This window comes from Ectothiorhodospiraceae bacterium BW-2 (genome assembly GCA_008375315.1).
Classification (GTDB): domain Bacteria; phylum Pseudomonadota; class Gammaproteobacteria; order Thiohalomonadales; family Thiohalomonadaceae; genus BW-2.
On sequence record CP032507.1, the window covers coordinates 3,393,087 to 3,449,838 of the forward strand.

Sequence of the window (56,752 nt, forward strand, 5' to 3'; positions counted from 1 at the left end):
TCAAGTACGATGACCAACATCACCAATTCCTTGTTTATTAGGGATAGCCGGTGCCACGCCATCTTCTGGTGGCTTAGGTGGCTCTTCACCACCTACGGCTAAAATCTCCTCGATGTCAGGAATAATTTTAGAGAGTAAATGCCGTTCTCTAAACAGATCACGACAAGCAATGCGTACCGCTCGATCTGGATGAGTCGGCGATTGTGCGGCAATTTTGAACGCTAACGGTACCACTGAATCAAACTTATAGACATCGGCAATATCATAAACAAACGAAAGTGGTTTGCCATGATGAATAAAGCCGATAGCGGGAGCATATCCTGCCGCCAAAATGGCTGCCTCACACACACCATAAAGACACGAAGTCGCGGCAGAAATACACTGATTAGGTAGATCAGAATGATCCCAGCTATCGGCATCATAACGCCGACCTCGCCATGTCACACCATACTGTTTAGCCAATAACTCATAACTCTTTTTAACCCTCGAACCTTCAATACCACGCAGTTGTGCCACACTACGATTGGCTGGCGGCTCCTCCTGAAATCGACGACGATACATCTCACGCACTACTTTTAAACGCCCCTGTTCAGATAGAGCCAATTTAGCTTGATAAAGTAATTTATCCGAGCGTGCGCCACCGGGTTGACCCGCCGAATAGAGCCGAACTCCCGCTTCACCCACCCAAACTAATAGCGTACCCGTTGTCGCTGCCAAATGTACTGCACGATGCGAGATCCGCACCCCCGGCTCCAGCATTAAACAAGCTATTCCTCCTAACGGTACATGAGTACGCACCCCATCTTTATCAATCATCACAAAAGCGCCATCGACCACATCAACATGACAGCGTTCAACAAATAACAGAGACAAACGCTCTTTAATTGGTATCGGGGCTATATCAGGCAATAACGGATTCATATCACAACGGTGCCAAACTTAACAAACCCAACCCCATCGACTTAGCACGACCGATCCCATCGGTTAAAACCTGTTGTAACCTAGTGACATCGGTTACCTGCAATAGTCCCTCATACAATACTGCTTTAAGCTGAATACGATGTTCCTTCTTACCCTGCCGGCACTGTAACAACTCATCTCGAACCACTAGCACATCACGCAATGAAAATCCGTTCTTTTTACCCTGTCGTTGTAACCAAGCAAGCTGATCAGCCTCACCCATCAAACCGTACCGTTTACCACCACGATAAACGGTAGGATTAGCAAGCAAACGAAAACGATACCATCGCCCAAACCCTACTAAATGACTTAAATCGACCGCCTTATTAGGGTAAAGCTGCTCAATGTAGCCACTATTTTCTTGTAACGGTTGCCAGTTAGCTAAATAAAGCGACTGAATTAATACCGTTTGATGGTTTAATGAGTAGCCACCATCACGCTCTAAACGCCATAAAAACCGGTGTGGTAGCACAGTACCATCGCTTGCAAAAGCACGACTTAAAGTTCGATGCATCTCGTACGCATTGCTCAAATCACGCCGTGCGTCTCGATGTTGGGCATTAATGATTAATTTTGTTAAATACATCCATTCGCCTCCAAATTAACCATTTTAGTTGCAATATAACGCGGCCCAAATAGACGTTCAGAAAACGGTGCTACGGGTTGATCCAGACGAACCACACCATGCTCACTATGCTCTAGTAGTAAACGCACTGTTTTGGACTGCTTAATCTGAATAATGGGCGGATAACCCATTAGAGCAGTGCTTAAATCGTGTTCATGTAGCGACTGCTCTAACCAGATCGGTTGTGAGGGTGGAAAGCTCTTACGCCCTAATGAGAGCGACCAATGGGGCGAGTGTAATGCACTATCAACCGTCTGAAGTAAGACACTATCGCCTTCTAAACCCACCAAAAAGGCAGCATCAGCCAGGTAATAGCGCGGACTAACTACCGTGCGTTTTAAATCAGCCCTACCTGTAGCACGCATCACACCCGTAGCAGTCTGATAGTCACGCATTAATACGCCCTCTTGATCGACGCGCACTCCCATTTTGAGTGCAGCTAAATCATCAATCTCCTCGTTACGCTCTCGTCCTAATGCAGCACAAATTAGCCCGATGACTCCCGACTTAGAAGGCTCAAGCTGACTGTCTCTTTCGTCAAAACGGCTGGTTGTACCCCAAGATTGCATGGGGGCAACAAGCCGCAATAGTAAGGTAGCCGTAGCCATCACTACCCCTCCAATTGCCGGCGTACCTGATCGGCCACCCAATCGGCTAATTTATCAAGATGCGTTTGTGCAGTACCCAAATCTGCAGGCCATTGACCACTTAAATCAAGATAGCTCCACTGATCGCGTCCATCACCATAAAATGAAGCAATTTTATGCTCTTGCTCAGCCAATTTCGCCACAGAAAGGGCAGAAAGTTCACTATCAAGTTTAGGCCAAAGCGGTTTTTCAAACGCATTGGCTAAATTAAATGGGCTACTATGGCGCAACACGACGCCGACAAATGCCGGTGGATTGTGGGCGGCAAAACTATTCTGTTTACCGCTCGGTATGGCGCGTGCTATCGCCTGAGTAAAGGCACTCATCGCCTGTAAAGCTAATTCAGTATCGTCGTGTAGATTGGCAACCAGTTTAGGTACATCGATCACCGCATAGCGGTATAGTGTCGCCGCATTAAACTCGATTTGTCCAATCATACCGGCTCCGGTCTCATCAGCGTCACCTCGATCATCCACAGCAGTAAAATAGTCAAATTCGCGTTCAACTTTATGGGTTGAAATCGCATGAGCAACCTGACAAGCTGCGTGCTGATTCACTTCGGGAAGATCAGCTAACATTCGGCCATAGAGGGCGACATCGACCGCCTTTTTACCATCCAGCAATTTTTTTGCCTGTGCAATAATTTCAGTAGGGATTGCCGCTTTAGCCGATTTTTTACTCTTCTTCTCGGTCGATGCCTCAACCTCGGCAAGCTTATCCCAATGTTGATCGATTAATTCGGAAAACGCATCGATTTCACCTTCACCCAAAAAGAGCAAATATTCAGTTTTATTATCATCTTTAACCACTAAACCCGCCGCAGAGAGCGCGTGATTAATGCGCTCTCCAGCACCTTCTCTTCCTAAAATAGCTAATTTTTGCTCCAGTATGCGTTTCAATTTTTTGGTGCGTATGCTCTGGTTTTGAGTTGGAATCGTACCCGATTCGTTAGTATGTAACCGCATTGCACGCTTAAAACATTGACTACTAATCCGCGCTCGTCGATGACCGCCAAATAGGGCATCTTTCGGCGCACCGGTATCGTCACGATTCAAGTTGGAGGGGGCAAAATTTTGGATTAAATGGTATTCAATAAATAGACTCATCAGGTTCTCCTTAATAGAATATTAAATAAAATACAATCACTATGATTGATGGTTAGATGTAGGCCCATAATGGCGATAAAAATCCCTCGCCCATCGCTGCTTGATGGCAGTGTGGCGTTCAGCTCGATAAGGATTAAGCCACTCGGTGAGATCATTTAATAGCGTGGCGTAGTTCAACCCCAAATCATCAGAAGCTAGTAATGCCATATTTTGGCGTAAATAATTCGCAACGGTTTCAGGATCGGCCGATAGCAGCGCTATAAAGCGTTTTTCGATACTGTCACTTCGTTGCGCGGCGAGCTGACCTAAAGCGGCGGCAAAAGTTGTTTTTGTTTGGTGGTTCGGATGCATTGCAAACAGCCCTGCGGTTAAGTAGAGGGCTAACCGTTGTGCATCGTAAGCAGGGCGATCGCCATTCACAAAGGGTTCAACAAAAGGGTAACTACGAGGATACCCCCCTAAAGTAAAGCCCAAACTGCGTTTAAGATGTGCCATCGCGGCGCGATTACTCTCTTTTAAACGGAGCAGATAATCGATGTAGGTTTGTGTTAATTCACTCATCTTTTCTCCTTGAATCGAACAATATTATTCAGTAGGCGGTAGTAGCTCTTTTTTCACCAAGCCCCGAAATCGTGGCCAGTAACAGGCATCAGCGCGAATGACGCGCGGAGCATCACCCAGACTGCGGCGAGCCGCCTGCCACGCCGCTTCAGCCCCCTCGGCTAAAGCGAGTTTCCAGCCCTCCTCAGCTTCATCAATCTCAGCGTTGACAATCTGTTGCATTAGGGTCGGTAAGGCTCGTTCTGCCGCAGTGAAATAAGTTATCGCTGCTGGTGATTGATCCAGTATCAGCCCCGCTTTTGCTCTAGTATCTTTATGCTCTGGATCGGGTAGAGTGTGGGCGATAAAATTTTTCATAATCGTGCGAAGGCTATAAAAAGTAGTTTCGGCAAAGCGAATCAGATCGCGTAAATATTGTGCAATATCGGGTTCAGAGAGCAGAGCTTGCGGTAGTTCGATGCGTTCGATACGCCAGCGCTCTAGTTTGGCCTTATTACTGGTTAAACCTGCTGATAATAGATGAACTTCTCTATCGAGTTCACCCAAAGCGTTATAGAGATTCACAGCCCAATCAAGTACGACTGGAGGCTGATCTTGGGTACAAGTAGGATCAGGAACCATAGAGGGCAGATCACGCCAAATAGCTCGTCCTTGTTGATAGCTCACTCGTATTGCCTTACCGTCCTTATTGATACGGTAGCACAGCATCGGATCGGTACTGTCTGAATCCTCTGCAATCGCAATACCTGCGGCAAAATAGAGTTCGCTAACTACATGATCATTCCCTATATATCTAAACAGTACCGCTCGACTACAACGACTATAGCGATCATTTATCCCCGTTAATGGCTTAGGATCACTACATAAATCAGCAATCGATGGTAGCTCTTTTTCCCAAGTAGGTAAATCTTCAATATCACCGCGATTAAATGGGTGCAAACTTAATAAAAGCGTTTCGGTTAGATCTGTTCCCATCGCTATCACTGCAGCACTATTAGCAATAGCACCGGCTTTATCCGACCCGCGTAGGATTTTAACCAATCCTCCCGGTGTAAACTGTAAATAACCGAGTAGATTTTTCAAGGCCAACGATGTCTTTGTAACCAATGGCTCTGTATCCAATGAATGATCAAAAACCACAGGCGTATTACCTGTAGCACTTTCCAAACGAATCTGTCCCACCGGTTTAATTTTATCTTTCGTCTCTTCCGCCTCCGCTAACGCCGCCACTTGCATAAAGGGGGCCCCTGAGTGTCAAGATACCCTGAGACCACCCCTGATGAGAAATGAATGTAGAATCAGGGGGGCAACAGAGGAGATACACGATGCCCAAAGATACTACCGTTTTACCCTCCAACGAGGTTACCGACCCCGATGAAGAGAAGCGCTCCTACCGCAAATTTAGTGAGGAAGAGAAGCTTCGGATCCTAGCAGAAGCAGAGCAGTGCAAGGAGCCGGGTCAGCTAGGCGAGCTGCTGCGCAAAGAGCAGATCTACAGCTCCCATCTGACCAAATGGCGCCGACAACTGCAAGCACAGGGGCAGGCTGGCCTGAAAGGGAAACAGAGTGGTCGCAAACCGAGCCTAGACAAGCGAGATAAGGAGATAGAGCGTTTAAAGAAGGAAATTCAGCGTCTTAGCCAACGGTTACAGCAGACCGAAGGGGTGATTGCGCTCCAAAAAAAAGCCTTCAGCTTATTGGAGCAGATGAACACAGAGATAAGCTTATGAGATTAGTTGAAAAAGAGTGCCCCAGTTCGGTGAGCATAAGAGCCGCTTGCGATAGCCTAGCGCTCTCGCGTGCAGGCTACTACCGCCGACAGGCTCCGGTTGTCTCCCCCCGAGCGAGCCTTCCAAGACCCGTCGCAGCCAATGCGCTGAGTGAGGCAGAGAGGCAAGCCGTTCTGGGGCTTTTGAACAGCGAACGATTCTATGACCAACCTCCGGCAGAGATCTATGCTAGCCTGCTGGATGAAGGGAAATATTACTGTTCAATCAGTACGATGTATCGGATCCTTCGTGCTAATCAACAGACGGGAGAGCGGCGAGCTCAAAAACCGGCCAAATCACACGCTATCCCCCGATTACGGGCGACCCGCCCGAATGAGGTTTGGACATGGGATATCACTAAGCTTCCCACCACAGAGCAGGGTAACTTCTTGAATCTCTATGTGGTGATGGATCTCTACAGCCGTTTTATTGTGGCTTGGATGGTCTCAAGGAAGGAGAATAGTGAGCTCTCCAAGCTGTTAATCAGTGACGCAGCGGCTCGCTATCGGGTCGCGCTCAGTGGCTTAACACTGCATCAGGATAGAGGTGTGCCGATGACCGCCAGAGGCTATCTCGACTTGATGGCCGAACTGGGGATCACCTGCTCCCACAGCCGTCCACGAGTCAGTAACGACAATCCGTTTAGCGAGAGTCAATTTAAAACACTCAAGCAACAACCCGATTATCCTCAACGATTTACAGGAGTTGACCATGCCAGAATATGGTTTAGTGACTATGTTGACTGGTACTGTTTCCACCACCACCATCGAGGGATTGCGTGGTTCACTCCAGAGCAGGTATTTACCGGTCGTTACAAGGAGGTTAGCGAGCAGCGTGAACAGGCGCTGAAGCAGGCCTATCAGCAGCATCCGAAACGCTTTATTCATGGTGAGCCCAAGGTTAAGCAACCCCCTACTGAGGTATGGATTAACCCCGCTCTACCGGAGGAGGGGGTGGGGTCGCTGGAGGTCAACTATCCAACCCTGAATAGAGCGAAGGAGAGATGAGTGACGGTGCCGCTAGTGGGTCTATCGTCGATGGCTTTAGCCGGTTGTGGTGGCTGAATGACAGAGCGTTATCCATAGCCCGCCCCCCGGAGACCCCCTTATTATCGTAGGGGGGCGGGCTGTGGGTAACGCGGTGCAGGAGGGAGGTTCCTAGATTAGGGGTTGCAGTTCGCCTTGCAGCTCCCCCTTGCTGAAGGGCTTGGCTCTTGCGGCAAAGGGCCATGAGGGTCATGTTCGCTCCTTGTTGCGTCATGACTCAACATAGGCGAAATTTGCCGGTGAGGGCAGTGGCAATCACCGGCTAGATTTAGAGCTTTATTTTTTTAACAACTGGTCTCAAATTACTTGACAGCTTCCGGGGCTGTTGGGTGAAATAACCAAAATCGGTCACGCCACAGCTCTAAATAGGCGGTAATCGCCTGCTCGGGTAATCCATTGCGAAACCAATCTGCCCGATCTTGATCGCGCCATGCACCATATTGAGTTGTTAAAGCTCGATGTAGCACCGCTAATAAAAGCCGATAGAGTGCAATTAAATTAGGTGGCGAAGTTTCAGCTATCGCAGCATAGTCCCGGCCATTGAGCAATGCCTCGGTTAGACTAATATCGACTACATTACCGCATCGATCCCTAACCGGAATCCAGGGCTCATCTAATAGGTTATAAGCGGGCAGTTCAAGATCATGCTCCATTAGTATTCCCCATGTCGGTTGTTTCATAAATAAGCCCTAACTCGTTATCGAGCCGAACTTGTAATTTGCCAAATTGTGCCACGCCATTCTGAAGCAACAGCGGATAGAGATTGCGTAGCAGTGGATGATTAGCAAAGAGTGGATAGAGCTCTTGTTGCTTTAATGCCACGATAATCGCCTTGCGTGAAAGCCGTACCTGCCGCCTAAATAGTGCCCGTGCGAGTGGCTCGTCTGGATTATCGTTAGGATTAAATGGCTCAGTTTCGGCAAAAATTTGCCATCCTTGTTCCGTTTGGTGTAGCGGTATAACGCTCATCGACTCCGCACCTTCTCGTGTGATTACCTGCTTTGTGCCCCCCTCACCTTCTTCACTGGCTCTATGTGTCTGATTATAAGCATTTTGTAGCTCATCATCGGCATGAATAGCGACATCTTGTGCATGTTGGCGTTGCTGCCCTAATTCGGCATAATGTTCGCCGAGTGCGGTATCGAGTACCATTTGATACTCTGCCTGCTCCTCTTCAGGCATCACCTCGGAGCCATAAACCTGTTGCACTAATCGATCAATATCGGCAGGCAGATGCCAAACACGATTGGCCTTAATCACGCTCCAGCTACGATAGAGAATGTGGTGATCGTACACATAACCCCATGCCGTCTCGGTTAGCTCTGGCAATCGATTGGAGTGTATGCCCGCAATGGTTAATACAGGCGATTGATGGGCGACAGAACGATGATTCTGGGTGTGACGATGGAGTCGTCCCGCCCGTTGCAAAAGTAGATCGATGGGAGCTAAATCGGTTATCATAAAATCAAAATCGATATCAAGGCTCTGCTCTACCACTTGAGTGGCAATCAGCAGGGCTTGTTCTGGGCGTTCTCCACACTCACCAAACCACTGAAGCACCTTTTTTTCAAGTTGCTCGCGCTCATCAAATGGGTAACGCGCATGAAACAGTAGTAACCGTGTATCGCTATCGAGCTGTGTTTTTAATAGACCATAAAGCTGTTGGGCGCGTTGCACGGTATTCACGATCACCACGCCACACCCGCCTTGTTGTAACTGTCTTAGAGCATGGTTCGATAAAGCTTCAACGGTTTCCCCTTCTACTTCAATCGTGATTGGCGGTTGCAAACGGCACGCAATCGCCCGACCCTCAACTTGACCGCTCTGCACCGACCACAGACGAGGATAAGCGATATCCTGATCCGTTGTATTTGCTCCCCAAGCACTCATTAACTGCTGGCGTTTTGCCGTAGGGAGGGTTGCGCTCATCAAAACCACAGAGCAGTGTAATTTTTTTAACCAGCGTAATAGAGCAACAATTAAGCCACTAGTATAGGTGTCATAAGCGTGTACCTCATCAAGAACAACTACTTTATTACTAAGTCCCCATAACCGAACAAAGTGGTGTTTTACATTTAAAGTAGCAAAAAGAGCCTGATCAATTGTACCCACACCATAAGCGGCTAAGAGCGGCCGTTTACGCTGACTAAACCACGCCGCAGATTGAACCGAATCATCTTGTTCACCACTAATCTCATGTAACCGCAATAGTGCGCCACCATGCGCTAACTGCACCGCAATATTGGCTTCGGTATCAAATTGGTGAATAAACGCTTGAGTGCGTTGATACATTGCATTACCCGTTGCCTGAGTTGGTAAGGCGATATATAACCCTCGGTGCCCGAATTGTTGCTGTAAGCGTAGCTGCGACATAAAAGCCAGTTCGGTTTTCCCCTCACCCATCCCATCTTTCGTCAAATCCGACCAAAATCCCCAAAATATATCGGGAACCCGATATGCTATTTTAATTAAATCAATTACTTGAGTTTTGAAAATAAATCGTAGTGCCATAATGTGACGGATAGGCTTGCAATCCCCCATTTTGCAGCTACACTGTCAGTATGTATATTCGTCGCACTACGATTAAAAGCCACGGCTCCGGTGAGCCCTACTTCACCTATCGACTGGTGGAATCCACCCGTGTGGCCGGCAAGGTCAAGCAACAGACCCTGCTCAATTTGGGTCGCCACTTTAGTGTAGAGTCGGCGCAATGGCCGCTTCTGACCGCCCGCATTGAGCAACTGTTGAACGCACAGGGCGATTTTCTCACCCTGGCACTGCCAACCGCCCTGGAGCAGACCGCCCAGCAGTTGAGCAACAAACTACAGCAAACCGGTTACGGCGAACCGTTACCGCCGCACACCTGGCAATCGGTCGATATGGACTCTCTGGAGCTAAGCCGGCCTCGTCAGGTTGGCATTGAACAGTTGGCTCTGCATGCGCTGCAACAGCTGAAACTGATTGATAAACTGCAAGAGCTTGGCTTTAACCGTCATGAACTGGCCGCAGCCATTGGCAATATCGTTGGGCGCATGGCTTCTCCTGCCAGCGAGTGGGCCACCTATCACTGGCTCCAGCAGCAGAGTGGACTGGGCGAGCTCATCGGTTATGACTTTGACGCCATGGGGCATGATCGCCTCTATCAAGCCAGCGACCTGCTCTGGAAACACAAAGCGGCACTGGAGGCCCATCTCTGGCAGCGGGAGCAGACGCTTTTCGATCTGAAGGAGACTATCGCCCTCTATGACTTGACCAATACCTTCTTTGAAGGAGCGCCCGACTCCGAACTGGCACAGCGTGGGCGCTCCAAGGAGCGGCGCAGTGACTGCCCGCTCGTTACCCTCGGTCTGGTACTCGATAGCAGTGGCTTTCCGCGCTGTTCACGCCACTTTGCCGGTAATGTCAGCGAACCCTCCACCCTGGAGGGTCTGCTCACTGAGCTGGAAGCCTCGCCACACAGTACTGTTATTATGGATGCCGGCATTGCCAGTGAGAAGAATCTACAGTGGCTGAAAGGTGCCGGTTACCACTATATTGTCGTGAGCCGTCAACCCCATCGAGAGTTTGATGAGACCCAGGCCACGCTGATCAAAGAGAGCCCCGGCAATTGCGTACGCGCGCAGCGGGTTGAGGATGGCGAGCGGGGGGAAGTCAAACTCTACTGCCACTCCGAAGCGCGAGAACTGAAAGAGCAGGCGATTCTGGATAGCATTGCGCAACGCTTTGAAGCGGGGTTAACCGCCCTTAATGAGGGACTATCTAAACCCCGTTGCACCAAAAGCAGCGAGAAAATCCATGAGCGGATTGGTCGGCTCAAACAGAAGTATTCCCGTGCAGCCGCCCGCTATACCATTAGCGTCAGCGAACAAGAGGGCAAAGCCACGGCCATCACCTGGTCTCTCAACGATGCCGCCGACTCAGCGGCCAGCCATCCCGGCGTCTACTGTCTGCGCACCGATTTACTCGATTGGGATGCTGCCAAGCTGTGGCAGACCTATATCCTGCTCACCGACCTCGAAGCGGTCTTTCGCAGCCTGAAAAGCGAACTGGGGATGCGCCCCGTCTATCACCATACAGCCGATCGCCTCGAGGGCCACCTCTTCATCACCCTGCTCGGTTACCATCTCGTGCATACGCTGCGACATCAACTCAAAGCACACGACATTCATGCGAGCTGGACATCCCTGCGACAGCTGTTTGCCAATCGTCAGCGGGTGAGTGTCACCGTCAAGCGTGAAGATAATCGCACCATTCATCTGCGCAAAACCACCCGCATCGAACCCCATCAACGTCCAGTTCTGGATGCGCTGGGACTCGACTATTCGGTCCATCCGACAAAGATGACGCTGATCTAAATTCGGCTCAGTCAACACGCGTTCTGCATTCTGCATCGTGAAAAATCATAGATGTAGTGCCATACTACCCATTGAATTCGTCTCAACTATTTGATTTTTTGCACTATTCGATCTAGCAAATCGAAAGATGGGCCATGGGCGCTTCAACAACCATTAACATCGGCTCTTGCGCTTGTTTTAATAATTGGTCACCCATCGATTGCAAAGGCCGCGCGAGTTTGGTCTCATCGGCTAAAATATACGCGACCAGTCGATCACTGTCATTCATCGGTGTTGTAAGTAAGGGTTGCCACATACGCCAGCCGATTTTGTCTAGTGCTTGCTGCGCTAAAATTTGAGCGTTTTGATAAAAAACATCTAAATTATCGAACCGTTCTCCGAGAGGGAACCATGCTTGATTGGAGCCAATCCAGTCGGCGACACTGGTTAATCCGGCCAACCAAGCCGCAATCGCCAAATTGGGTGCGGAAGCTGTCAAGCAATTTGAGACCAGTTGTTAAAAAAATAAAGCTCTAAATCTAGCCGGTGATTGCCACTGCCCTCACCGGCAAATTTCGCCTATGTTGAGTCATGACGCAACAAGGAGCGAACATGACCCTCATGGCCCTTTGCCGCAAGAGCCAAGCCCTTCAGCAAGGGGGAGCTGCAAGGCGAACTGCAACCCCTAATCTAGGAACCTCCCTCCTGCACCGCGTTACCCACAGCCCGCCCCCCTACGATAATAAGGGGGTCTCCGGGGGGCGGGCTATGGATAACGCTCTGTCATTCAGCCACCACAACCGGCTAAAGCCATCGACGATAGACCCACTAGCGGCACCGTCACTCATCTCTCCTTCGCTCTATTCAGGGTTGGATAGTTGACCTCCAGCGACCCCACCCCCTCCTCCGGTAGAGCGGGGTTAATCCATACCTCAGTAGGGGGTTGCTTAACCTTGGGCTCACCATGAATAAAGCGTTTCGGATGCTGCTGATAGGCCTGCTTCAGCGCCTGTTCACGCTGCTCGCTAACCTCCTTGTAACGACCGGTAAATACCTGCTCTGGAGTGAACCACGCAATCCCTCGATGGTGGTGGTGGAAACAGTACCAGTCAACATAGTCACTAAACCATATTCTGGCATGGTCAACTCCTGTAAATCGTTGAGGATAATCGGGTTGTTGCTTGAGTGTTTTAAATTGACTCTCGCTAAACGGATTGTCGTTACTGACTCGTGGACGGCTGTGGGAGCAGGTGATCCCCAGTTCGGCCATCAAGTCGAGATAGCCTCTGGCGGTCATCGGCACACCTCTATCCTGATGCAGTGTTAAGCCACTGAGCGCGACCCGATAGCGAGCCGCTGCGTCACTGATTAACAGCTTGGAGAGCTCACTATTCTCCTTCCTTGAGACCATCCAAGCCACAATAAAACGGCTGTAGAGATCCATCACCACATAGAGATTCAAGAAGTTACCCTGCTCTGTGGTGGGAAGCTTAGTGATATCCCATGTCCAAACCTCATTCGGGCGGGTCGCCCGTAATCGGGGGATAGCGTGTGATTTGGCCGGTTTTTGAGCTCGCCGCTCTCCCGTCTGTTGATTAGCACGAAGGATCCGATACATCGTACTGATTGAACAGTAATATTTCCCTTCATCCAGCAGGCTAGCATAGATCTCTGCCGGAGGTTGGTCATAGAATCGTTCGCTGTTCAAAAGCCCCAGAACGGCTTGCCTCTCTGCCTCACTCAGCGCATTGGCTGCGACGGGTCTTGGAAGGCTCGCTCGGGGGGAGACAACCGGAGCCTGTCGGCGGTAGTAGCCTGCACGCGAGAGCGCTAGGCTATCGCAAGCGGCTCTTATGCTCACCGAACTGGGGCACTCTTTTTCAACTAATCTCATAAGCTTATCTCTGTGTTCATCTGCTCCAATAAGCTGAAGGCTTTTTTTTGGAGCGCAATCACCCCTTCGGTCTGCTGTAACCGTTGGCTAAGACGCTGAATTTCCTTCTTTAAACGCTCTATCTCCTTATCTCGCTTGTCTAGGCTCGGTTTGCGACCACTCTGTTTCCCTTTCAGGCCAGCCTGCCCCTGTGCTTGCAGTTGTCGGCGCCATTTGGTCAGATGGGAGCTGTAGATCTGCTCTTTGCGCAGCAGCTCGCCTAGCTGACCCGGCTCCTTGCACTGCTCTGCTTCTGCTAGGATCCGAAGCTTCTCTTCCTCACTAAATTTGCGGTAGGAGCGCTTCTCTTCATCGGGGTCGGTAACCTCGTTGGAGGGTAAAACGGTAGTATCTTTGGGCATCGTGTATCTCCTCTGTTGCCCCCCTGATTCTACATTCATTTCTCATCAGGGGTGGTCTCAGGGTATCTTGACACTCAGGGGGTGCTTTAGGTTGGTAAACCATTTCAGGCATTACAATTTGACAATACATTTTAAGTAGATCTGTTCTTGCTTCGTTCCAAATCGCTTTTTCGAAAGAGGGTTTGCCCTGTTTGATCTCATTTGATTTTGGAAAATAGCCGTGATGCGCTCCCAATAGCATAGCTAAAGAACGACAGCAGTCACTGTCACCAATCACCGATTGCAGTGCTTGTTGTAGCAAATAAGCTGAAGAGAGGTCGTGTCGATCTTGTTTTAACGCCGCTTTAGGCTCAAAGATAAGCCCTACACGCCGATCCTGATCTGCGCCCTGTTGCCATTTTGCCTGAAAGCCCGGTGTTGCCTTACCAAAATCGTGCAGACCACAGATAAACGCAACGAATTGAGCAACGCTCTGTTCTGGTATGTACAACTGCTGTGCCAGCCAAGCTTTTGTTTGCGGTGGTTCGCGTAACAAAATAGTTTCTGCTACAGCAGCGACATCCAGTATATGCGCTAAAAGTGGATGAAATTTCGGATCACCACTTTTAGCCCAAATGGTTTTGCTGATATTTAACTTTGTAAATGTGCTCATCTGTGTCTGTTAATGCAATAATTTTTAAGACCTTGCTCATCGTTTCACCATTTTTTAGCACCAACCCCAACCCTCTCTCACCTAGCGGTGGGAAGTTGGAGGGTGACATAATAGAAATCACAAGCCTGACGAATTGATGAACAAGACCGTCTCCTCTCATTCGTGAATAAAAAATTAGCACGAACGATGACCACGGTCAATCAATAATTAATATCGTAAGACGATATGTGTCAACAAGAAGCAATAAAAAAGTATATTTTTATGCTTATGACCAACAACACTTATAACAGACCTAAATTAATAGCAGGTTTGAAATCCGCCCCTACTTAGACGGCTGGGGAGCCAGATAACCAATCACCAACATCACCACACCGACGCCAAGAAAGGCGATAATCTGCTCCAGCGTTGCGCTACCGGCCAGATCGACACTAAACAGCTTAATAACCACCGCCCCCAAGAGCAGCGCCCCTGCCCGCCACAGAGCCCGCTCTCCCCGTCTCGATCCCCAGCTCATTGCCACCAGCGCCCCTAAGACCCAAAATAGCGCCAACACCGCCTGCCAGAGCGAACTCTCAAATAGCGACTCAAGACGGTAATCGATACCAGCAAAGTGGCTGACACTACGGGCTAGTGGCGCGTGCAGCAGTAGAAACAGCACCGACAGACCAACACGCTGTAGCTGTGATTTTTGTACTCGATAGCGCTGCCGACATAGGATCGCCGCAGGTAACTGCCGCCACCAAACCACCCAGACCGCCACCACGGCCAACTGAGTCAACTCTAGCGGATTCAACAGCGGCAGATAGTACCCGCCGACCACGCCACTGTCGGCCAGCGCCTGCCACTGCCACCACAGCAGCGCGACTAAAACGGGCATCATGCCATAACGGTGCAGCCAGCGCCCATAACCGGCCCAAGGCCAACCGAGCTGTCGATAGTAGCGCAATAACGGCACAACCAGCGCGATAACCACCACACCACTCGCCACCATCGACCAGATCGGTGCCAGATCGAACAGCTGTAGTTGACGCGATACAGAGCTAACCAACAGCCCCGCCGTCAGCCAAAACAGCCCCAACTGCCACCAGTGCAGCCACGACAACGGCCACAGAGCGACCACCCCGCCCCGATTGACCCACCGATAGAGCTGTAACAGCAATAGCGGCCAGAGTAACGCCCCCCACCCATCGAGCGGCGCCCGCCAAGAGTCTGTCAATAACTCCAACAGCAACAGAGAGGCCAGCGGCAGAGCCCAAACACCCACTTTGATAAGCTCGGGCCAACAGAGTAGGCGCTGTAGCTGCTCTAGCAACAGCAGCGATAGCCACAACCACAACAGCATCACCATCACCTCAGTATGCGAACCGAAGTAGTAGGCAAAGGTATCGAAAGCGGCCAAAAACCACCACCCCACCCCCCACAACAGCAGCAGGGGCAGTAGCCACCGCTCCGGCGAACTTAGCTGCTGTTGTCGCTGCTGTAACCGATAGTGGCTAAAGAGTGCCGCCAAGCCGAGCAGCACCCCGCCCATCCAGCCAGCATTGAGTAGCGGCTGCTCCGTTCTAAACATCTGCCACTGATCCAGTAACAATACTGCCGAGAAGAGCTGTAGCACCAGACCCGCCAGACGGGAGAGTCGCTGCCCCTGCCGCAAGCCAACCCATACTAGCGCCGCCCCCTCCACCGCCCAAGTCACAACCGTTAAACGATCATCTAGCCACAGTGGCACCGCTAAAGTGGCAAACCCTATTCCGAGCGCCACAAAGGCCTCCGCTAACACCCCTCCCCTCGCCAACGCACGAGACCAGAGCAGATAGCTCAACCCAAGATAGGTCAACGCCATCACCAGCGCCGTGACCGCCATCCCATTCGGCAGGTGAGAGACGACCGCCGCCTGTAGAGCAATCAGCGATAGAGGCACCCCAAAGACGATAGAGCCATCGACCACCCCCTTAAGCTGCAACGGCTGTCGTAGCGAATAGAGGATCGCGATCGCAATATAACCGAGCCAAAATAGCCCTAAAAAGAGCTCGATAGGAATAAATAGCCCCGAATGGTAGTGGTGCTCTCCCCACAGCAGCGCCACTAGCAGCGTTGCACCAAATCCGACTAAATTAAGGATACGCCAAGGACGATACCAAGCGATCACAAAGATAATCGCATTTAGCAGGGTATAGTAACCAAACAGCAGCAGATAGTTACCGCTTCCATCCGAGGTGAGCAGGGGGGCCAAAAAACCACCACAAACACCGAATAGCGCTAGCGCACGGCCATTTTGTACCACCGCGAGAGTGGCCGTTAGCAGCGCCAGCACAATCATCGCCGCCAACACCCCATTGAGCGGTAATAGGTGATAGAAGTGGGCGGCGGCAAATAACGAGATATAGAGCATCCCAATCCCCCCCCCCTGTAGCAGCATCGCATAACTAAAACGGCGCTGCCGCAGCCGCCAGCCAATCGTAAACACCACCAGCGCCACCACGATCGCCCCCCCTAAACGCACCGCAGGCGAGAGTAACTGCTGATCGGCGGCAAATTTAAGCAAAAAAGCGATCCCAAAAAAGAGCACCACTAGTCCGATCCGAACGACTAGATTGATCTCTGACAGCGCCTGCAGCCACCCCGAAATAAGTTGTTGCAGAGCACTAGCGGCCCGACTCTCCCCTATTTGATTCGTGCTCACCCTCTCCTCTTGTAACCACGAATCTAACTGTGCTGTCACCTCTAGCGTCGGTTCGGCAACTTCACTAGCGGGTGGGGAGGGTTGTCGCTGCTCTAGCTGCGCCACCCTCTGTTGCAGAGAGCGCAGTTGCCGCCACAATACCACCACCCCTACCGCACTCAATAGAAGGGTGGCAACTATCCCCCCGAGCCAAACGAAAACGATAAACTCCACATCTACCCCCAAGCTAGCGGCGCACCGATTCAGTGCGCCATCCGGTTGTGACTGCTACGACTCTCTACCCTCTTCCCTCTCCCGACACTGCCGCCTGCCGAAATTTAGGGTGGCGATACCGCTGTAACGGTGCTATATTCTGAACTGGTTTTAGTGAATCTGAACAGAGTTTTTTATGTCCTTTGCCCAATCTTTTGCCTTTACCCCTCCTGGCTGCGATAACTGTCTTCACGACAATCCACTCGACTTTGAGATTACCATGGCCTTTCAGCCGATTGTCGATATGCGCGATCGGACAATTTTGGCCTACGAAGCGCTAGTTCGCGGGACTCATGGCGAGGGGGCGGCAGAGGTGCTCTCCCGTGTTAATGAGAGTAATCGCTACACCTTCGATCAGAGCTGTCGGATTAAGGCGATTGAGCTAGCGGCAGAGCTACAGATCGACTGCTATTTGAGCATTAACTTTCTGCCTAATGCCGTCTATCGCCCCGAAGCGTGTATTCGCGCCACAGTCGCCGCAGCGGAGTACTACCACTTTCCGTTAGAGGCGACTATCTTTGAGGTCTCCGAATCGGAACGGGTCATCGATCCGCACCATCTACAAAATATCTTTAATGAGTACAAAAATCGGGGGCTAATGACCGCAATAGACGATTTTGGAGCCGGCTTTAGCGATCTACAGCTACTCAGCCGCTTTCAACCCCACTTTCTAAAGCTCGATATCGCCTTATGCCGTGGTATCGCCCAAGATCCAAAACTCTACCAAAAAACGGCTACCATCATCGCTACCGCCCAAGCGATGAAGATTGAAGTGATTGCTGAGGGGATTGAGAATCTAGCCGATCTAGAGCTGTTAATGGCGCTCGGCCTCTACTATTTTCAGGGGTATCTGTTTGCTCGTCCCGCGACAGAGGCGCTGCCCGAAGTTGACTTTAGCTAACTGACACCCTAAACAGCGACTACAGAACTCGGCTAAGCACCACTCGATGCTCAGTCGGCTCGTCAGTGTGGCCGATGCGCTGCACGAGGGTATGGTAGCCGGGGGCGCTGACCTCAACGGTATAGTTACCCGGTTCGAGTAACATCCCCGGTCGATATTTAGGCGTAATATTCATAATCCTAACCCGAGCCTCTTTGGGGGTTGGCAAGATGGTAAACGATGCCGGTTCGCCCACTAACTGCGACGACGCTGGAGCGCCAACCTCAGGCGAGGGTGCCGGCGACTTAAGTGGTGTTTCGACTGCGCTAACCTCCTCCGCTGGCGGGGGCGGCGGCTGTTCGACCGCTAGTGCAGAGGCTCGGTTCACTGCCTCCAGCGCTACCGCAGGTTGTGGCATCGACTGTAGATAGTGACGACTCAACTGCTGCGCTTGGGCAACCTGCATCACACTCATACTACTCTCAAGCAGATTGCGCTTTTTGGCCGCATCTAGGCTACCCCCTATCGCCGCCAGATTGAACCAGTGGTAGGCCACTACCGCATCCTTTGGTGCCCCGATCCCCTTCATATACATCAGGCCTAGCCGCACCCGCGCCTGATTGTGGCCCTGCTCCGCCGCCTGTTGATACCAGCGGTGTGCCTTCGAATAGTCGCTAATCGTCTCCGGCCCTTGTCCATAGATCTCCCCCAGACGATACTGCGACTCAACCAGCCCCGCTTCGGCTGCTTTGGTGTACCAGAAGATCGCCTTTTCTAGGTCAACCTCCTCGGCCTTCCCCTCTTCATAGAAGGCACCTAAATTGTATTGCGCCACCACACTCCCCCGCTTCGCCGCTCGGGTGTACCACTCCAGCGCTAACGCGGAATCGGTCTCCACTCCCTTACCCCGATCATAGAGCAGCCCCAAATTGTTTTGCGCCTTAATACTCCCCTGTTGCGCCGCCTGTTGGTACCAATAGAGCGCCTCGCTATCGGACTCCTCTAGCCCGAGACCATTATCGTAGATAAACCCTAGGTAGAACTGTGCGCTAACTTCCCCCTCTTGCGCTAACGGTTTAAAGAGATCAAACGACTGCAGATAGTCCCCTTGCCCATAGAGCGCTACCGCCTGCTCCAGATCCGCTATTAGCACGCTACTCCAGCACAACAGCCCCATTAGACCATATCGACTACGATTTATTCGCTGATTCATTAACAACCGCTCCCCTCTGCTATTCAGACCATGCCACCGGCGGCGATTATACTTAAAATAGCCCCAATGATGAATAAGAGACTGTTCCTTGTTCCTAACCCTCCACTCCCCTCGCGACAATCTACGGGGTTGATGGTGCCAAACTGCTCCGCCGGCATCGGCTTAGCGATACCGTACCCCTGCCCAAAGTCACAATGTAACCGTTCACTCTCCCTCCTTCAGTTACCCGATATGAACAGGTTGTGAGTCAATCATCGCCACCTTGAACGGCGGTAACTGCGCCAGATAGGCCCGCTCTGTCGCCGTTAATGGCAGCGCGACTGAGCCACCGCAGAGCCAGAACAGTAGCAGAAAGAGAAAAAAAGGTTGCATTGGGTATCGATTCATCCCTACCATTGTAATCTCGATTGATTGCTTTTTGCTAACCCTACCCCCAAGATTGCGGGAGACTGTCCGCTACCACAGCTATTAGCTTCATTATTATTTAACCAATAAAGGAGACCGGCCATGAACGAGCAGTTACTGACAACAATGAAACAACAGTCGATCAACCGTTGGCTGACTCATATTGTCGCGACCAACTGGCAGCCGATTTGGGAGGATGATAAAAGTAACGATGAGAGGTTGATCGAACAGGTGAAGACCTTCTTCTTTCAGCAGCGATTCCAGCACTACCAGCAGCGGCTCTAGTGCTCCTCCTCTGCTCTACGGCCTAACTCATGTTTCAATATTGGGGTATCTGTGGCGAGTGTCACTTTGACGGCAAGCTCAACTTTAGCTACATTGATGGCGAAGATTATGACGATAGCGATGCCCTCGGCTATATGCTCGAACAGAGCTGCCCTAGCTGTGGTGCGATCGATAACATCCTGATCCCGATGGAGGAGTATCTGACCATGACCACTACCCTCCGGACTCAATCAAGCCATTAAAGGAGCAGTCACCAAACTATGTGGTACGCCATTTTAAGCGAAGATACCCCCAACAGCCTGCCGCTGCGACAGCAGCACCGTCCGGCTCACTTAGCACGGCTCAATGAGCTACAGCAGCAGGGGCGCCTGCTAGTGGCCGGCCCCCATCCAGCTATCGATACCACCGACCCCGGTGAGGCCGGTTTTAGTGGCAGCTTGGTCATCGCCGAGTTCGACTCTCTGGAGGAGGCTCGGCACTGGGCCGATGCCGACCCCTATCTCATCGGCGGGGTCTATACCGATGTTGTCGTCAAACCCTTTAAGAAGGTACTACCATGAGTGAACAGCGTGTTACCATGATTCGTGAACGGCTAGAGCGTGAATTTAGCCCCCAAGCGTTAGCGATTGTTGATGAGAGCCACCAACACGCCGGACACGCCAGTGCCGGAGGTGCCGGCCACTTTCGAGTCACCATCCGCGCCGATGCCTTCGAGGGCAAAACCACCCTTCAGCGCCACCGTATGGTCTATGCTGCCGTTGGTGATATGATGCCGGAGGAGATTCACGCCCTAAGCATTGATGCCGATGCCCCCTAGTGGGCCAACTTAACCTATCCACCCATAAACCACTCAGGAGATGTATGAAAAAGAGTCTAATCGCCTTAGGTTGTAGCCTCGCCCTCTTTAGCGCCACCGCAACCGCCGCAGAAACTATTGTCGCCAAGATTAATGGCCAGACCATTCACCAAAGCGATCTACAGCAGTTCCAGCAATCGATGATAACGGTTAAGCAGCAGCAGATTGCCGATGAGCAGCTACTCGAAGCCTATATCAACCACCGCTTAATGCTCGATGCCGCCAAAGCGGAGAAGATTGCCGAGCTCGACACCTTTCAGCAGGCTCTGCAGGCGTTTGAAAACGAGCTGCTAAAACAGGAGCTACTGCAGAGCTATCTGGAGAAAAATCCCCTCCCTGAGGCGGCCGTCAAAGCGCTCTACGAGGAGCAGAGCACCCAAATGGTCACCACCGAATTCAAAGCTCGCCACATTCTGGTAGAGGAGGAGGCCAAAGCGAAAGAGCTCATTACCGAACTCGATAAGGGGGCCGACTTCGCCGAACTAGCCAAAACGCACTCAATAGGCCCGACCGGCAAACGAGGAGGAGATTTAGGCTGGTTTGCCGCTAAGCAGATGGTAGCCCCCTTCTCTGAGGCGGTTGCCACGATGGAGAGGGGCAAATATAGCCAAACACCCGTCAAAACCCAGTTCGGATGGCATGTGATCTTGCTCGAAGATAACCGCCAATCCGAACCCCCCACGCTAGAGCAGCTCCGTCCGAAGCTAGAACAGGCGCTCAATCAGCAACGAGTCTTCGCCTATATCCGCCAACTACGAGAAGCGGCTAAGATTGAGACCCCATAAACGCCACATCAACTGTCCCCTACCATTGCGGCTAGGGGCAGTTCTGGCTCTCTTCACCCCTGCTTTCGCTGTCGCTTTCGAAACCGCACACTTAGCCGATATCGCCCCCGTGGCTCTCTTTAGTGCGCCAGCGCAAGTCTTAACTCAAACCTTAGCCACGCTCAGCGCCGAAGTCGGTGCTCGGGTTATCGAACTCCCCTACCGCGCCGGAGAGTCGATCGAGGCGGGCGAGGTGGTCGCCAAGCTTGACTGCCAAAAGTACCATATCGCCCTGCGCCAGCGGCGTGCCGAGATAAAACAGCTACAGGCACAGCTTGCATTTGCCCAAGAGCAGCTACAGCGGGCGCAGACCCTCTCTAGCAATATTTCGCGGGAAATAGAGCAGCAGCGCCAAACCACTCTAATCACGACCGAGGCGCAACTCGCGGCCAACCAAGCGGCACTGGAGCAGACACAACTCGACATTGATAACTGTCAAATTCGCACCCCCTATGACGCCACGCTCATTGAGCAGCTAGTCTCAGTTGGAGAGTTTGTGGCTCTCGGTCAGGGGGTTATTCGTCTTCAACAGCGTCAGTTCGATGAGGTGGAGGCGCAGATCCCCCCCCAACAGCTCAAGTCGCTACAGCAGAGTCGGCAGATCGAGTTTATTAGCCACGACACCCACTATCCGGTCGCTCTAAGAGCCGCGCTACCTGTGGTTACCCCCCAACAGCACAGTCGTCCGGTTCGATTGAGTTTTATCGCTAAGGCGGCCCTCTCCGGAAGCCACGGTCGCCTGCAGTGGCAGGGGGAGAGCCGTCTGCTACCGCCACGCTATCTTGCCCATTACCAAACGCAGACGGGGCTGTTTATCCTCAATGCGGAGCGGATAGTCGAATTTATCGCCCTCCCCACCCCACTGTTAGGGCGAGCGGTTAGTGTTGAGCTAGCGGCTGATACTCTTATCATTATTGGCGATACCGATACCCTTCAGCCCGGCCCTCTCAAGTAACGGCTTTCAACGACTCAATTAACTCATCTAGTTTGCCACTAGCGCGAAAGCCGGCGAGGGAGCTGTCGGTTCTTGCCTCATCGAGATAGGTCGCCGATAGCGACACCGCTTGCCGCAGATCCTCTAGCGCAGCATCACACTGCTGTAGGGTTGAGTAGGTGCAGGCGCGTTGATAGTAGGCGTAGGGGTAGTTCTCATCGATCGATAGCGCCTGATTACAGAGGTTGAGCGCCCACTCCGCCTCCCCTAACTCCAGTACCGTATCGGCCTTATAGGTGAGAGCTTCAATATCCTCCGGATTAATCGCTAAAATCTGATCATAAACCTCAATTTTGGCCTGTGGTGTCACCTCAATGCCGGAGCGCATCCATAACGAGTGGAGGGTATTGGTACGGGAGATCTCCTCCTGGGTAGAGATAATCTGCTCTGTTCTATCCCGCAGTGTCTGCTCCAGATCGACTAGCCGCCGCTGGTACTCTTCTGAAATTTGCACCACTTTGCGCTCTATCACCTCGTCCATCTTATTGCGAATATCGCGTAAAGAGCTCCAGCCAACTAGTGCCATAATCGATACGGCGGTGGCGATAAGATAGAAGATATTGTTAATCGTATCGGTCGCATAGCGAATGGTGCGGTCACTATTTTCAAGCCGACTACGAGCTAACTGCTCGACAAAGTCGGTACGCTGCTGCTGTAGTTCGGTACGCAGCTGTTTGAGCTCATCAAGGACATAGCGCTCGACAAAGGGGTTAAACAGCGGCTCTTCTAGCTGCTCAATCTCTGCCGCCGCCACACTATCGAGATCTCGATCCGACTCGGCAACCGCCAACACCGGCACTATCCCTAGCCACAGCACCCATCCTAGCGCCCTTAGGCAGCGCATATCGCAGTTCCGTAGTCGTGTGGCTCAATTAGCTGGCTATGTAGCGCCTGCACCGCTCCCTGATAGTCGTTACTATCGACGATAAACTGCATATCGACCTGCCGCATCGACTGGTGCATCGCTAATACACTAATCGAGCGCTCCGCTAGGGCGTTAACCGCCCGTGCTAGCAGCCCCGGAACCTGCATATCGCTGCCGATGGCCGAGACAATCGCCACCTTGCGATGGATAATATCGGCCCCCGGATAGAGCTCGCTGAGGGTGCTAATAATTCGCTTAACGGTCTTTAGATTACAGCTTAAAAAGTGGGTGAGGGTGTTAGCGTTACTATCTTTGGTGATAATTGGCGCTTTATAGCGGCGAAAGATCTGCTGTACGCGCTGCTCGTACTCATCGATAATACCGACCATGTCTTGATCAAAGAGCTCAATCGCGTGCAGATGTTGCCGACCGGCGATAATTTCGACACACGGCTTATCGCTCACATAGTCGCCGGTAATGAGGGTTCCGCCATGCTCCGGCTCAAAGGTATTTTTCACCCGTAGCGGAATACTCTGCTGCCTTAACCCCTTCGCGGCTCGGGGGTGAATCGCCTCCATGCCTAAATTAGCGAGCTGATCGGCCACATCGTAGTTGGTACGACCGATAGCAACAACCGATGCTTGGCCCACAATGTTAGGATCGGCCGTACTTAAGTGGTACTCCTTATGAATAATCGCCTCCCGCGCCTCGGTGACCACTGCGATCCGGCTAAAAGTCATCTCACTATAGCCGCGATCAAAGCTGGCCATTAACCCCTCCCGACAGTGGGCGTAGCCGGTCACAATCGGCATCTCATAGTCGAGATCGATATCGGCAAAGGCGCGGGTAATCACCTCATCAAGCGGTAGCATCTCGTCGGCGTGCCAGCCGGTTAAATCGACAAAGCGGGCATTAATTCCAACATTTTGCAGCAGATGGGCGGTATTCCAGCCGCTATGCGCCTCCCCTAGGCTAGCTAACATCTCCCGCACCCGCAGTAGATGGTCGGTCATGGCAAAGTGGCCATGCTGACAGAGTGAGTAGAGGTTATCGAGCACCACTTCGGTGTCATCGAGCCGTTGGCCGATAAAACGGTTGGCCATCGCCAATTGGGCGCTATCGTCAAATAGCTCCTCGTTTAGATGCAACAGTTTATGGCGTAGCTGTATCAGCGCCTCGCGCCACGCCTGTTCGCTCTCGGCATTGGTGTAGAGGGCATAGATCCCTGGCTGGCCGCTCTTTTTGTGTTCGAGCAGATCGTTAGTGACCCCCGCATAGGCAGAGACGACAAAGATACGCTGGTAGAGGGTCTCACTACGCGGCTGGATAATGTTATTGTGGACGGCAGCAAAGTGACTCATTGAGGTGCCGCCGATCTTCTCGACAGTATGAGATCGCATCGTTATTTCACCTTTCCTTTATTGTCTAAAGGGGGAGCAACTTAGCACACAAACCGTTTGTACTCAAAATATTTTTCTGTGCGAACACCGTATCCTTAGGCAATTTTTATCTTTTATGACAACCACTTACCCATGTTTTTTAGCGCATTCTCCTCAAAGTGGCTATAGAGCCGCTCTAGCTCCTGTTTGAGCCGCTCATTCTCCTGCTGTAGTTGCGATGAGGGGAGGTCTGTACGACTCTCACTGCGCTGTTTTAGCTGTTGCAGTTCACGATTAGCTAGCTTCAGCGTCTGTTTGAGTTCGTTGTTCTCCTGCTCTAGCTTTCGTGCCCGCTCCTTTAGCCTCGTATCATCTGGGGTGCCGGAGAGTGACGATTTTAGTTCATTAATCCGACTCACCGACTCGCGGGTCTCCTCTAGTTGCCGCTCCTTCTGTTGTAGCTGCTGTTTAAACTCCTTTTCGGCCTCGCGTAGCTGCTTTAGCTCCTGTTGTAGCTGTTTGAAACGCTGGCGCTCGATCTGACTGGCCGCCTCCCCCTCACTTATCACGCTCTTAAGCTGTAGCCTCTCGCTCTCATGCTGCTGTAGCTGCTGCTGTAGTACCTCTAGCTGCTCATTGGCCTGCTGTAGTGCCTGTTTTAGGTGTTGGCGCTGCTCATAGACCTGCTCGTTTTCGCCACTTATCGACTCAGCACTCTGCTGCACCTGCTGGAGCTGCTGTTTATAGAACTGTTCGCTTTTTTTAAGCTGCGCTAAGCTCATCTCAAGCTGCTGTTGCTGTAGTTGCCACTCACTCGCTGTCCGCTGCTGCTCTAGCCCCTGCTGCTGTAACTCGCCTAGCTGTTGCTGTAGCTGCACGATCCGCTCATCGCGCTGGCGCAGCGATTGTTGTAGCCTCTCCCCCTCTAGCTGGGCCTGTTGCAGCGCGTGCCGAAGCTCATGGTTGGTTTGGTAGATATTTTGCGCTAGAAGCTCGCTAAGCTTAGTCTCGCTCTGTCGTAGCGCCTCGGTTAGCTGCTGCTTCTCATACTCTAGCTGCTGCTGCCGCTGCTGCTGCTGCAAGGTCGCCTCTTCGGCCTGTTTAAGTTGCTGCTGTCGTGTCTCAGCAAGCTGCTGCTGCTGTTCGAGCTGCTGTGCGATCGTCTGGTGGCGCTGCTGCCACTGCTGCTGCTCTTCGGCCGCATCCTGTAGCGCCTCCCCCTGCTGCCGAGTCTCTAGTTGCAGCGAACTGAGCTCCCGTTGTAGCTGCTCTAGCTGCTGTTGTTGCTGCTGCTGCTGCTGTTCATGACGAGAGGCCGCTTGGTACAGCGCCTCTCGCTCCACTTCAAACTGGTGCAGCTCCCCTTTGAGTTCACGATTTTCGCGATAGATCTGGCCCGACTCCCCCTCTAGCGCCTTAATCGCTTCGGCAGATTCGGCTAGCCGTCGCTCTAGCTCTTTTCGTTGATGCTGTAGCGCCTCTTTTTCGATAGCAAAACTGCGCTCGGCCGTGGTGAAGGCGTTCTGCCAGATCTCGTTACCCATCTGGCGGCTTAGCTGCCAAATCGAGTCGGGGACGGTCACACTGTCGCGAGTCGGGGCGGCACGATGCCCCTCATCCCGCTCCTGCCAGCTCTGTAGTGCTCGGGTGATGGTACTGTAACTCCCTCCCCCCAGCGCCTGTCTGACGGAGGAGTAGCTAGGCGTCTCGCCACTTTTAGCAATACGGCTCGCCGCCGCATGGATCTCTTCAGTTGTTGGCTCCAAAACGCCCTCCTCCCCCAGGATTAGCCCTCTCTGCCCCAGCCATCTGTCGTGCCACCTCAATCGCATAGTAGAGGCTGCGACTATCGACCCCCCCTCGTCCGGCTAGCTCCAGAGCGGTGCCGTGATCGACCGAGGTGCGCACGAAGGGTAGTCCAAGGGTAATATTGACCGCCTGACCAAAGCCGAGACATTTTAAGACCGCCAACCCCTGATCGTGGTAGCAGGCCACCACCGCATCGCAGTTCGCAAGTCGGGGGCGGGTGAAGAGGGTATCGGCCGGCAGGGGGCCGTCTAGCTCGATCCCCTGCTGCCGTAGCTGCTGTAGCTGCGGTATCATCACCTCCAGCTCCTCCCGCCCTAAATGGCCCGACTCTCCAGCGTGGGGGTTGAGCCCCGCGACTAATATATGGGGCTGCGCGACCCCTAGCTGCCGCTGTAGCGCCCGATGGGTAATGGTAATCGTCTGCTGTAGCGCGGTCGCCGTTACCGCCGCCGCGACCTCTTTGAGCGGCAGGTGGGTGGTGACTAGCGCCACTCTTAACGCCTCGCTGCGCCAGTGTGGGGCGGCAAAACCGGGCGGCCATGGGGTCGCCAACATCATCACTACCTTCTCAACCGCTGCTAAATCGGCCAAAAATTCGGTGTGGCCACTAAAGGCGACTCCGGCATCGTTAATCACCCCTTTATGTACCGGCCCGGTCACTAATCCGGCCAGCTCTTTCGCCTCAATTGCCCTCACGGCTCGACGCAGTGTCTCTAACACATAGGGGCTGTGGCGAGGGTTGAGCCTCCCCGGTACCACCGGCTGCTGTAGCTGTACCGGCAGTAGCGCTAACTGCCCTGGTCGCCACTCAATCGGCTCGCCTCGATACGCCACTAGGGTCAGCGGCTGCCCTAATAGCTGCGCTCGCTGCTGTAACAGCTCGGGATCAGCCACCACCACGATGTGCCGCGCTAGGGGGTGGGAGGCCAGCGCCACCGCCAGATCGGGGCCGATCCCAGCCGGTTCGCCGGGGGTAAAGGCGAGTCGATTAGAGGCGAATATCGACATAGGCTTCACTACGCAGACGACGATTCCAGCTCTCCTCCTCCTCTGCCACCTTTTGTGCCTTAAGCGCCTGCTGTGCCCGAGTCCGTTCAACCTCTTGGCTATTATCGTGTTCGCGCCAGCCGAGCAGCTTGACAATATGCCAACCGAACTGGCTCTGAAACGGCTCCGATAGCTCCCCAATAGCTAACTGCTCTAACTGGCGCCGAAATCTAGGCACATAGCTATCGGGGGCCGCCCAGTCGAGTTCGCCACCGTTGACCGCCGACACTGGATCTTGGGAGTGGAGCTGCGCGAGTTCAGCGAACGACTCCCCCTGCAAAAGGCGCTCTCGTAGGAGGTGTAGTCGCTGCTGTAGCTCCTCTGCCGGGCCACTCTCCTCTAGCAATAGGATATGTTGTGCCCTAACTTGGCGCACCGTTTCGCCCCCGGTGGTACGAAACTGCTCTAGTTTTAATAGATGGAAGCCACTACTGTTTCGTAGCAGCGGCGAGATATCCCCTACCGCCATCGAGGGGACGACTTCGCGAAACAGTTGTGGCAAAAAATCGGCGCTACGCCAGCCTAAATCGCCCCCTTCAAAGGCCTGTTGTGCATCGGAGCGCTCAATCGCTAACTGGGCAAACGACTCGCCTTGTAGCACTCTAGCGCGTAGCTGCGCCGCCTCCTGCTCAAGTTGAGCGACCTCATCGGGGGTAGGATCGTCGGGAAGGGCGAGCAGAATATGGCGTAGCCGATAGTCGCGCTGCCGCTGCGCCGTTGGGCTATTTTGCAGATAGTGGTCAATTTCACGCGCGGTGACGGTAATACGGTTATCGACCTGGCGCTGCTTGAGCTGATTGAGGATGATTTCGGTGGCGATATCTTGCCGAAAAGTAGCAAAATGATCCCCCTGCTGCTCGACCATTCGCTGTAGCTGGGCTAGGCTTAGGCCATTATCGGCGGCGATACGGCGTATCGCCCGATCGATCTCCTCCGGCCCTAGCCGAATGCCGAGATCTTCAGCTCGCTGTAACTTAATTCGTTGTAAAATCATCCGCTCCAGTACCTGCGCCTGTAGCTGCGGCGAGGCGGCGATAGAGCGCCCCCCCTGACGAATTTGGGTGATAGTCCGTTCGAGCTGCCGGTTAAGCTGCTGTAAGGTGATCACCTTCTCATCGACCACAGCGGCGATACGATCTAACTCTTCGGCCCCTATCCCCCTCGATAACAGTAGCCCACTACAGACAACAAGCACCCCCATAAGCCCCGTCAACGGTAATCGGATCGAATCAAATTGCATACCTATCCCACTTCAGTAGAGTTAAACATAGAGTTAAACATAGAGTTAGAGTTAAAAAGTGGCACCAAGCTTACCATGTTCCAGCTCGTTTTGAAGCGTGTCGCCACCACTGCCCACCCCTTTAAGTTCGAACTGTAACTGCCAACTCTGATCGTAATCGCTAATCGCATCGAGCCAGCACCGCTTAGCCAGTAGCTGTAACCGCCAACAGCAGTGCTGGTACTCCAGCCCCAAGAGGCCATTATCGAGCCGCTGCTGCGCCAGATCGTGCAGCCAGCTACCAACGAGTTGCCACTCTCTCCCCAGATCGACACCGACAGAGAGGTAGCCCTGCTGTAGCGCCTGTTGTGGCTGCTCGCGATAGCCCGCTCTTAACATCCGCCGCCCCTGTCGCCAAGAGAGGGTCGTCCGATTCGCAGCCAAAGAGCCGTCGCGCTGCCACTGCTGCTCCAGCTCCAGCCGCAGCTGCGCCAGCGGTCGCCACTTCAGTGCGGCCAGCCAGTGACGGTAGCTCTCCTGTCGCCACTGCTCGGCGCTCAGTTCAGGAAAGGGGTCGATATGGGCGATCTTACCTAGCTGCCAGCCAAGCCACTCCCTCCCTGAGCGAAACAGCCTCTGCGCTAAGGCTAAGGTTAATTGGTGCATCTGGCCACTCAAATCGCCCCCAGCATAGCGATGATGCGCGTAGAGCTGCCGCTGATCAAAGGCGATAGGGCTAGAGTCGAGACGCCACGCCTGCCTCGGCTGCGACTCTCGGCTCAAGAGATAGAATAGGGTCGGCTCTAGGGTCGCTAGCTGCTCGCTACCGTAGTGGCGCTCAAAAAAGAGCTTTCCTAGCAGCGATAGTTGTCGGGTGGTGCTCTGTGAGCGCTCCCCTTTTGAGGAGTGATAGTCGCGCTGCTCTACCCTCAGTCCCGGCTGCAGTAGATACCCAGGCTGCCACCAGCGACGCTGTAGATCGATCGAGCCGTTAAAGCGGGAGTCACTCTCCCGTGAGTGCTGATCTTCAAAACGGGCCAACTCGCCCTGCAACGCTAACTGCCACGGTGAGGCTAACGGCGGCTGTAATAGTAGCCTAATCCCCGGCAGGCGTCGGAGGTGAGTTAAGCTATTTAGCGACTGGTACCCCTCGTAATCGATCACAGCCTCCCATGCAGGAGCTGCATAGCCCGCCTGTAGCAACTGCGGTAGCACTACGCTGTTATCGCTATGCAGCTCCGAACCGATATCGGTCAAATAACCACTATCGCTAGCACGACTCCAGTCGATATCGACCCGCCAGTTAGGATCACGATAGCGGTGCGTTATATCCCACAGATAGCGTGAGCGTCGCTCAACTCGATCCTCCCCCAGCCAAGCCCCCTCCACCACGCTCATCGAGCGGCGACCTAGGTGGCGCCACTGTAGTTCGGTCGCCGTCCCCCGCGACTCTAGCCAGTGGAGCGTTAAGGTCGCATCCTGCTCGGGGGCGATATTCCAGTACAGCGGCTGCCTAACCTCCCCCCCCCTCAAAGAGGAGTTGCCAAACTTCGGCGCGAGCAGGCCACTTTTACGCCCGCTCAAGGGAAAATTGATGTAGGGGAACCAGAAGATAGGCACCGTCGCGAGCTGTAGCTGCATATTCCACGCCTGGCCGAGATTCGCTGCCGGATCGAGCAAAATGGTCTTCGCCTCAAGCTGCCATCCACTCGCCGCGTCAGGACAGGTAGTATAGCTGACCTCGCTCAGCGCTAGCTCCCCCTCCGGGCTGAGCTGCAACCTCTCAGCCGCTCCCCGAGCGCCACTTTCTGGTAGCAGAAAACGGCTCTGGAAAAACTCGCCACTGTGCTGATGTTGGTTAAAGCGGCTCTTCTCTGCCTCGACCAGCAGCCCCTCTGCCAGATAGCGAACTCCCCCCTCCATCACCAGCTCGCCACTGCGGCGCTGCCAACGAATCGATTCAGCCTCTATCTGCTGCTCGGCACTATAGAGCTCAATCGCCCCCTCTAGTTGTAACTGATCTCCTGCGGCCTCAACTCGCGCGGCCTGCAACTCAATAGATCGATCACTGACTCGGGGAGCAAAGTGGGCACGGCTATCGACCGCAGGGCAGAGAGCCTCCTGTGCGCCACTCACCGCGCCACTTAGCAGTAGCCCAAAGAGCCCGCCTCCGCCACACCAGCGCCACAAACGACCGCTTTTTTGATAGAACCTCCACCCCATTGGCTGTTATACTAACCGCAACAGCCGCTGTAGCTCAGCAGGATAGAGCGCACCCCTCCTAAGGGTGAAGTCACAGGTTCAAATCCTGTCAGCGGCGCCAAAAACCCCTTAAAAATCATCTATTGATAACAGATCATATCTATTTTGCGTCCCCTCCAAATCGACTCACGCTCTCCGTTTGTCCCCCTGCCCTTTTCGCGCCCAGACCCTAGTGCCTGTCGCCAAAGCAGCGACAGTATAAACGGCCTAGCGCCTGTCACAAATAGGCTTTTTTGTTTTGTGGGAGTTGGGAGTCGGCAGTGGGAGTGGGGGGGGGCGGGTTCTACCGCCGCTCGTTTACCATCTGTTCGGTCACATCGCAACGCTCCACCCCTTCGCTAGAGGGGAGTTCAAACATCACTTTGCGTAGTAGCCCCTCCATGACGCCGCGTAGGCCGCGGGCACCGGTGCCGCGCTCAATCGCTAGTCGGGCGATGGCGGTGAGTGATTGGTCGTTAAAGTTGAGCTCTACCGCCTCATAGGCAAATAGCTTCTGATACTGGCGCACGAGGGCATTTTTGGGTTGGGTCAATATCTGCACTAGCGCCTGCTCGTCGAGATCGTGCAGGGCGGTAATGATCGGAAAGCGACCGATAAATTCCGGAATGAGACCGAAGTGGCGCAGATCTTCGGGCTGTACCTGTTCAAATAGTCGTAGTTTGTCATACGCCTGTTCGGGATCGGAGAGATCGACATGAAAGCCGATCCCTCGACTATCGAGCTGTAGCCGCTTCTCTAATAGCCGCTCTAGTCCGGCGAAGGCACCACCACAGATAAAGAGGATATTTTTGGTATCAAGCACCACCTCCTCCTTCTCCTTCTCCTTGCGCCCCTTATTGAGCTTAACGCTAAACCCCTCTACCAGCTTTAACAGCGCCTGCTGTACCCCCTCCCCCGAGACATCTTTGGTGCCGTGGGAACTCTCGCCAGCGCGGGCTAGTTTGTCTATCTCGTCGATATAGACAATCCCCCACTCGGCTAGCTCCAGATTGCCATCGGCACTATCTAGCAGCCGCACCAAAATCGAATCGACATCATCGCCGACATAGCCAGCTTGAGTTAGGGTGGTAGCATCAGCAATCACAAACGGTACCCCGACCACTTTGGCCAAGGTACTAGCGAGCAGCGTTTTACCGGTACCGGAGGGGCCGAGCAGGAGCACATTCGACTTCTCGATCTCAACATCGTTATCGCCACTAAGGGGTAAAATGGCTGGATTCTGCTCTAACTGTAGCCGTTTGTAGTGGTTATAGACCGCCACCGCCAGCGTCTCTTTCGCCAGCTCTTGGCCGATGATGTAGCCGTCGAGTTGGCGCTTAATCTCCACCGGTTTAGGTAGCTGTTGCAGCGGCTGTAGCGCTTTACGCCGCCTGCCCCAGCTGCCGACCACTTGTGAGGCGAGTCGGACACACTCCTCGCAGATATGCCCCTCATCGCCGGCGATGAGGGGTAGCTGTGGCCCCTGTTCAACACCACAGAAGAGGCAGTGGGGACGGCTCATAGTGACGACTCTCTATCGTTAGATTCAGGTTTAGACTCAAGGGCGGCTAGCCACCGCTTTTGGTGTAGCCGCTGCTGTCGCCGCTGTAGCTCTCTGGCAATCCGCTCCTGAACCTGTGCTAACGGCATCTGTTCGGCAGCGTTAATCTCATCACAACAGAGTAGATGGAATCCGAGTTCACTTTCGACCACGCCACTAATCTCGCCTAATGTGAGTGAGAAGAGTACCCGCTCAATGTCGGGATAGAGCTGCCCGGGTGCGACAACCCCAAGCTTGCCCCCCTCCATCGCTGTCGGACACTCTGAGTAGCGCTCTGCTAGCTTAGCAAACTGTTGTGGCTGTCGCCCCTTTTGAGCCAATTTAGCCGCAATCGCCTCAATTCGCTCTCTGGCCCGGGTGCGGCTATTTTCGGGATAGTGGTCATTAATTGTAATCAAAATATGGCGGGCGCTGCGCCGTTCTGGTCGGTTGAATTTGTGCCGATTCATCTCGTAGTAGAGCGAGACATCGACCTCGGTGATCGGGCTCTCCGACTCTGCGGCCACCTGCTGCATGACCGCATCAAAGATTAGCTCCCGCCGCAACGCCTGCTCTAGCCCCTGTGGCGAGAGGTAGTTCTGCTCTAAATCGGCCTCAAACTCCGCGTTAGAGGGGTAACGCGCCGCTACCTGCGCTTTGGCCTCGGCCAACACGCTCTCCGGGATAACCACCGGTTGCGCTTTTGGGCTAGCTAGCACTCGCTGTTCGATCTGGTAGCTCCGCTCTGCCCGCTCTAAGACCTGGCGATACTCATCGCAGGTTAAACCGGGGAGGTTTTTACCGTAGAGCGCTAGCGCATGGCGCAACAGATGGTAGGCTAAGGGGGGAGAGGGGATAGGCTGTTCGGTCATCGGTGGCGACATCACGACTCCTTCGTCCGCTTTACGACTCTAGGTTAGACAATTCGAGGCTCTGTTCCGAAACCATTAAGGTGCGGCCATGAAAACGGACATGGTAACAAGGGCCGCCCTCACTGTCGGGCAGCACCTTCTCAATTTCGCCAATATCACCCGGGGCGGCGACAATGTCACCTGCTATCGCTAGCGATAGTGTCGGCACCACCTTATCACGAAACTCAAATCGAGTCGGAACCCAGTCGGCTGTGGCTAGTTGTAGCTCCTGTTCACGACAACCCACCCGAATCTGTTCGTTTAGAAAATCGACCGAGTAGATAAGTTGATCTTGCAAAAAGGTACCGACATCACGCACATAGCCGATAGAGCCTCGTCGCACTAGCACCGCGCCGGTAGCGACGCCCGGATAGGTGCCATCATTGCGAACGGTTCGGATAACCCGTACTTCCGCACCGTAGTCATAGCGAGGTCGCATTGAACTCCCCCCGACCGAGGCGCTCTAACGGCACGGTAGCCGTCCCCTCGGCCATCTGAAACACCTTAAATACCTTTTCGGTCTGGGCATCGGAGTGGACAAAATCGTTATAGGCTTGCTGTAGTGCCTGACGGTAGAGCTGCCGCTGTTCTGTCTCGCCCTGCGGTAGCTCGGCTGCGGTAAGGTAGTTATGAAACCGCTGCAAAATATGGAGTCGGTTCACATGCACCACGCTGGCGCTATACTCAATCTCAAAGTAGTCCAGAAAATCTTCGGCACTACTTAACTCATCTAAATCGAACGCTAACTCACTCATCGGTGACTCTCCTATGCTCTATTAAAAAGGGTTAGGGTGGGGGCAGATTCTCAGCCGCTTTAGCAAACTGCTGCAACACTCCGGCACCTAGCCTGTCATCACTATCAAATAGCATCACGGTGGCAAAGCGCTGCTGCGCCGCTCGGTGTCGCCCAAGGCGCATCTCCAGATAGCCGGCCCCTTTGAGCGCCATGAGATAAAAACGGAGATCAGGGGTGACGCCACCCTGATAGTGCGCCACCCCATCGGCAGTGATAGTGTGCCAGTCGGTGGGCAGTCCGACCCGTTGGGCAAACTGTACCAAAGTTCGTTCGGCTATCTGTAGCGCCTCTTCGAGACGGTGCTGGTAGTAGTAGAAGCGGTAGAGGGCGACTAGCACTGACGGATGTTCTGGCTGCAACGAGTAGGCCCGTAGCAGCCTCTCTTCGGCACTCGGCTCGCCGTACTCCTCGGCCGCCTGTTCGAGACAGTGCGCCGCTTCGGCACTCATCGGCTCATCGAAGTAGAGGGTGTCGGCATCAAAATCTAACAGTTCCATTAGATCATCCGGGTATCGTGATAGTTAGCGCCACTCTCAGCGCCTAGCTGGCGGTAGAACTGTAGTAGCTCCTCCCGCTGCGGTGTCCGCTTATAAGAGGTGGCGTAGTGGCGCACCTGCTGTAGTAATGAGTTGGCCTGTTGAGAGTTTAAGAGTAGCCCTATATCGGCATAGGCCTGTACTACCGCGTGGGAGCCGGAGTGTTTGCCGAGCACGAACTGGTGCTGTCGCCCCATCTCCGCCGGATCGACCCCTTGGTAGTTGAGGCGATCTTTTAGTAACCCATCGACATGAATCCCCGACTCATGGGTAAAGACAGCGCTGCCGACTAGACTCTTCTGCCACCCCACTTCGCGCCCCGACGCGCTAGCAACCGCCTCGGAGAGGGGCTGAAATTTAGCCATATCGATACTCCTCGGCGGCTGATAGAAGCGGCGTAATCCGAAGATCACCTCTTCGAGCGCCGCATTACCGGCTCGCTCCCCTAAACCGTGGACGGTGGTGTTAATGTGGGTCGCCCCAGCTCGCACCGCCGCTAGCGTATTGGCGGTGGCCAGACCTAAATCGTCGTGGGCGTGCATCTCTAACTCTAGATCGCTACCGCTACGCAAGGTGGTTATCACCTCATAGAGGCCAAACGGCTCCATAATGCCCAGCGTGTCGGCAAAACGGAATCGACTCGCACCGGCTAACTGGGCGCTCTCAACCACCTGCTGTAGGAAGGAGCGATCGGCACGGCTCGCATCCTCCCCCCCGACACAGACAATGAGTCCCCTATCGACCGCCGTCGGCACAGCGTGTTCAATCTGCCGCAGTACCCAAGCGCGATCGCGGCCTAACTTCTTCTCAATCTGCTGATCTGAGATCGGAATCGAGAGATCGACCCGCTTCACGGCTAGATCGCGGCACAAGGCGATATCGTCGTGCCGCATTCGCGCCCAGACCATCAGCTCCGCCTGCTCTACCACGGTCGCTACCGCGTTAATCGACTCCCGCTCCTCTGGCCCCATCGCTGGAATACCGACCTCTAGCTCTGGGATACCGAGCTCATCTAATAGACGGGCGATAGTCAGCTTCTCTTGCAGATTAAAGGCGACCCCAGCGGACTGCTCTCCATCCCGCAAGGTGGTATCGTTAATCGTGACAGACATCGTGTTCATCTCTCTGTGGCGCTCAGGCGTAGGCTGGAGCGAACGCCTTCTCAGGATCGGCCACCGGTGCCTCTCCCTGCCAGTAGGGGGAGAGCTTGCGCAGCCTGGCCACAATTGGTGGAACCGCCTCAATGACTCGATCAATCTCCTCCTCAGTGGTATAGCGCGACAGCGAAAAGCGAATGGAGCCGTGGGCGGCGGTATAGGGGATATCCATCGCCCGCATCACATGCGAAGGCTCAAGAGAGCCGGAGGTACAGGCCGAGCCACTCGAGGCGGCAATCCCCTGTTTATTGAGTAGCAGTAAAATCGCCTCCCCCTCGATATATTCAAAGGCGATATTGCAGGTATTCGGCAGCCGATTACCAGGATCGCCGGTGACAAAGGCGTGGCTAACTTGGCTTAAAATCCCCTTTTCGAGCCTATCCCGTAGCGCTTTAACCTGCGTCTTCTCGATCTCCAATGCCGCTTTGGCCAGCTCACAGGCGGCCCCTAAGGCGACAATTGAGGCGCTATTTTCGGTACCGGCACGACGCCCCCGCTCCTGATGCCCCCCTCGTAACAGCGGCCGAAAACGGACGCCGCGACGCAGATAGAGCACCCCAATCCCCTTCGGGGCGTGGAGTTTGTGCCCCGATAGCGATAACATATCGATCTGGCTCTGCTGCAGATTAATCGGCACCTTACCGACCGCCTGTACAGCATCGGTATGAAACATCACCCCGGCTGAACGGGCTAACTCGGCCATCTCTTCGACTGGAAATAGGGTGCCGGTCTCATTATTGGCCCACATTACCGAGACGATCGCGACCTTATCGGAGAGTAGGTTCATATAGTCAGCCATATCGAGCCGCCCCCGACTATCGACCTTCAGATAGTGGACGGTATAACCCTCCTGTTCGGCCAGATAGTCACACAGCGATAGCACTGCCGGATGTTCGACCACGGTAGTGATGATCTCTTTACGATCTGGCTGAGCCTTTAACGCCGATAGAATCGCTGTGGAGTCGGACTCAGTCCCGCAGGAGGTGAAGATAATCTCCGACTCATGCTCCGCCCCGAGTAGCGCCTGCACCTGCTGCCGCGCCTTTTTTAAGGCCCGTCCTACCCTATCTCCAAACTGGTGCAGTGAGGAGGGGTTTCCAAACTGCTCACTAAAAAAGGGTAGCATCTGCTCCACCACCTGCGGATCAACCTTGGTGGTGGCGTTATTATCGAGATAGATCCCCTGCATCGTTAGGCTCCTACGGCTGCGCGACGCGCCAGCTCTTCAGCCGGCAACACCTGAATAAATTCGTTTAACCCCTCAGCCAGATGCTGCTGAATACCACCTAAAGTGGCCGAAGCCATCTGGCAACCACCACAGGCACCGAGCATTTTGACATAGATATATTTACCATCGACCTCCACTAACTCGACATCACCATGGTCACGACGCAGGTTAGGGCGAATCGCCTCTAACAGCTCCTCAATGCGCTTCATGCGTTGCAGATTGGTCAGACCCGACTTCGGCTTGGTGCGCTCATCTGCCACCGCATTAGGATCAAACGCAATTCCCTGTTCGGCGAGTACGGTGGTTAAAATATTCTCAATCCCCTCATGACAGGCCGAGCAGCCGCCGCCCGCCTTGGTGTAGTGGGTCACCTCTTCGACTGTACGCAGATTATTGGCGCGAATGGTGTCGGCAATCAGCACCTCATCGACGGCAAAACATTTGCAAACTAACGCCCCCTCTTCGTGATCGTCGTGCCACTCTTCGCCGCGATAGTTAGCGACAGCCGCCTGCAACGCCTCCCGCCCCATCACCGAACAGTGCATCTTCTCCGGAGGCAGACCATCTAGGTAGTCGGCAATATCCTGATTACTCACCTTAAGCGCCTGTTCGAGCGTCATCCCCTTAATAATCTCGGTCAGCGCTGAACTAGAGGCGATCGCCGAGCCGCAGCCGAAGGTCTGAAAACCGGCGTCAATAATCGTTTCGTTCGCAGGATCTACCTTTAGGGTCAAGCGCAGCGCATCCCCACACGAGAGTGAACCGACATCGCCGGTCGCATTAGCCCCCTCTACCGCCCCCGCATTACGCGGATTGAAGAAGTGCTCCTGAACCTTTTCTGAATAGTCCCACATTGCTACATACTCCTGCACACAGTTAAACCGATTAACGGATCGAATAGGGTGAATAGCTAACTCTAAGCAAAGGAGATGCCATAGTGAGTAGATATTTATCAAGTGGCTGTTTTGACGGCTATTAAACCGTCCCCTCTGCCTCAGTTGTCGCCTTTACACCAGCGCTGAGAGTGCGAGAGTGTTGCAAACGGCACAATAACGACTAGGCCATAAAATCGAAATATATTTTTTTTTGAAAAAGAGTTGCATTTGCAATTTTTCTGCTCTACTATCGGTATTAATGACATTGATTAACATTTGCGATTTGGAGAAACTCTGATGACACACGCCACCTGGATGAAAAAGTGCAAACGGGCTAGTGATATGACCTATGCGGTCGGCGCCTCACCGATCGGTGCCGGTATCGCTGTGAAGGGGATCACCGCGGCAGCTAAAGGGAGTGCCGTGCTCTCTGTTGGCACGCTACTGCTGCTGCTTCCGACCGCTCTATCTGCCGCTGTGGGGGTCTCCATTCAAGATATCTCACTCAGAACGCTGCGAGGAATCAATAATCCAGCTGACAATAAAGCTTAGTGCCGAGGGGGCGGCTACCCCTCATCACGACGCTCAACTAGCTCCGGATCAGCGGTGATCGGGCGGTAAATCTCCACCCGATCCCCCTCACTTAACGGGCTGTTAAGCCGAGTCACTTTGCCAAAAATCCCCACCTTCTGCTGCGCCAGATCGATATCGGGGAAACGGTCTAAAATCCCTGACAAGGTGATCGCCTGCTCCACGGTGCTGCCATCGGGCACCTCTAGCTTCACCCACATCTGCTTAAACTTATCGGCATAAGCGACCCCGACATTCATGCCCTCTCTCCTACTACCCTACCCGCTATCGCCATCGCCCGCTGTTGCAGTTTTCTATCGACCAGACGCTTTGCCGCTAGCAGCAACCCCATCACCATAAACCCCCCCGGCGGAAGAACGACCAGCAGAAAACCGCGATAGTCCTCAATAATCACCCACTCTAGCGCCGCCGCCCAGTCGCCTAACAGTAGCGCGGCGCTAGCAAATAGCGTCCCACTGCCGACTATCTCCCGCACGGCACCTAACAGCACCAGCACCAGCGTAAAGCCGAGCCCCATCATTAGGCCATCAAACATGGCCGGTACAATCCGATTACGAGAGGCGAATGACTCCGCCCGCCCTAAAATAGCGCAGTTAGTGACAATTAAGGGGATAAAGAGACCTAGCACTTTGTGCAGATCGTGCATCCAGGCATTCATGGTTAAATCGACCACGGTGACTAGCGCCGCAATAATCAGCACAAAGATCGGGATGCGTACCTGAGGGGTCACTAGCTCCCGAAACATAGCGATAATCAGCCCCGAAAGTACCATGACCACCGTTGAGGCAAGCCCGAGCCCCAGACCGTTAGAGGCGGTACTGGTCACCGCTAACAGTGGACAGAGCCCTAATGCCTGGGCAAAGACAATGTTGTTATCCCATAGCCCATCTCTGGCTAATTGACGATAGTTAGTCGAGCTCATGCGCTATCTCCTTACCACTCTCAGCCTGCTTACCCTCCCCCTCGCCCGTCTCACTCTCAGAGACTACCGCCACTGCCAAAATCGTTGCCTGATGACGAGCAAAGAGATCTAATCCTGCTTTAACGGCGGCAACCACCGCCCTTGGGGTAATCGTCGCACCGCTAAAGGAGTCGAACTGACCGCCATCTTTATCCACATGCCACTCCTTAACGGTCGTATTCGCCAAGGAACGCCCATCGAACGCCAAGATCCAATCATCTCGCGTCAGCTCGATCTTATCCCCCAAGCCGGGCGTCTCGGCGTGAGAGAGTACCCTCACCCCCAAAATGTCACCTTGGCGATTTAGTCCCATTAACAGACGAATATCGCCCGCATACCCCTGCCCAACCATCTCAAAAGCCACCGTGGTAACCTGCTGTTTTAGGACTCCCCGATAGAAGAGCACCCCCTCTTTAGTGGTGCTCTCATCGGTAATCGTCACCACGGTCTGTAGCGGATCATTATCATAGAGCTCAGGGGAGATCACCTGATTGAGTGACTGCTGCAGATCCTCCTGCTGCCGCAACACTATCGTCTCACGGGTAGCGACATTAGCCATCACCAAAATAGTCGTTGCCAAAGCGGCAAAACCGCCGAGTAGCATCGCTTGATAACCGATCCGCTGGCGATAGGCGGGCTGTTTAGGACTCGACACGGCTAGGACTCCTCTGGTGAACGGCGGTTCAAAGGCTGGCCATGCCGATCACGACCATAGATGCGCGGCTTAATATAGTGATCAATTAGCGGTGTGGCACCATTCATCAGCAGCACCGCAAAGGCGACCCCCTCAGGGTAACCGGCCCAAGTACGAATGACGAAGGTGAGTAGGCCACAGCCGGCACCAAAGAGAATTTGCCCAGTACGGGTCACGGGGGAGGTGACCAGATCGGTGGCAATAAAGAAGGCTCCTAACATCGTCGCCGCCGAGAGTAGATGGTAGAGCGGGCCGACATAGCGCTCCGAATCGATCCAGTGAAATAGCGCAGCCAAAATCAAGATAGTCAACAGCATCGCGACAGGAATATGCCAGCTAATGACTTTTTTATAGAGCAGCCACCCCCCTCCTAACAGCAGCAGCAGCGCAGAGCCTTCCCCCAGACTACCGGCACTATCGCCCCACGCCATTGAGCTAATAGAGGCGACACCGCTCTCTGCTTGAGAGAGCGGAATCTCCCGCCCTAGCTCAGTCTTAAGGTAGCCTAAAGTCGTTGCGCTACTGACCGCATCGTAGTGACCGACGCCGAAAAAGGTGATCTGTAACCCCTCCAAAAACCCCGGTGCCGAGGGGCTAAATAGCGGCATAGGGGCATAAAATTGGGTCATCTCCAGCGGAAAGGAGATAAGCAGCGCCACCCGAGCCACCATCGCCGGATTAAACAGATTTTGACCAATGCCACCAAAGAGCTGTTTAGCAATGACAATAGCTAACAGCGATCCGACCACCCCGATCCACCACGGTGCCCAAGGCGGCAGTGTCAATGCCAACAGCCAACCGGTAAGTAGCGCCGAGCCATCTAGCAGCGCCGGTTTAATCGGTTTAGCCGCTATCTTGAGTGACAACGCCTCAGCGACAATCGCCGCGATAATGGTCACCAAAAACAGAAATATCGCCGGCCAGCCGTAGTGCCACAACCCAAAAAGGGTCGCCGGTAGCAGCGCTAGGATCACCCAACCCATAGTCGCCGGAACGGAGCGGGCGCTATGGGTAAAAGGCCCAGCCGTGAGTGGTGCCATCATAAGAGAGCCTCCTCCGCCCGCTTCTTCGCCTCAGCTTCCCGTTTGCGTTTTAATAACTGCTCCCGTTTAGCCCGTTTAATCGCCTCCATTCGTGCGCTTCGCGCTTCGGCTAGCCGTTTGGTCTCCCCCTGCTGATGCTGCTGCCGCTGTCGAGCGGCCAGCTCCCCTTTAGCGTAGTTAAAGTGGTGTACCAGCGGAATGTGTGACGGGCAGGCCCAAGAGCAGCTACCACAACCGATGCAGTCGAGCAGCCCCAATTTGACCGAACTATCGAGATTACCGCTACGAATATGGGCCGCCATCTCCAACGGCACCAGACCGCAAGGACAGGCCTCGACGCAGCCCCCACAGCGAATACAGGGACGAGGGGTATCGGCACTCACCTCGCGAGAGGTCAACGCCAACACACCATTACTCCCCTTCACCAGCGGCACCCTAAGTGAAGGGATCGGCTGCCCCATCATCGGTCCACCACTAATGAGCTGTGCCGGCTGCTCCGATAGACCGCCACAGTAGTCGATTAGATCCTGTAACGGCGTACCAAGCGGCACCTCAAGATTTTTCGGCTGCCGCACCGCCCCACCACTGACAGTCACTAGGCGCGAAATGAGTGGCCGTCCGGCATAGAGCGCCTCATGCACCGCAAAAGCGGTAGCGACATTGTGCACCACCACCCCAATATCGGCAGTTAAGCCTCGCGCGGGGATCTCCTCGCCAGTTAATATCTGTAGCAGATGCTTCTCAGAGCCCATCGGATATTGAGTCGGAATAGAGACAATAGTGATCTCTGGCCACTGTGCCGCCGCCTGCTGCATCGCCACAGTCGCTTCGGGCTTATTGCGCTCAATCGCAATCGTAACCCGCTCGACCCCTAAAGCGTGAGCCATCAACCGAACGCCACTGATAACCGCCTCTGAGCGCTCCTGCATCAGCCGATCATCGCAAGTCAAGTAGGGTTCACACTCCGCGCCATTAATCACCAGCGTATGCAGCTGATAGCGTTGACGCAAATTGAGCTTAACCGCACTAGGAAAGGTCGCCCCCCCCATGCCGACAATGCCGGCGGCGGCCACCCGACCGGCCAGCTCTTTAGGGCTCAAAGCGAAGGGATCATCCAGAGGCTCAATAGCGGGGTGCCACGCCTCCTCGCCATCGGGCTGTAGTGTCACCGTCGTGACCAGCAGCCCAGAGGGATGGTGCGCCGGATAGCCCCCGACCCCCATCACCCGCCCCGAAGTAGGGGCGTGTACCGGTGCCGAGATCATCCCCTGACTACGAGCGATCATCTGCCCCTTTTTGACCCGCTCTCCGCGATGCACCATTGGCGTCGCCGCAGCACCGATATGTTGCTGTAGCGGAATATGGAGTAGCGGCGACAGCGGTAGCGACTCCACAGCGACCCCACTAGAGAGCTGTTTGCGCTCCTCAGGGTGGACTCCGCCACGAAGGGTAAACAGTTTTAACATCGACATTTTAGAACTCCAGGGCAGCCTCAGGCCGCTATCGGTTGAGGCCAGTACCAGGTCTGGAGCGTCGGTTTCAGCTCCCGCATCTCGATACACTCAGTCGGGCAGACATCAAAGCAGTTGCCGCAGCCGGTACAGGCATCAGAAAAGACCGCGTGCATCATCTTCGGCCCCCCCATAATCGCATCGGTCGGGCAGCGCTTAAAACATTTGGTACAGCCGACACAGAGGTGCTCATGAATAAAAGCGACGGTAGGGACTCTCTCCTCAACTTCAGAGAGATCGACACTCACCCCCAACTTCGCCGCTAGCGCCTCGACCAGCGCCCGGCCTCCCGGGGGGCAGAGAGTGACCGGTGCCTCCCCCGCCACCACCGCCGCCGCCGCCGGCGTACACCCCGGATAGCCACACTGGCCACACTGCGAGCCGGGCAACAGCTCCTCGACTTCGGCCTGTAACGGATTCCCCTCTACCGCCAGATATTTAGCGGCATAACCGAGCAGAGCGCCCATTAGCATCCCCATCAACAGCGTAATTCCAATTGCGGCAATCATAACGAGACTCTCCCTACGATTTAGATTAACTGATTAACTTAACCCGAAGTTAGACCGGCAAAGCCCATAAAGGCGAGCGACAGCAGCCCAGCCACCACATAGGCAATAGGTGCCCCCTGAAACAGCGCCGGCACGGCCGCTAAAGCCAACCGTTCACGCAGGCCGGCAAACATCACCAGCACCAGCGTAAAGCCGAGCGCTGAACCGAACCCATAGAGCAGACTAGCGACAAAGCCGTTCTGCTGCTGCACATTAAGCAGCGCCACCCCTAACACAGCGCAGTTTGTCGTAATGAGCGGTAAAAAGATCCCCAACACCTGATAGAGCGCTGGCGAGCTTTTCCGCACCACCATTTCGGTAAACTGCACCACCACGGCGATCACCAAAATGAAGCTCAAGATACGCAAAAAGCCGAGATCTAGCGGTTGCAAGATCCAGTGCTCCAACAGCCAGCTAGCCAAAGCGGCCAAGGTTAAAACAAATGTGGTCGCCAACCCCATCCCCAGCGCCGAGTCGAGCTTGCTTGAGACACCCATTAAGGGACACAACCCCAGAAATTTCACCAGCACCACATTATTGACTAGCGCGGTTGAGAGGATAATCAACATAAACTCCACGGTTTGATACTCCGATCGCCATTGACGCCCGCTAGGGCACAATAACCGTACCAATAGTCGTTTTATTTTTCAGCTCAACCACATAGAGAATGCCGCTTCGATGGCTGTGATACCATTGTCTGCTATACCACACACTCCGCGCCCCCCCTTGTCATGTTTGCAACAATCCCCCTCCCCCAGTGCAGAGCCACCGGTGTGAGGGTAATAAAAACTGTTCTTTGGTATAAGAATTGCTTAAAATAGCCCACCAGCAGAACCTTAGGAACCGTCGTTATGCAGTCGCACAAAACTCACTCCCCGCAGATGACTAACCGCTTTACCCCTCCCCTTCCCGACACACTCCCCGCTGAAGTCGTTGAGGCGATCGGGTTATCCGGTTACGGGGCACTGCTCCCCCAACTGCTCTTTATCGAAGCGGTTGAGCAGGCACCTATTGCGATATCCATTACCGATGCTAAGGCTAATATTATCTATGTAAACCAACAGTTTAAATTGGTAACGGGCTACTCACGCGAGGAGGTCATTGGCCACAATGAGTCGATCCTCTCCAGTCGCTCTACCCCCCAATCGATCTACCACGATCTATGGCGTACGATTCAGCAAAAACAGATCTGGCGCGGTAACCTAGTCAACGCCCGTAAAGATGGTGAGGAGTATCTAGCCGAACTGATTATCGCCCCGGTACTGCTCTCCTCGGGCGACATCGGCTACTTTCTCGGGATGCACCGCGATATCACCCAGCGCCACCAACTGGAACAGGAGCTCCAGTTTCAAAAACAGATGAGCGATGCCGTGCTCGACGCCGCGCCGATGGCAATGGCAGTACTCAATCAGCAGCGCCAGATAGTCCGCCATAACCACGCCTATCACCTACTCAGCATCGACTTTAACCAAAAGCCGGTCACCGATCTGTTAATTAACGCCATTGAACGGCAGACGCAGTCTCAATTCGCCGACATGGTTAAACAGCAGCAGGGGTTCAGCAACCTAGAGATTCGACTCGATCTAGCCAACCACCACTCGCCACGCTGGTTTAGCTGCTCTGGGGTCTCGATTACCCGTCTTAGTCAGCAGACCGCCAACTACTTCAAACAGTCCAGTAGCGATCACTGCTGCCTGCTCTTAATCGCCAACGATATCACCCATACCCGCCAGCGACTCCATCAAGCGCAACTCAATATGCTGCGCAACACCATGGCCGAGCAGCAGGTGATTCAGACCATGCGCGAGGGGCTATCGGGAGCTATCTACCAACTACAACTGCCGCTAAATATGTTGCGTGCGGCTATGGCGCTCCCAGAACATAGTGATGGCCAGTCGCTACAGCAGGCGATTATACAGGCGCTCCACCTTAGTGATCGGGCCATTATCAATCTACAACAGACCATGCCCGCACCGGTTAATGAGCAGCTAACCGCTATCGATCTAAACGAAACCATTCGTGAAATGCTACAGTTAGCGACTGAAGAGCTACTCGCTAACAGCGTTATCGTTGACTGGTTACCCGCCATGGTGCTGCCTCCCGTTAAGGGTCAGCGCAACTGTCTGCGCGGCCTATTTAAATATCTACTCGATAACGCCCTGCAGGCGGTCAAAGAGTCGGGACGCGACCACCGTGAGATCCGTCTGCAGACCCACGCCACTAACGACTCCATTACTGTCGAGGTGATCGATAACGGCAGCGGCATTTCGGAACGGGAACGGTTTCGTATCTTCGAGCCATTCTACTCCGGCTGGCGCCAGACCAAAGGCCATGCCGGCATGGGGCTGACCATGGCACAAGAGATTATGAACAACCACAACGGCTCCATTACCCTAGATGAGAACTTTATTGGCGGCTGCCGACTACAACTCACCTTTCCGATGAGCGATCTAGGGAGCTAACTATGGGGCCATACTCTGACGCTGAACCACTAAGCTCACGCCACCTTGAAGTTGAACTAGCCACCCTCTACGCCGTTAGTCAGACCTTAAGCCGTTCGCTCGATTTTCGGGAGACACTGCTAGAGGTGTTAAAAAATCTAAACGATATCGGCCAGCTCCACCACGGCATGATCACCCTCTTAGATGAAGAGAGCGGAGATCTACTAGTCACAGCGCTACACGAAGATCCAGGCGTTAACAGCTCGGTACGCTACCGCCGTGGCGAAGGGGTCTTAGGTACTATTCTCGAAAGCGGTGAGCCTCTCCTCATCGGCCGTATTGCCGATGATAACCGCTTTTTAGATCGTCTCGGCATCTATGAGCGCACCCTCCCCTTTATCGGCGTTCCCATCTACATCGGCGAGGAGGTTGCCGGCGTTCTCGCAGTACAGCCCGAGTCGTGTTACGCCGATTTGAGCAAGCATCAACGCTTTGTCGAGATGATCGCCAATCTCATTGGACAGAGTGTGCGCCTAGCCCGCCAAATCAGAGCCCAACAGCGAGCGCTAGAGAGTGAACGAGACTCACTGCGGCGCAAAGTACGCTCTGATCACAGCTTTGCCAATATGATTGGCCGCTCTCGCTCAATGCAGACTATCTTTGATCAAATTCGACAGGTCGCCAAATGGGATACCACCGTGCTCATTCGGGGGGAGTCGGGCACTGGCAAAGAGCTCATTGCCAATGCGATTCACTACAACTCCCAGCGCAGTAACGGCCCCTTTATCAAACTCAACTGTGCGGCACTACCCGATAATCTGCTCGAATCGGAGATATTTGGCCACGAAAAGGGGGCCTTCACCGGTGCGGTCTCTCAACGCAAGGGGCGCTTCGAACAGGCGCACGGCGGCACCCTCTTTTTAGATGAGATTGGCGAAATTTCCGCCGCTTTTCAGGCCAAACTATTACGAGTGCTGCAGGAGGGCGAGTTTGAGCGGGTCGGTGGAACTCGAACCCAAAAAGTCAATGTGCGCATTATTGCCGCTACGAACTGCGATCTCGAATCTGGCGTCAAAGAGGGTGATTTTCGCCAAGATCTCTACTACCGTCTCAATGTGATGCCGCTCCACCCCCCACCGCTACGGCAACGGATGGAGGATATTCCCGAACTCGCGCGTTTTTTAATCACCAAAATCGGCAAAAATCAGGGGCGCACGATTACAATCGACGACAAGGCGCTAGCGCTGCTGCTGCGCCACGACTGGCCCGGCAATGTGCGCGAGTTAGAGAACTGCCTAGAGCGAGCGGCAGTGATGAGTGATAACGGTCAAATCGACCCCCGTGCAGTACAGATGGCCGGCATCAATCCCGCCTCCCCCCTCTCCACAGCCGCCACGACTCCGGCGACTACCGCTATCGATCTGAGCGATCCGGAGTTAGATGAGCGGGAGCGAGTCATCGCCGCCCTAGAGCAGACCGGATGGGTTCAGGCCAAAGCGGCGCGGCTATTAGGGATGACCCCTAGGCAGATAGCCTACCGCATTCAGACGCTAAATATTGAAGTTAAGCAGTATTAATTCAGCTAGCTGCTCCCGACTCATCTTTGCTAGCTGTTCTGCGCTTAATTTGAGATCTTTGAGCGGTGCCTAGCGCTTATCGGGGCGACTCTCAAAAGTGAAACACATTTTGAGGCTAATGTTACGCTATGGTGCCGTAAGGTTACGCCCGGAGCACTTTTTAGCTATCTAACAGCCGTCATGCGGGGGAGTGAACCCCGGTATCTAGGTCACAATCCCGCGGGTGCGGCGATGATTGTGCTGCTGTTGCTATCACTAACAGGGCTCTGTGCTACCGGTATTCTCTATACCACCGATCTTTTTTGGGGGGTAGAGTGGGTCGAAGAGCTACATGAAGCACTAGCTCATCTGCTGTTAGGTTTAGTCGCGGTACATATTATCGGTGTCATCTTCACCGGCAGACGCCATCAGGAGAATCTGCCTCGGGCAATGATTACCGGCTATAAACGACCTCTTAATTGACACCATTTAAAGGGCACCCACGGGGGGGTGCCCCTACGCAAACATAAAACTGTGTAGAACGCTGTAAGCTGTTCACGCATTGCCGCTGCTAGCCCTAGGTTTTCGATTTTGTCGAGAATCGGTTTATCGTACTCATTAGTCAGAACCACCACCTTCTATTGCCTTGCTGTTACTCGACGACGGTTTAATCGACCGCCCGCCAATCGGCCTGTAGCAGGTTTCGTTGTACCGTACTAAAGACTAATCCTAGCTCAAACACCCCTTTGCCGCTGCCGCGATACTTTTTAGCATACTCTTTCTGTTCGATCTGTTTCAGGGCGGCGTTTGGCTCTCCCTGCTCTACCGGAGTTGCCCGCTTGTCGATCTTAATTTCGGTGATGTAGGTGTAGCCCTCAACCTGAATCACCAAATCGACTTGGCCGTGGTTAGTGATATCTTCGGGAATAATGGTCGCATTGAGGCTGGCAAAGAAGGCGTAGAGCACGCTGGCGTAGTAGCCTTCCGCTTCGGGCAGGTCGTTGTTGGTGAAGTTGCGCCATGGAATGCTGGCAAACAGGCGCTTGATGGTGGCGATGAGGTCGGGCAGGTTGGCACTTTGCAGCGCTTTAACCAACGCACTTTTGTAGGCGAGCCGTTGGGCACCAATGCCGCTATAGTCGCTGGAAAACTGGTTATAGAGGGCAGTTTGCACCTCGTGATTGGGTATGGTTAGCCGATAGGCAATCTCATCGGCCACCCTAGTCACTTTATCAATCGTCAGATAGCCGCTCTGAAACAGTAGCGTGATCGGGTCGATATTTTCGATATCAAACGAATCGAGAATCTCTTCACCCACCTCAATAGCCTCCAAATCGGGCAGAAAGTAGCGATTTTGCTGAAACAGTTTGATTAAAAACGATGGGCTGCCGGTCTCAAACCAGTAGTTGCGGTAGGTTTGATTTTTGGCGATAAATAACAGAATATCGAAGGGATTGTAAACGGATTCACCAAGAAAATTGTAGCCGTTGTACCAGCGTTTTAGCTTCTCCCAATCGACACCGGTAAGATGTTCTGCAAAGGAGGTTTCAAGGTCTGTTTGGGTGTAGCCGCAGATGGTGGCATAGTTATCATCGAGAGTCATATCCATTAACTGGTTAATGCCGCTGAAGATACTCACCTTGCTAAATTTGGTGACGCCGGTCATAAAGATAAATTGGATTGAAGCATCCATCCCCTTCATCACCGAGTAGAGGTTTTTCACCCCTTCGCGCAGTTCAGCAGCGCGGTCTGGGTGTTCGATGTTATCGAGGATTGGTTTGTCGTATTCGTCGATAAGAATGACTACCTTTTGGCCATATTTCTCTTCGGCGGCGCGAATGAGATGTTCAAAGCAGCCGGGGGCATCCTCTTTATCCCAGTCACACTCAATCTGCAGACGGCGCTGGTTGTCATAGAGAATATTGAAAATCCGCTTATCCAGTTGCGCCCGTGTCTGCATCGAACCACTGGCAAAGTCGATTTTTATCACCGGAAAGGTGCGGCTCCAGTCCCATTTATCTTCGATATACAAGCCGCTAAACAGCCGGCGATTGCCCTCAAATAGCTCTTTTAAGGTATCGACCAGCAGGCTTTTACCAAAGCGGCGTGGACGGGAGAGGAAGTAGCGCCCCATTTTCTGCGCCATCGGCAGGAGGATGTCGGTTTTGTCGATATAGACCATCTGCTCATCAATGATGGAGGAGAGAGTGTTAATGCCTATCGGTAGGTGTTTCATGTAAGTAAGTTACTCCGCTTGCCTAAGATAACGGGTTCCCATGCGCCTGCGTGGGAACGAGAAATATAGACCATGTCGTTGTCGATTAACATCGTTATCACCGTAGGGGCAGGCCCCTGTGCCTGCCCTGATGTCGTCCAATCATAATATGGGTACCGGCAAGATGGGTACCCACGGGGGGGTGCCCCTACGCAAACATAAAACTGTGTAGAACGCTGTAAGCTGTTCACGCATTGCCGCTGCTAGCCCTAGGTTTTCGATTTTGTCGAGAATCGGTTTATCGTACTCATTAACCAGAATCACCACCTTCTATTGCCTTACTGTTACTCGACGACGGTTTAATCGACCGCCCGCCAATCGGCCTGTAGCAGGTTTCGTTGTACCGTACTAAAGACTAATCCTAGCTCAAACACCCCTTTGCCGCTGCCGCGATACTTTTTGGCATACTCTTTCTGTTCGATCTGTTTCAGGGCGGCGTTTGGCTCTCCCTGCTCTACCGGAGTTGCCCGCTTGTCGATCTTGATTTCGGTGATGTAGGTGTAGCCCCCAACCTGAATCACTAAATCGACTTGGCCGTGGTTGGTGATATCTTCGGGAATAATGGTCGCATTGAGGCTGGCAAAGAAGGCGTAGAGCACGCTGGCGTAGTAGCCTTCCGCTTCGGGCAGGTCGTTGTTGGTAAAGTTGCGCCACGGAATGCTGGCAAACAGGCGCTTGATGGTGGCGATGAGTTCGGGAATATCGGCTTGTAGCAGCGCATGATAGAGCGTGCGTTGATAGCCGAGTTTTACAGTGGCACTGTTTCGGGTGTAGCTATCAATGAGGTAGGTATTTAAGGCATGACGCACCTCTTGGTTGGGGATTCCTAAGCGATATAGCTGCATTCCAAAATCTTCGAACCTCTCGCGGATAGTCAGATAGCCGCTCTGAAACAGCAGTGTGATCGGGTCGATATTTTCGACATCAAACGAATCGAGAATCTCTTCGCCCACCTCAATAGCCTCCAAATCGGGCAGAAAGTAGCGGTTTTGCTGAAACAGTTTGATTAAAAACGATGGGCTGCCGGTCTCAAACCAGTAGTTGCGGTAGGTTTGATTTTTGGCGATAAATAGTAAAATATCGAAGGGGTTATAGACTGACTCACCGAGAAAGTTATAGCCGTTGTACCAGCGTTTTAGCTTTTCCCAATCGACACCGGTAAGATGTTCTGCAAAGGAGGTTTCAAGGTCTGTTTGGGTGTAGCCGCAGATGGTGGCATAGTTATCATCGAGAGTAATATCCATTAACTGGTTAATGCCGCTGAAGATACTCACCTTGCTAAATTTGGTGACGCCGGTCATAAAGATAAATTGGATTGAAGCATCCATCCCCTTCATCACCGAGTAGAGGTTTTTCACCCCTTCGCGCAGTTCAGCTGCGCGGTCTGGGTGTTCGATGTTATCGAGGATTGGTTTGTCGTATTCGTCGATAAGAATGACTACCTTTTGGCCATATTTCTCTTCAGCGGCGGCAATCAGATGGGAAAAACAGTTGGGGATGCTTTGACGATCCCAGTCACACACAATCCCCAAGCGCTGCTGGTTGCGATCCAGAATCGCCATAATCTCTTGATCGAGTTCGCTGCGACTGTGAAATACAGCGCCAGCAAAGTCGATTTTTATCACCGGAAATGTGCGGCTCCAGTCCCATTTGTCTTCGATATACAAGCCGCTAAACAGCCGGCGATTGCCCTCAAATAGCTCTTTTAAGGTATCGACCAGCAGGCTTTTACCAAAGCGGCGTGGACGGGAGAGGAAGTAGCGTCCCATTTTCTGCGCCATCGGCAGGAGGATGTCGGTTTTGTCGATATAGACCATCTGCTCATCAATGATGGAGGAGAGAGTGTTAATACCTATCGGTAGGTGTTTCATGTAAGTAAGTTACTCCGCTTGCCTAAGATAACGGGTTCCCATGCGCCTGCGTGGGAACGAGAAATATAGACCATGTCGTTGTCGATTAACATCGTTATCACCGTAGGGGCAGGCCCCTGTGCCTGCCCTGATGTCGTCCAATCATAATATGGGTACCCACGGGGGGTGCCCCTACGCAAACATAAAACTGTGTAGAACGCTGTAAGCTGTTCACGCATCGCCGCTGCTAGCCCTAGGTTTTCGATTTTGTCGAGAATCGGTTTATCGTACTCATTAACCAGAATCACCACCTTCTATTGCCTTACTGTTACTCGACGACGGTTTAATCGACCGCCCGCCAATCGGCCTGTAGCAGGTTTCGTTGCACCGTACTAAAGACCAACCCCAACTCAAACACCCCTTTGCCGCTGCCGCGATACTTTTTGGCATACTCTTTCTGTTCGATCTGTTTCAGGGCGGCATTTGGCTCTCCCTGCTCTACCGGAGTTGCCCGCTTGTCGATCTTGATTTCGGTGATGTAGGTGTAGCCCCCAACCTGAATCACCAAATCGACTTGGCCGTGGTTGGTGATATCTTCGGGAATAATGGTCGCATTGAGGCTGGCAAAGAAGGCGTAGAGCACGCTGGCGTAGTAGCCTTCCGCTTCGGGCAGGTCGTTGTTGGTGAAATTGCGCCACGGAATGCTGGCAAACAGGCGCTTGATGGTGGCGATGAGTTCGGGCAGGTTGGCACTTTGCAGTGCTTTAACCAACGCACTTTTGTAGGCGAGCCGTTGGGCACCAATGCCGCTATAGTCGCTGGAAAACTGGTTATAGAGGGCAGTTTGTACCTCGTGATTGGGTATGGTTAGCCGATAGGCAATCTCATCGGCCACCCTAGTCACTTTATCAATCGTCAGATAGCCGCTCTGAAACAGCAGCGTGATCGGGTCGATATTTTCGATATCAAACGAATCGAGAATCTCTTCACCCACCTCAATATCCTCCAAATCGGGCAGAAAGTAGCGATTTTGCTGAAACAGTTTGATTAAAAACGATGGGCTGCCGGTCTCAAACCAGTAGTTGCGGTAAGTTTGGTTTTCACTAATAAACAGCAGAATATCGAACGGGTTATAGACAGCATCACCACAGAAGTTATAGCCGTTGTACCAGTGTTTCAGCTTCCCCCAATCGACACCGGCGAGATGGTCAGCAAGGATCGTCTCCAAATCGGTTTGGGTGTAGCCACAGATGGTGGCAAATTGCGGACTCAGGGTCATATCCTTTAACTGGTTAATACCACTAAAGATACTCACCTTGCTAAATTTGGTGACGCCGGTCATAAAGATAAATTGAATCGAGGCATCCATCCCCTTCATCACCGAGTAGATATTTTTCACCCCTTCGCGCAGTTCAGCAGCGCGGTCTGGGTGTTCGATGTTATCGAGGATTGGTTTGTCGTATTCGTCGATAAGAATGACTACCTTTTGGCCATATTTCTCTTCGGCGGCGGCAATCAGATGGGAAAAACAGTTGGGGATGCTTTGACGATCCCAGTCACACACAATCCCCAGGCGCTGCTGGTTGCGATCCAGAATCGCCATAATCTCTTGATCGAGTTCGCTACGACTGTGAAATACAGCGCCAGCAAAGTCGATTTTTATCACCGGAAAGGTGCGGCTCCAGTCCCATTTATCTTCGATATACAAGCCGCTAAACAGCCGGCGATTGCCCTCAAATAGCTCTTTTAAGGTATCGACCAGCAGGCTTTTACCAAAGCGGCGTGGACGGGAGAGGAAATAGCGTCCCATTTTCTGCGCCATCGGCAGAAGGATGTCGGTTTTGTCAATATAGACCATCTGCTCATCAATGATGGAGGAGAGAGTGTTAATACCTATCGGTAGGTGTTTCATGTAAGTAAGTTACTCCGCTTGCCTAAGATAACGGGTTCCCATGCGCCTGCGTGGGAACGAGAAATATAGACCATGTCGTTGTCAATTAACATCGTTATCACCGTAGGGGCAGGCCCCTGTGCCTGCCCTGATGTCGTCCAATCATAATATGGGTACCCACGGGGGGTGCCCCTACGCAAACATAAAACTGTGTAGAACGCTGTAAGCTGTTCACGCATCGCCGCTGCTAGCCCTAGGTTTTCGATTTTGTCGAGAATCGGTTTATCGTACTCATTAACCAGAATCACCACCTTCTATTGCCTTACTGTTACTCGACGACGGTTTAATCGACCGCCCGCCAATCGGCCTGTAGCAGGTTTCGTTGTACCGTACTAAAGACTAATCCTAGCTCAAACACCCCTTTGCCGCTACCGCGATACTTTTTGGCATACTCTTTCTGTTCGATCTGTTTCAGGGCGGCGTTTGGCTCTCCCTGCTCTACCGGAGTTGCCCGCTTGTCGATCTTAATTTCGGTGATGTAGGTGTAGCCCTCAACCTGAATCACTAAATCGACTTGGCCGTGGTTGGTGATATCTTCGGGAATAATGGTCGCACTGAGGCTGGCAAAGAAGGCGTAGAGCACGCTGGCGTAGTAGCCTTCCGCTTCGGGCAGGTCGTTGTTGGTGAAGTTGCGCCACGGAATGCTGGCAAACAGGCGCTTGATGGTGGCGATGAGTTCGGGCAGGTTGGCACTTTGCAGTGCTTTAACCAACGCACTTTTGTAGGCGAGCCGTTGGGCACCAATGCCGCTATAGTCGCTGGAAAACTGGTTATAGAGGGCAGTTTGTACCTCGTGATTGGGTATGGTTAGCCGATAGGCAATCTCATCGGCCACCCTAATCACTTTATCAATCGTCAGATAGCCGCTCTGAAACAGCAGTGTGATTGGGTCGATATTTTCGATATCAAACGAATCGAGAATCTCCTCACCCACCTCAATAGTCTCCAAATCGGGCAGAAAGTAGCGGTTTTGCTGAAACAGTTTGATTAAAAACGATGGGCTGCCGGTCTCAAACCAGTAGTTGCGGTAGGTTTGATTTTTGGCGATAAATAACAGAATATCGAAGGGATTGTAAACGGATTCACCAAGAAAATTGTAGCCGTTGTACCAGCGTTTTAGCTTCTCCCAATCGACACCGCTAAGATGTTCTGCAAAGGAGGTTTCAAGGTCTGTTTGGGTGTAGCCGCAGATGGTGGCATAGTTATCATCGAGAGTCATATCCATTAACTGGTTAATGCCGCTGAAAATGCTCGCCTTGCTAAATTTGCTCACCCCGGTCATAAAGATAAACTGAATTGCCGCATCCATCGCCTTCATCACCGAGTAGAGGTTTTTCACCCCTTCGCGCATTTGGGCGGCTCGTTCGGGGTGTTCAATGCTATCAAGAATCGGCTTATCGTACTCATCAATGAGGATGACCACCTTTTGGCCATATTTCGCTTCAGCGGCGGCAATCAGATGGGAAAAACAGTTGGGGATGCTTTGACGATCCCAGTCACACACAATCCCCAAGCGCTGCTGGTTGCGATCCAGAATCGCCATAATCTCTTGATCGAGTTCGCTGCGATGGTGAAATACAGCGCCAGCAAAGTCGATTTTTATCACCGGAAAGGTGCGGCTCCAGTCCCACTTATCTTCGATATACAAGCCGCTAAACAGCCGGCGATTGCCCTCAAACAGCTCTTTGAAGGTATCGACCAGCGTGCTTTTGCCGAAGCGGCGCGGGCGCGACAGAAAATAGGCTCCCGGTTGGGCGGCCAGTTTTCCGACCAATGCGGTTTTATCAATATAGACCATATCGTTATCACGAATTTTGGCCAGTGTTTGAATGCCTATCGGTAGGTGTTTCATGTAAGTAAGTTACTCCGCTTGCCTAAGATAACGGGTTCCCATGCGCCTGCGTGGGAACGAGAAATATAGACCATATCGTTGTCGATTAACATGGCCACACTATTCATGCCTATCGGTAGATTTCTCATGTTATGACTCCATTACTCCTACTCCAGATAGTCGGTGATGCTCAGTTTTGGGTTGAGTTTAGGTTTTAACATACACTTTACCTCTGCGGCGCTGTCGCTCGACATCAATAAAATCCTGTTCGATTAGCAGATACTCCTATAGCGATGGCAGGGTGCGGTAGATGTCAGCTTTGTGGTGTTTATCGTAAAAGCGGGTCGATTTAAAGAGCACTTCGACTAGTCGCACCGGTTGGGTTTGGTAGTGCGGATTTCGGTGATCTTTTCGCCCGCTAAATAGTCGGCAACGCTCAATTTTGGCAGTTTTTTGGATGGAGAGCTTAACATGGGGGGATACCTTTACATTTTGGTGTAAATTTTGGTGAAAAGAGCCGTTCAGCACGCTACACTCTGGCCATCATACGACAAAACCACGAGACAACTACCGCAACCTAACTCGCTGCCGTTGGTGACATCGCGAGACAGAAAGGAAAAGGGTGGCCAATAAATCGTGATATAATAACGGCCTTCAGCCATCGAAGCTATAGTAATCGAATGGCAGACGACAGTTATAAATTTCCTTTTAAAACAATTAGTTAACTAAAGCAGTTACCATTAATGATGCTAAAATATCTACTACTAACCCTACTGGTGCTGATTTTAGATCAGTGGACTAAGCAGCTCGCCACCGCCCACCTCCTCTACGCCACGCCGGTGGAGGTGATTCCGTCGCTGCTCAACTGGACGCTACTGCACAACACCGGCGCCGCCTTTAGCTTTTTGAGCGATGCCGGTGGCTGGCAGCGCTGGCTCTTTGCCACCTTAGCGATTGCAATCTCGGCCATTATGCTACTCTGGCTTAGTCGGCTAAAGTCGCACCAGCACTGGTTGGCCATCGCCTTAGCGCTTATTTTGGGTGGGGCTATCGGTAACTTGTGGGATAGACTCGCTCTGGGCTATGTGGTCGATTTTATCGATATCTACTATCAGCAGTGGCACTGGCCGGCGTTTAATATCGCTGACTCGGCGATTAGCCTCGGTGCGGTGATGCTAATTATTGACACTTTCCGGCAGCAGGATGATAAGAGCGATGAGGGGGGGCAGTGAGACATGGGTGAAGAGATCACGATCGACTTTCGCCTTACCCTGACCGATGGCACCTTAATTGATGAGAGTGGTGAGGAGCCGCTACGCTTTACTCTCGGGGATGGCTCACTACTGCCCGCTTTCGAACAGCGCATTTTGCCACTACCGCTTAACGAACCCCATACGCTGCTATTTACCCCAGAGGAGGCGTTCGGCCACCACGACCCCGATAATCTCCACTGGCTGCCGCTGTCGAGCTTTTCTGAACCGCCGCTTATCGAAACGGTGATGGCCTTTAC

General features: G+C 53.1%; 60 protein-coding genes and 1 tRNA gene (2 of these 61 only partly in view). 17 read left to right on the forward strand and 44 right to left on the reverse strand.

Annotated elements, in window-relative coordinates; all coding sequences use genetic code 11:
• Positions 1-20, reverse strand: partial view of a type I-E CRISPR-associated endoribonuclease Cas2 gene (locus D5085_15910; GenBank protein ID QEP44486.1) — the start only. 289 nt of this gene lie to the left of the window's left edge; 20 of the gene's 309 nt are visible here — the first part of the coding sequence; it begins with the start codon at positions 18-20; the stop codon falls past the left edge of the window.
• Positions 1-921 (reverse strand): type I-E CRISPR-associated endonuclease Cas1, encoded by a 921-nt coding sequence (gene cas1e / locus D5085_15915; GenBank protein ID QEP44487.1) that lies wholly within the window; start codon positions 919-921, stop codon positions 1-3. Before cas1e ends, D5085_15910 begins: the two co-directional genes overlap by 20 nt.
• A 1-nt stretch (position 922) precedes the next feature.
• Positions 923-1,546, reverse strand: coding sequence for a type I-E CRISPR-associated protein Cas6/Cse3/CasE (gene cas6e / locus D5085_15920; GenBank protein QEP44488.1), 624 nt, complete (start codon positions 1,544-1,546; stop codon positions 923-925).
• The gene (gene cas5e, locus D5085_15925; protein QEP44489.1) at positions 1,537-2,193 is read right to left on the reverse strand and encodes a type I-E CRISPR-associated protein Cas5/CasD; all 657 of its coding nucleotides are present in this window, start codon (positions 2,191-2,193) and stop codon (positions 1,537-1,539) included. The genes cas6e and cas5e overlap by 10 nt, the downstream gene beginning before the upstream one ends.
• A 2-nt stretch (positions 2,194-2,195) precedes the next feature.
• Entirely contained in the window at positions 2,196-3,338 is a 1,143-nt protein-coding gene (gene cas7e / locus D5085_15930; GenBank protein ID QEP44490.1) for a type I-E CRISPR-associated protein Cas7/Cse4/CasC, read from the reverse strand.
• Positions 3,339-3,377: 39 nt separating this feature from the next.
• Positions 3,378-3,899, reverse strand: coding sequence for a type I-E CRISPR-associated protein Cse2/CasB (casB, locus tag D5085_15935; GenBank protein QEP44491.1), 522 nt, complete (start codon positions 3,897-3,899; stop codon positions 3,378-3,380).
• A gap of 24 nt (positions 3,900-3,923) precedes the next feature.
• Positions 3,924-5,135 (reverse strand): type I-E CRISPR-associated protein Cse1/CasA, encoded by a 1,212-nt coding sequence (locus D5085_15940; protein ID QEP44492.1) that lies wholly within the window; start codon positions 5,133-5,135, stop codon positions 3,924-3,926.
• 50 nt (positions 5,136-5,185) lie between these two features.
• Between D5085_15940 and D5085_15945 the strand changes: the two genes are divergently transcribed.
• Positions 5,186-5,629 carry a hypothetical protein gene (locus tag D5085_15945; GenBank protein ID QEP44493.1) on the forward strand — a complete coding sequence of 148 codons (444 nt, stop codon included), beginning with the start codon at positions 5,186-5,188 and terminating at the stop codon, positions 5,627-5,629.
• The gene (locus D5085_15950; GenBank protein ID QEP44494.1) at positions 5,626-6,675 is read left to right on the forward strand and encodes an IS3 family transposase; all 1,050 of its coding nucleotides are present in this window, start codon (positions 5,626-5,628) and stop codon (positions 6,673-6,675) included. Before D5085_15945 ends, D5085_15950 begins: the two co-directional genes overlap by 4 nt.
• Positions 6,676-7,016: 341 nt before the next feature.
• Here the strand turns inward: D5085_15950 and casA are convergent, their stop codons facing one another.
• Both casA and cas3 read right to left on the reverse strand, forming a co-directional pair.
• On the reverse strand, positions 7,017-7,367 hold the full coding sequence (gene casA, locus D5085_15955; protein QEP44495.1) for a type I-E CRISPR-associated protein Cse1/CasA: 351 nt from the start codon (positions 7,365-7,367) through the stop codon (positions 7,017-7,019).
• On the reverse strand, positions 7,357-9,255 hold the full coding sequence (cas3, locus tag D5085_15960) for a CRISPR-associated helicase Cas3' (protein QEP44496.1): 1,899 nt from the start codon (positions 9,253-9,255) through the stop codon (positions 7,357-7,359). Before cas3 ends, casA begins: the two co-directional genes overlap by 11 nt.
• Before the next feature lie 20 nt (positions 9,256-9,275).
• On the opposite strand from cas3, the gene D5085_15965 reads away from it, so the two are divergent.
• Entirely contained in the window at positions 9,276-11,069 is a 1,794-nt protein-coding gene (locus D5085_15965; protein ID QEP44497.1) for an IS1634 family transposase, read from the forward strand.
• Positions 11,070-11,181: 112 nt separating this feature from the next.
• Here D5085_15965 and D5085_15970 read toward each other — a convergent pair whose 3' ends face one another.
• The 5 genes from D5085_15970 to D5085_15990 all read right to left on the reverse strand — a co-directional run bounded on the left by D5085_15970 (position 11,182) and on the right by D5085_15990 (position 16,924).
• Positions 11,182-11,526, reverse strand: coding sequence for a hypothetical protein (locus tag D5085_15970; protein ID QEP44498.1), 345 nt, complete (start codon positions 11,524-11,526; stop codon positions 11,182-11,184).
• Between the two features lie 366 nt (positions 11,527-11,892).
• Complete coding sequence (locus D5085_15975; GenBank protein QEP44499.1) at positions 11,893-12,942, reverse strand: IS3 family transposase; 1,050 nt, start codon at positions 12,940-12,942, stop codon at positions 11,893-11,895.
• Positions 12,939-13,382, reverse strand: coding sequence for a hypothetical protein (locus tag D5085_15980; GenBank protein ID QEP44500.1), 444 nt, complete (start codon positions 13,380-13,382; stop codon positions 12,939-12,941). The genes D5085_15975 and D5085_15980 overlap by 4 nt, the downstream gene beginning before the upstream one ends.
• Complete coding sequence (locus D5085_15985; protein ID QEP44501.1) at positions 13,291-13,995, reverse strand: CRISPR-associated endonuclease Cas3''; 705 nt, start codon at positions 13,993-13,995, stop codon at positions 13,291-13,293. Before D5085_15985 ends, D5085_15980 begins: the two co-directional genes overlap by 92 nt.
• Before the next feature lie 322 nt (positions 13,996-14,317).
• The gene (locus D5085_15990) at positions 14,318-16,924 is read right to left on the reverse strand and encodes a DUF2339 domain-containing protein (protein ID QEP44502.1); all 2,607 of its coding nucleotides are present in this window, start codon (positions 16,922-16,924) and stop codon (positions 14,318-14,320) included.
• 142 nt (positions 16,925-17,066) lie between these two features.
• Here D5085_15990 and D5085_15995 point away from each other — a divergent pair, with 142 nt between their 5' ends.
• Positions 17,067-17,831, forward strand: a complete 765-nt coding sequence (locus D5085_15995; protein ID QEP44503.1) for an EAL domain-containing protein — start codon at positions 17,067-17,069, stop codon at positions 17,829-17,831.
• 19 nt (positions 17,832-17,850) lie between these two features.
• On the opposite strand, the gene D5085_16000 is transcribed toward D5085_15995, so the two are convergent.
• Complete coding sequence (locus tag D5085_16000; protein QEP44504.1) at positions 17,851-19,023, reverse strand: hypothetical protein; 1,173 nt, start codon at positions 19,021-19,023, stop codon at positions 17,851-17,853.
• A 507-nt stretch (positions 19,024-19,530) separates the two neighbouring features.
• Between D5085_16000 and D5085_16005 the strand changes: the two genes are divergently transcribed.
• From D5085_16005 to D5085_16030, 6 genes are read left to right on the forward strand one after another with little or no spacing between them, the layout of a single operon-like run.
• Positions 19,531-19,713 (forward strand): hypothetical protein, encoded by a 183-nt coding sequence (locus D5085_16005; protein QEP44505.1) that lies wholly within the window; start codon positions 19,531-19,533, stop codon positions 19,711-19,713.
• Between the two features lie 29 nt (positions 19,714-19,742).
• Positions 19,743-19,955 (forward strand): hypothetical protein, encoded by a 213-nt coding sequence (locus D5085_16010; GenBank protein QEP44506.1) that lies wholly within the window; start codon positions 19,743-19,745, stop codon positions 19,953-19,955.
• 18 nt (positions 19,956-19,973) lie between these two features.
• Entirely contained in the window at positions 19,974-20,273 is a 300-nt protein-coding gene (locus D5085_16015; GenBank protein ID QEP44507.1) for a YciI family protein, read from the forward strand.
• The gene (locus D5085_16020; protein QEP44508.1) at positions 20,270-20,530 is read left to right on the forward strand and encodes a BolA family transcriptional regulator; all 261 of its coding nucleotides are present in this window, start codon (positions 20,270-20,272) and stop codon (positions 20,528-20,530) included. The genes D5085_16015 and D5085_16020 overlap by 4 nt, the downstream gene beginning before the upstream one ends.
• A gap of 44 nt (positions 20,531-20,574) precedes the next feature.
• The gene (locus D5085_16025) at positions 20,575-21,354 is read left to right on the forward strand and encodes a peptidylprolyl isomerase (protein QEP44509.1); all 780 of its coding nucleotides are present in this window, start codon (positions 20,575-20,577) and stop codon (positions 21,352-21,354) included.
• Positions 21,290-22,348: an efflux RND transporter periplasmic adaptor subunit gene (locus D5085_16030; GenBank protein QEP44510.1), complete on the forward strand. Its 1,059-nt coding sequence runs from the start codon at positions 21,290-21,292 to the stop codon at positions 22,346-22,348. Before D5085_16025 ends, D5085_16030 begins: the two co-directional genes overlap by 65 nt.
• Here D5085_16030 and D5085_16035 read toward each other — a convergent pair.
• The 6 genes from D5085_16035 to D5085_16060 all read right to left on the reverse strand — a co-directional run bounded on the left by D5085_16035 (position 22,341) and on the right by D5085_16060 (position 30,929).
• Entirely contained in the window at positions 22,341-23,231 is an 891-nt protein-coding gene (locus tag D5085_16035; protein QEP44511.1) for a tetratricopeptide repeat protein, read from the reverse strand. The genes D5085_16030 and D5085_16035 overlap by 8 nt on opposite strands.
• Entirely contained in the window at positions 23,219-24,652 is a 1,434-nt protein-coding gene (locus D5085_16040; GenBank protein QEP44512.1) for an aspartate kinase, read from the reverse strand. Before D5085_16040 ends, D5085_16035 begins: the two co-directional genes overlap by 13 nt.
• Positions 24,653-24,765: 113 nt before the next feature.
• Positions 24,766-26,463: a DNA-binding protein gene (locus D5085_16045; GenBank protein QEP44513.1), complete on the reverse strand. Its 1,698-nt coding sequence runs from the start codon at positions 26,461-26,463 to the stop codon at positions 24,766-24,768.
• The gene (pdxA, locus tag D5085_16050) at positions 26,381-27,442 is read right to left on the reverse strand and encodes a 4-hydroxythreonine-4-phosphate dehydrogenase PdxA (protein QEP45192.1); all 1,062 of its coding nucleotides are present in this window, start codon (positions 27,440-27,442) and stop codon (positions 26,381-26,383) included. Before pdxA ends, D5085_16045 begins: the two co-directional genes overlap by 83 nt.
• Positions 27,429-28,727 carry a molecular chaperone SurA gene (locus D5085_16055; GenBank protein QEP44514.1) on the reverse strand — a complete coding sequence of 433 codons (1,299 nt, stop codon included), beginning with the start codon at positions 28,725-28,727 and terminating at the stop codon, positions 27,429-27,431. Before D5085_16055 ends, pdxA begins: the two co-directional genes overlap by 14 nt.
• A 51-nt stretch (positions 28,728-28,778) precedes the next feature.
• On the reverse strand, positions 28,779-30,929 hold the full coding sequence (locus tag D5085_16060) for an LPS-assembly protein LptD (GenBank protein QEP44515.1): 2,151 nt from the start codon (positions 30,927-30,929) through the stop codon (positions 28,779-28,781).
• Positions 30,930-30,952: 23 nt separating this feature from the next.
• Between D5085_16060 and D5085_16065 the strand changes: the two genes are divergently transcribed.
• A tRNA-Arg gene (locus D5085_16065) sits at positions 30,953-31,029 on the forward strand.
• Positions 31,030-31,251: 222 nt separating this feature from the next.
• On the opposite strand, the gene clpX is transcribed toward D5085_16065, so the two are convergent.
• Genes clpX through nifU form a run of 8 tightly spaced genes read right to left on the reverse strand, consistent with a single transcriptional unit; the run spans position 31,252 to position 37,969 of the window.
• Positions 31,252-32,469, reverse strand: a complete 1,218-nt coding sequence (clpX, locus tag D5085_16070) for an ATP-dependent Clp protease ATP-binding subunit ClpX (protein QEP44516.1) — start codon at positions 32,467-32,469, stop codon at positions 31,252-31,254.
• Positions 32,466-33,371, reverse strand: coding sequence for a nitrogen fixation protein NifM (gene nifM / locus D5085_16075; protein ID QEP44517.1), 906 nt, complete (start codon positions 33,369-33,371; stop codon positions 32,466-32,468). Before nifM ends, clpX begins: the two co-directional genes overlap by 4 nt.
• A gap of 19 nt (positions 33,372-33,390) precedes the next feature.
• On the reverse strand, positions 33,391-33,837 hold the full coding sequence (locus D5085_16080) for a nitrogen fixation protein NifZ (GenBank protein ID QEP44518.1): 447 nt from the start codon (positions 33,835-33,837) through the stop codon (positions 33,391-33,393).
• Positions 33,821-34,153: a nitrogen fixation protein NifW gene (locus D5085_16085; protein ID QEP44519.1), complete on the reverse strand. Its 333-nt coding sequence runs from the start codon at positions 34,151-34,153 to the stop codon at positions 33,821-33,823. Before D5085_16085 ends, D5085_16080 begins: the two co-directional genes overlap by 17 nt.
• 31 nt (positions 34,154-34,184) lie before the next feature.
• Positions 34,185-34,691 carry a hypothetical protein gene (locus D5085_16090; protein ID QEP44520.1) on the reverse strand — a complete coding sequence of 169 codons (507 nt, stop codon included), beginning with the start codon at positions 34,689-34,691 and terminating at the stop codon, positions 34,185-34,187.
• Positions 34,691-35,851: a homocitrate synthase gene (gene nifV, locus D5085_16095; GenBank protein QEP44521.1), complete on the reverse strand. Its 1,161-nt coding sequence runs from the start codon at positions 35,849-35,851 to the stop codon at positions 34,691-34,693. Before nifV ends, D5085_16090 begins: the two co-directional genes overlap by 1 nt.
• A gap of 13 nt (positions 35,852-35,864) precedes the next feature.
• Positions 35,865-37,076: a cysteine desulfurase NifS gene (gene nifS / locus D5085_16100; protein QEP44522.1), complete on the reverse strand. Its 1,212-nt coding sequence runs from the start codon at positions 37,074-37,076 to the stop codon at positions 35,865-35,867.
• Positions 37,077-37,078: 2 nt separating this feature from the next.
• Complete coding sequence (gene nifU / locus D5085_16105; GenBank protein QEP44523.1) at positions 37,079-37,969, reverse strand: Fe-S cluster assembly protein NifU; 891 nt, start codon at positions 37,967-37,969, stop codon at positions 37,079-37,081.
• A 318-nt stretch (positions 37,970-38,287) separates the two neighbouring features.
• On the opposite strand from nifU, the gene D5085_16110 reads away from it, so the two are divergent.
• Positions 38,288-38,542 carry a hypothetical protein gene (locus tag D5085_16110; GenBank protein ID QEP44524.1) on the forward strand — a complete coding sequence of 85 codons (255 nt, stop codon included), beginning with the start codon at positions 38,288-38,290 and terminating at the stop codon, positions 38,540-38,542.
• A gap of 14 nt (positions 38,543-38,556) precedes the next feature.
• Here D5085_16110 and D5085_16115 read toward each other — a convergent pair whose 3' ends face one another.
• From D5085_16115 to rsxA, 7 genes are read right to left on the reverse strand one after another with little or no spacing between them, the layout of a single operon-like run.
• The gene (locus D5085_16115) at positions 38,557-38,820 is read right to left on the reverse strand and encodes an RnfH family protein (protein ID QEP44525.1); all 264 of its coding nucleotides are present in this window, start codon (positions 38,818-38,820) and stop codon (positions 38,557-38,559) included.
• Positions 38,817-39,503, reverse strand: coding sequence for an electron transport complex subunit E (locus D5085_16120; GenBank protein QEP44526.1), 687 nt, complete (start codon positions 39,501-39,503; stop codon positions 38,817-38,819). The genes D5085_16115 and D5085_16120 overlap by 4 nt, the downstream gene beginning before the upstream one ends.
• Positions 39,490-40,146: an electron transport complex subunit RsxG gene (gene rsxG, locus D5085_16125; protein QEP45193.1), complete on the reverse strand. Its 657-nt coding sequence runs from the start codon at positions 40,144-40,146 to the stop codon at positions 39,490-39,492. The genes D5085_16120 and rsxG overlap by 14 nt, the downstream gene beginning before the upstream one ends.
• A 53-nt stretch (positions 40,147-40,199) precedes the next feature.
• Complete coding sequence (locus D5085_16130; protein QEP44527.1) at positions 40,200-41,279, reverse strand: RnfABCDGE type electron transport complex subunit D; 1,080 nt, start codon at positions 41,277-41,279, stop codon at positions 40,200-40,202.
• Positions 41,276-42,745: an electron transport complex subunit RsxC gene (gene rsxC, locus D5085_16135; GenBank protein ID QEP45194.1), complete on the reverse strand. Its 1,470-nt coding sequence runs from the start codon at positions 42,743-42,745 to the stop codon at positions 41,276-41,278. Before rsxC ends, D5085_16130 begins: the two co-directional genes overlap by 4 nt.
• Positions 42,746-42,771: 26 nt before the next feature.
• Entirely contained in the window at positions 42,772-43,299 is a 528-nt protein-coding gene (locus tag D5085_16140; protein ID QEP44528.1) for an RnfABCDGE type electron transport complex subunit B, read from the reverse strand.
• Positions 43,300-43,337: 38 nt separating this feature from the next.
• Positions 43,338-43,907, reverse strand: a complete 570-nt coding sequence (gene rsxA / locus D5085_16145) for an electron transport complex subunit RsxA (GenBank protein ID QEP45195.1) — start codon at positions 43,905-43,907, stop codon at positions 43,338-43,340.
• A gap of 282 nt (positions 43,908-44,189) precedes the next feature.
• Here rsxA and nifL point away from each other — a divergent pair, with 282 nt between their 5' ends.
• From nifL to D5085_16160, 3 genes are all read left to right on the forward strand, one after another.
• The gene (gene nifL / locus D5085_16150; protein QEP44529.1) at positions 44,190-45,800 is read left to right on the forward strand and encodes a nitrogen fixation negative regulator NifL; all 1,611 of its coding nucleotides are present in this window, start codon (positions 44,190-44,192) and stop codon (positions 45,798-45,800) included.
• Between the two features lie 2 nt (positions 45,801-45,802).
• On the forward strand, positions 45,803-47,356 hold the full coding sequence (nifA, locus tag D5085_16155; GenBank protein QEP44530.1) for a nif-specific transcriptional activator NifA: 1,554 nt from the start codon (positions 45,803-45,805) through the stop codon (positions 47,354-47,356).
• A 180-nt stretch (positions 47,357-47,536) separates the two neighbouring features.
• The gene (locus D5085_16160) at positions 47,537-47,818 is read left to right on the forward strand and encodes a hypothetical protein (GenBank protein QEP44531.1); all 282 of its coding nucleotides are present in this window, start codon (positions 47,537-47,539) and stop codon (positions 47,816-47,818) included.
• A gap of 184 nt (positions 47,819-48,002) precedes the next feature.
• Here the strand turns inward: D5085_16160 and D5085_16165 are convergent, their stop codons facing one another.
• From D5085_16165 to D5085_16200, 8 genes are all read right to left on the reverse strand, one after another.
• A complete protein-coding gene (locus D5085_16165) occupies positions 48,003-49,571 on the reverse strand; it encodes a hypothetical protein (GenBank protein QEP44532.1) in 1,569 nt (522 codons plus the stop codon).
• Between the two features lie 141 nt (positions 49,572-49,712).
• Positions 49,713-49,877, reverse strand: a complete 165-nt coding sequence (locus D5085_16170; GenBank protein QEP44533.1) for a hypothetical protein — start codon at positions 49,875-49,877, stop codon at positions 49,713-49,715.
• A 32-nt stretch (positions 49,878-49,909) separates the two neighbouring features.
• Positions 49,910-51,481, reverse strand: coding sequence for a hypothetical protein (locus D5085_16175; protein QEP44534.1), 1,572 nt, complete (start codon positions 51,479-51,481; stop codon positions 49,910-49,912).
• On the reverse strand, positions 51,478-51,771 hold the full coding sequence (locus D5085_16180) for a hypothetical protein (GenBank protein ID QEP44535.1): 294 nt from the start codon (positions 51,769-51,771) through the stop codon (positions 51,478-51,480). Before D5085_16180 ends, D5085_16175 begins: the two co-directional genes overlap by 4 nt.
• A 32-nt stretch (positions 51,772-51,803) precedes the next feature.
• The gene (locus D5085_16185) at positions 51,804-53,372 is read right to left on the reverse strand and encodes a hypothetical protein (GenBank protein QEP44536.1); all 1,569 of its coding nucleotides are present in this window, start codon (positions 53,370-53,372) and stop codon (positions 51,804-51,806) included.
• Entirely contained in the window at positions 53,369-53,662 is a 294-nt protein-coding gene (locus D5085_16190) for a hypothetical protein (protein ID QEP44537.1), read from the reverse strand. Before D5085_16190 ends, D5085_16185 begins: the two co-directional genes overlap by 4 nt.
• A gap of 32 nt (positions 53,663-53,694) precedes the next feature.
• Positions 53,695-55,263 (reverse strand): hypothetical protein, encoded by a 1,569-nt coding sequence (locus tag D5085_16195; protein ID QEP44538.1) that lies wholly within the window; start codon positions 55,261-55,263, stop codon positions 53,695-53,697.
• A 264-nt stretch (positions 55,264-55,527) separates the two neighbouring features.
• Entirely contained in the window at positions 55,528-55,770 is a 243-nt protein-coding gene (locus D5085_16200) for a hypothetical protein (GenBank protein ID QEP44539.1), read from the reverse strand.
• A gap of 215 nt (positions 55,771-55,985) precedes the next feature.
• On the opposite strand from D5085_16200, the gene D5085_16205 reads away from it, so the two are divergent.
• The gene (locus tag D5085_16205; GenBank protein ID QEP44540.1) at positions 55,986-56,474 is read left to right on the forward strand and encodes a lipoprotein signal peptidase; all 489 of its coding nucleotides are present in this window, start codon (positions 55,986-55,988) and stop codon (positions 56,472-56,474) included.
• Between the two features lie 3 nt (positions 56,475-56,477).
• Positions 56,478-56,752, forward strand: the 5' portion of a protein-coding gene (locus D5085_16210; GenBank protein ID QEP44541.1) for a peptidylprolyl isomerase. Its footprint extends 136 nt past the window's final position; the window shows 275 of its 411 coding nt (coding positions 1-275); it begins with the start codon at positions 56,478-56,480; the stop codon falls past the right edge of the window.

Excerpts from the sequence above, each read along its gene's own strand:
- D5085_15940 (QEP44492.1), bottom strand. The coding sequence starts at position 5,135 with ATGCAAGTGGCGGCGTTAGCGGAGGCGGAAGAGACGAAAGATAAAATT.
- cas3 (QEP44496.1), bottom strand. The coding sequence starts at position 9,255 with ATGGGGGATTGCAAGCCTATCCGTCACATTATGGCACTACGATTTATT.
- cas7e (QEP44490.1), bottom strand. The coding sequence starts at position 3,338 with ATGAGTCTATTTATTGAATACCATTTAATCCAAAATTTTGCCCCCTCC.
- D5085_16000 (QEP44504.1), bottom strand. The coding sequence starts at position 19,023 with ATGAATCAGCGAATAAATCGTAGTCGATATGGTCTAATGGGGCTGTTG.
- D5085_16010 (QEP44506.1), top strand. The coding sequence starts at position 19,743 with ATGTTTCAATATTGGGGTATCTGTGGCGAGTGTCACTTTGACGGCAAG.
- D5085_16060 (QEP44515.1), bottom strand. The coding sequence starts at position 30,929 with ATGGGGTGGAGGTTCTATCAAAAAAGCGGTCGTTTGTGGCGCTGGTGT.
- D5085_15945 (QEP44493.1), top strand. The coding sequence starts at position 5,186 with ATGAATGTAGAATCAGGGGGGCAACAGAGGAGATACACGATGCCCAAA.
- D5085_16025 (QEP44509.1), top strand. The coding sequence starts at position 20,575 with ATGAAAAAGAGTCTAATCGCCTTAGGTTGTAGCCTCGCCCTCTTTAGC.
- nifS (QEP44522.1), bottom strand. The coding sequence starts at position 37,076 with ATGCAGGGGATCTATCTCGATAATAACGCCACCACCAAGGTTGATCCG.
- D5085_16055 (QEP44514.1), bottom strand. The coding sequence starts at position 28,727 with ATGCAATTTGATTCGATCCGATTACCGTTGACGGGGCTTATGGGGGTG.
- nifL (QEP44529.1), top strand. The coding sequence starts at position 44,190 with ATGCAGTCGCACAAAACTCACTCCCCGCAGATGACTAACCGCTTTACC.
- D5085_16085 (QEP44519.1), bottom strand. The coding sequence starts at position 34,153 with ATGAGTGAGTTAGCGTTCGATTTAGATGAGTTAAGTAGTGCCGAAGAT.
- nifM (QEP44517.1), bottom strand. The coding sequence starts at position 33,371 with ATGTCGCCACCGATGACCGAACAGCCTATCCCCTCTCCCCCCTTAGCC.
- D5085_16205 (QEP44540.1), top strand. The coding sequence starts at position 55,986 with ATGATGCTAAAATATCTACTACTAACCCTACTGGTGCTGATTTTAGAT.
- D5085_16120 (QEP44526.1), bottom strand. The coding sequence starts at position 39,503 with ATGAGCTCGACTAACTATCGTCAATTAGCCAGAGATGGGCTATGGGAT.
- D5085_16090 (QEP44520.1), bottom strand. The coding sequence starts at position 34,691 with ATGGAACTGTTAGATTTTGATGCCGACACCCTCTACTTCGATGAGCCG.
- cas1e (QEP44487.1), bottom strand. The coding sequence starts at position 921 with ATGAATCCGTTATTGCCTGATATAGCCCCGATACCAATTAAAGAGCGT.
- D5085_16110 (QEP44524.1), top strand. The coding sequence starts at position 38,288 with ATGACACACGCCACCTGGATGAAAAAGTGCAAACGGGCTAGTGATATG.
- nifA (QEP44530.1), top strand. The coding sequence starts at position 45,803 with ATGGGGCCATACTCTGACGCTGAACCACTAAGCTCACGCCACCTTGAA.
- D5085_15980 (QEP44500.1), bottom strand. The coding sequence starts at position 13,382 with ATGAATGTAGAATCAGGGGGGCAACAGAGGAGATACACGATGCCCAAA.
- rsxC (QEP45194.1), bottom strand. The coding sequence starts at position 42,745 with ATGTTAAAACTGTTTACCCTTCGTGGCGGAGTCCACCCTGAGGAGCGC.
- D5085_16115 (QEP44525.1), bottom strand. The coding sequence starts at position 38,820 with ATGAATGTCGGGGTCGCTTATGCCGATAAGTTTAAGCAGATGTGGGTG.
- D5085_16035 (QEP44511.1), bottom strand. The coding sequence starts at position 23,231 with ATGCGCTGCCTAAGGGCGCTAGGATGGGTGCTGTGGCTAGGGATAGTG.
- D5085_16175 (QEP44534.1), bottom strand. The coding sequence starts at position 51,481 with ATGAAACACCTACCGATAGGTATTAACACTCTCTCCTCCATCATTGAT.
- D5085_16045 (QEP44513.1), bottom strand. The coding sequence starts at position 26,463 with ATGCGATTGAGGTGGCACGACAGATGGCTGGGGCAGAGAGGGCTAATC.
- clpX (QEP44516.1), bottom strand. The coding sequence starts at position 32,469 with ATGAGCCGTCCCCACTGCCTCTTCTGTGGTGTTGAACAGGGGCCACAG.
- D5085_16040 (QEP44512.1), bottom strand. The coding sequence starts at position 24,652 with ATGCGATCTCATACTGTCGAGAAGATCGGCGGCACCTCAATGAGTCAC.
- D5085_15985 (QEP44501.1), bottom strand. The coding sequence starts at position 13,995 with ATGAGCACATTTACAAAGTTAAATATCAGCAAAACCATTTGGGCTAAA.
- D5085_15975 (QEP44499.1), bottom strand. The coding sequence starts at position 12,942 with ATGAGATTAGTTGAAAAAGAGTGCCCCAGTTCGGTGAGCATAAGAGCC.
- D5085_16185 (QEP44536.1), bottom strand. The coding sequence starts at position 53,372 with ATGAAACACCTACCGATAGGTATTAACACTCTCTCCTCCATCATTGAT.
- casA (QEP44495.1), bottom strand. The coding sequence starts at position 7,367 with ATGGAGCATGATCTTGAACTGCCCGCTTATAACCTATTAGATGAGCCC.
- D5085_16195 (QEP44538.1), bottom strand. The coding sequence starts at position 55,263 with ATGAAACACCTACCGATAGGCATTCAAACACTGGCCAAAATTCGTGAT.
- D5085_16020 (QEP44508.1), top strand. The coding sequence starts at position 20,270 with ATGAGTGAACAGCGTGTTACCATGATTCGTGAACGGCTAGAGCGTGAA.
- nifV (QEP44521.1), bottom strand. The coding sequence starts at position 35,851 with ATGAACACGATGTCTGTCACGATTAACGATACCACCTTGCGGGATGGA.
- D5085_16160 (QEP44531.1), top strand. The coding sequence starts at position 47,537 with ATGCGGGGGAGTGAACCCCGGTATCTAGGTCACAATCCCGCGGGTGCG.
- D5085_15995 (QEP44503.1), top strand. The coding sequence starts at position 17,067 with ATGTCCTTTGCCCAATCTTTTGCCTTTACCCCTCCTGGCTGCGATAAC.
- cas6e (QEP44488.1), bottom strand. The coding sequence starts at position 1,546 with ATGTATTTAACAAAATTAATCATTAATGCCCAACATCGAGACGCACGG.
- D5085_16140 (QEP44528.1), bottom strand. The coding sequence starts at position 43,299 with ATGATTGCCGCAATTGGAATTACGCTGTTGATGGGGATGCTAATGGGC.
- D5085_15965 (QEP44497.1), top strand. The coding sequence starts at position 9,276 with ATGTATATTCGTCGCACTACGATTAAAAGCCACGGCTCCGGTGAGCCC.
- D5085_16130 (QEP44527.1), bottom strand. The coding sequence starts at position 41,279 with ATGATGGCACCACTCACGGCTGGGCCTTTTACCCATAGCGCCCGCTCC.
- cas5e (QEP44489.1), bottom strand. The coding sequence starts at position 2,193 with ATGGCTACGGCTACCTTACTATTGCGGCTTGTTGCCCCCATGCAATCT.
- D5085_16015 (QEP44507.1), top strand. The coding sequence starts at position 19,974 with ATGTGGTACGCCATTTTAAGCGAAGATACCCCCAACAGCCTGCCGCTG.
- rsxA (QEP45195.1), bottom strand. The coding sequence starts at position 43,907 with ATGTTGATTATCCTCTCAACCGCGCTAGTCAATAATGTGGTGCTGGTG.
- D5085_16080 (QEP44518.1), bottom strand. The coding sequence starts at position 33,837 with ATGCGACCTCGCTATGACTACGGTGCGGAAGTACGGGTTATCCGAACC.
- rsxG (QEP45193.1), bottom strand. The coding sequence starts at position 40,146 with ATGCTACTCGGCGGTTTTGCCGCTTTGGCAACGACTATTTTGGTGATG.
- D5085_16165 (QEP44532.1), bottom strand. The coding sequence starts at position 49,571 with ATGAAACACCTACCGATAGGCATTAACACTCTCTCCTCCATCATTGAT.
- nifU (QEP44523.1), bottom strand. The coding sequence starts at position 37,969 with ATGTGGGACTATTCAGAAAAGGTTCAGGAGCACTTCTTCAATCCGCGT.
- D5085_16005 (QEP44505.1), top strand. The coding sequence starts at position 19,531 with ATGAACGAGCAGTTACTGACAACAATGAAACAACAGTCGATCAACCGT.
- D5085_15950 (QEP44494.1), top strand. The coding sequence starts at position 5,626 with ATGAGATTAGTTGAAAAAGAGTGCCCCAGTTCGGTGAGCATAAGAGCC.
- casB (QEP44491.1), bottom strand. The coding sequence starts at position 3,899 with ATGAGTGAATTAACACAAACCTACATCGATTATCTGCTCCGTTTAAAA.